The 57671-nt window shown below is 63.4% G+C and carries 50 protein-coding genes and 1 pseudogene (2 of these 51 only partly in view); 28 read left to right on the top strand and 23 right to left on the bottom strand.

Features of this window, described 5'->3' with window-relative positions:
- Both C7G61_RS05520 and C7G61_RS05515 read right to left on the bottom strand, forming a co-directional pair.
- A protein-coding gene (locus C7G61_RS05520) for a class II aldolase/adducin family protein (protein ID WP_108513081.1) crosses the window boundary here: on the bottom strand, positions 1-390 show its beginning. Its footprint begins 390 nt before the window's first position; only the first 390 of its 780 coding nucleotides appear in the window; it begins with the start codon at positions 388-390; the stop codon falls past the left edge of the window.
- A gap of 114 nt (positions 391-504) precedes the next feature.
- Complete coding sequence (locus tag C7G61_RS05515) at positions 505-2154, bottom strand: ArnT family glycosyltransferase (RefSeq protein ID WP_108513080.1); 1650 nt, start codon at positions 2152-2154, stop codon at positions 505-507.
- 351 nt (positions 2155-2505) lie between these two features.
- Between C7G61_RS05515 and C7G61_RS05510 the strand changes: the two genes are divergently transcribed.
- On the top strand, positions 2506-3402 hold the full coding sequence (locus C7G61_RS05510) for a DUF308 domain-containing protein (protein WP_338026050.1): 897 nt from the start codon (positions 2506-2508) through the stop codon (positions 3400-3402).
- Between the two features lie 178 nt (positions 3403-3580).
- On the top strand, positions 3581-3994 hold the full coding sequence (locus tag C7G61_RS05505) for a Ros/MucR family transcriptional regulator (RefSeq protein ID WP_108513078.1): 414 nt from the start codon (positions 3581-3583) through the stop codon (positions 3992-3994).
- A gap of 18 nt (positions 3995-4012) precedes the next feature.
- On the opposite strand, the gene C7G61_RS05500 is transcribed toward C7G61_RS05505, so the two are convergent.
- On the bottom strand, positions 4013-4441 hold the full coding sequence (locus C7G61_RS05500; RefSeq protein WP_108513077.1) for a SufE family protein: 429 nt from the start codon (positions 4439-4441) through the stop codon (positions 4013-4015).
- Between the two features lie 83 nt (positions 4442-4524).
- Positions 4525-4944, bottom strand: a complete 420-nt coding sequence (locus tag C7G61_RS05495) for a DUF5330 domain-containing protein (protein WP_108513076.1) — start codon at positions 4942-4944, stop codon at positions 4525-4527.
- 422 nt (positions 4945-5366) lie between these two features.
- On the opposite strand from C7G61_RS05495, the gene C7G61_RS05490 reads away from it, so the two are divergent.
- Genes C7G61_RS05490 through C7G61_RS05480 form a run of 3 tightly spaced genes read left to right on the top strand, consistent with a single transcriptional unit; the run spans position 5367 to position 8260 of the window.
- The gene (locus tag C7G61_RS05490; protein ID WP_108513075.1) at positions 5367-7175 is read left to right on the top strand and encodes a sensor histidine kinase; all 1809 of its coding nucleotides are present in this window, start codon (positions 5367-5369) and stop codon (positions 7173-7175) included.
- Positions 7168-7881 (top strand): peptidoglycan-binding domain-containing protein, encoded by a 714-nt coding sequence (locus C7G61_RS05485; protein WP_244608134.1) that lies wholly within the window; start codon positions 7168-7170, stop codon positions 7879-7881. Before C7G61_RS05490 ends, C7G61_RS05485 begins: the two co-directional genes overlap by 8 nt.
- Positions 7882-7915: 34 nt before the next feature.
- Positions 7916-8260: a DUF1491 family protein gene (locus C7G61_RS05480; protein ID WP_108513073.1), complete on the top strand. Its 345-nt coding sequence runs from the start codon at positions 7916-7918 to the stop codon at positions 8258-8260.
- 71 nt (positions 8261-8331) lie between these two features.
- On the opposite strand, the gene C7G61_RS05475 is transcribed toward C7G61_RS05480, so the two are convergent.
- On the bottom strand, positions 8332-9270 hold the full coding sequence (locus C7G61_RS05475) for a DUF2336 domain-containing protein (RefSeq protein ID WP_420836738.1): 939 nt from the start codon (positions 9268-9270) through the stop codon (positions 8332-8334).
- Positions 9271-9554: 284 nt separating this feature from the next.
- Between C7G61_RS05475 and C7G61_RS45850 the strand changes: the two genes are divergently transcribed.
- On the top strand, positions 9555-9755 hold the full coding sequence (locus C7G61_RS45850) for a hypothetical protein (protein WP_108513071.1): 201 nt from the start codon (positions 9555-9557) through the stop codon (positions 9753-9755).
- Positions 9756-9771: 16 nt separating this feature from the next.
- Positions 9772-10545, top strand: a complete 774-nt coding sequence (locus tag C7G61_RS05465; RefSeq protein ID WP_108513070.1) for a hypothetical protein — start codon at positions 9772-9774, stop codon at positions 10543-10545.
- A gap of 226 nt (positions 10546-10771) precedes the next feature.
- On the opposite strand, the gene C7G61_RS05460 is transcribed toward C7G61_RS05465, so the two are convergent.
- From C7G61_RS05460 to C7G61_RS05450, 3 genes are all read right to left on the bottom strand, one after another.
- Complete coding sequence (locus C7G61_RS05460; RefSeq protein ID WP_244608175.1) at positions 10772-13933, bottom strand: ABC transporter substrate-binding protein; 3162 nt, start codon at positions 13931-13933, stop codon at positions 10772-10774.
- Between the two features lie 127 nt (positions 13934-14060).
- The gene (locus C7G61_RS45845) at positions 14061-15773 is read right to left on the bottom strand and encodes an arylsulfatase (RefSeq protein ID WP_108513068.1); all 1713 of its coding nucleotides are present in this window, start codon (positions 15771-15773) and stop codon (positions 14061-14063) included.
- Between the two features lie 173 nt (positions 15774-15946).
- Positions 15947-16807: a LysR family transcriptional regulator gene (locus C7G61_RS05450; protein WP_108513067.1), complete on the bottom strand. Its 861-nt coding sequence runs from the start codon at positions 16805-16807 to the stop codon at positions 15947-15949.
- A 93-nt stretch (positions 16808-16900) separates the two neighbouring features.
- Between C7G61_RS05450 and C7G61_RS05445 the strand changes: the two genes are divergently transcribed.
- Entirely contained in the window at positions 16901-17752 is an 852-nt protein-coding gene (locus tag C7G61_RS05445; protein WP_108513066.1) for an MBL fold metallo-hydrolase, read from the top strand.
- 89 nt (positions 17753-17841) lie between these two features.
- Here the strand turns inward: C7G61_RS05445 and C7G61_RS05440 are convergent, their stop codons facing one another.
- The 3 genes from C7G61_RS05440 to C7G61_RS05430 all read right to left on the bottom strand — a co-directional run bounded on the left by C7G61_RS05440 (position 17842) and on the right by C7G61_RS05430 (position 21475).
- Positions 17842-18462, bottom strand: a complete 621-nt coding sequence (locus C7G61_RS05440; protein ID WP_108513065.1) for a DUF1254 domain-containing protein — start codon at positions 18460-18462, stop codon at positions 17842-17844.
- Positions 18459-19037 (bottom strand): DUF1214 domain-containing protein, encoded by a 579-nt coding sequence (locus C7G61_RS05435; RefSeq protein ID WP_108513064.1) that lies wholly within the window; start codon positions 19035-19037, stop codon positions 18459-18461. The genes C7G61_RS05440 and C7G61_RS05435 overlap by 4 nt, the downstream gene beginning before the upstream one ends.
- Positions 19038-19189: 152 nt before the next feature.
- Positions 19190-21475 carry a transglycosylase domain-containing protein gene (locus C7G61_RS05430; RefSeq protein WP_108513063.1) on the bottom strand — a complete coding sequence of 762 codons (2286 nt, stop codon included), beginning with the start codon at positions 21473-21475 and terminating at the stop codon, positions 19190-19192.
- Positions 21476-21759: 284 nt separating this feature from the next.
- Here C7G61_RS05430 and C7G61_RS05425 point away from each other — a divergent pair, with 284 nt between their 5' ends.
- The 3 genes from C7G61_RS05425 (at position 21760) to C7G61_RS05415 (ending at position 25345) form a co-directional block, all read left to right on the top strand.
- Complete coding sequence (locus tag C7G61_RS05425; RefSeq protein WP_108513062.1) at positions 21760-22275, top strand: YcgN family cysteine cluster protein; 516 nt, start codon at positions 21760-21762, stop codon at positions 22273-22275.
- Positions 22276-22459: 184 nt separating this feature from the next.
- Entirely contained in the window at positions 22460-23587 is a 1128-nt protein-coding gene (locus C7G61_RS05420) for a M12 family metallopeptidase (protein WP_202975753.1), read from the top strand.
- Positions 23588-23770: 183 nt separating this feature from the next.
- Complete coding sequence (locus C7G61_RS05415; protein WP_108513452.1) at positions 23771-25345, top strand: MDR family MFS transporter; 1575 nt, start codon at positions 23771-23773, stop codon at positions 25343-25345.
- Positions 25346-25355: 10 nt separating this feature from the next.
- Here C7G61_RS05415 and C7G61_RS05410 read toward each other — a convergent pair whose 3' ends face one another.
- From C7G61_RS05410 to C7G61_RS05390, 5 genes and pseudogenes are all read right to left on the bottom strand, one after another.
- On the bottom strand, positions 25356-26603 hold the full coding sequence (locus tag C7G61_RS05410; RefSeq protein ID WP_108513060.1) for an adenylate/guanylate cyclase domain-containing protein: 1248 nt from the start codon (positions 26601-26603) through the stop codon (positions 25356-25358).
- Complete coding sequence (locus C7G61_RS05405) at positions 26600-26989, bottom strand: response regulator (protein ID WP_108513059.1); 390 nt, start codon at positions 26987-26989, stop codon at positions 26600-26602. The genes C7G61_RS05410 and C7G61_RS05405 overlap by 4 nt, the downstream gene beginning before the upstream one ends.
- A 2-nt stretch (positions 26990-26991) precedes the next feature.
- Complete coding sequence (locus tag C7G61_RS05400) at positions 26992-30699, bottom strand: GAF domain-containing protein (RefSeq protein ID WP_244608133.1); 3708 nt, start codon at positions 30697-30699, stop codon at positions 26992-26994.
- Between the two features lie 143 nt (positions 30700-30842).
- Positions 30843-31555: pseudogene (locus tag C7G61_RS05395) on the bottom strand (type 1 glutamine amidotransferase).
- 33 nt (positions 31556-31588) lie between these two features.
- Complete coding sequence (locus C7G61_RS05390) at positions 31589-33334, bottom strand: thiamine pyrophosphate-requiring protein (RefSeq protein WP_274542261.1); 1746 nt, start codon at positions 33332-33334, stop codon at positions 31589-31591.
- Between the two features lie 255 nt (positions 33335-33589).
- Here C7G61_RS05390 and C7G61_RS05385 point away from each other — a divergent pair, with 255 nt between their 5' ends.
- Entirely contained in the window at positions 33590-33754 is a 165-nt protein-coding gene (locus tag C7G61_RS05385; protein WP_108513057.1) for a Flp family type IVb pilin, read from the top strand.
- 21 nt (positions 33755-33775) lie between these two features.
- Positions 33776-33979 carry a hypothetical protein gene (locus C7G61_RS05380; RefSeq protein WP_108513056.1) on the top strand — a complete coding sequence of 68 codons (204 nt, stop codon included), beginning with the start codon at positions 33776-33778 and terminating at the stop codon, positions 33977-33979.
- A gap of 8 nt (positions 33980-33987) precedes the next feature.
- On the opposite strand, the gene C7G61_RS05375 is transcribed toward C7G61_RS05380, so the two are convergent.
- The gene (locus tag C7G61_RS05375; protein WP_108513055.1) at positions 33988-34224 is read right to left on the bottom strand and encodes a hypothetical protein; all 237 of its coding nucleotides are present in this window, start codon (positions 34222-34224) and stop codon (positions 33988-33990) included.
- 36 nt (positions 34225-34260) lie between these two features.
- Complete coding sequence (gene ku / locus C7G61_RS05370) at positions 34261-35253, bottom strand: non-homologous end joining protein Ku (protein WP_108513054.1); 993 nt, start codon at positions 35251-35253, stop codon at positions 34261-34263.
- A gap of 259 nt (positions 35254-35512) precedes the next feature.
- Between ku and C7G61_RS44495 the strand changes: the two genes are divergently transcribed.
- From C7G61_RS44495 to C7G61_RS05305, 14 genes are all read left to right on the top strand, one after another.
- Positions 35513-35665, top strand: a complete 153-nt coding sequence (locus C7G61_RS44495; protein ID WP_190241678.1) for a hypothetical protein — start codon at positions 35513-35515, stop codon at positions 35663-35665.
- 286 nt (positions 35666-35951) lie between these two features.
- Positions 35952-36623: a response regulator transcription factor gene (locus C7G61_RS05365; RefSeq protein WP_108513053.1), complete on the top strand. Its 672-nt coding sequence runs from the start codon at positions 35952-35954 to the stop codon at positions 36621-36623.
- A gap of 98 nt (positions 36624-36721) precedes the next feature.
- Positions 36722-38095: a sensor histidine kinase gene (locus C7G61_RS05360; RefSeq protein ID WP_108513052.1), complete on the top strand. Its 1374-nt coding sequence runs from the start codon at positions 36722-36724 to the stop codon at positions 38093-38095.
- Positions 38096-38256: 161 nt separating this feature from the next.
- Positions 38257-39663, top strand: coding sequence for a hypothetical protein (locus C7G61_RS05355; protein WP_108513051.1), 1407 nt, complete (start codon positions 38257-38259; stop codon positions 39661-39663).
- A gap of 162 nt (positions 39664-39825) precedes the next feature.
- On the top strand, positions 39826-40929 hold the full coding sequence (gene ccmI, locus C7G61_RS05350; protein ID WP_108513050.1) for a c-type cytochrome biogenesis protein CcmI: 1104 nt from the start codon (positions 39826-39828) through the stop codon (positions 40927-40929).
- 41 nt (positions 40930-40970) lie between these two features.
- Positions 40971-41462, top strand: coding sequence for a cytochrome c maturation protein CcmE (gene ccmE / locus C7G61_RS05345; protein WP_108513049.1), 492 nt, complete (start codon positions 40971-40973; stop codon positions 41460-41462).
- A complete protein-coding gene (locus C7G61_RS05340; RefSeq protein WP_108513048.1) occupies positions 41459-43453 on the top strand; it encodes a heme lyase CcmF/NrfE family subunit in 1995 nt (664 codons plus the stop codon). Before ccmE ends, C7G61_RS05340 begins: the two co-directional genes overlap by 4 nt.
- 4 nt (positions 43454-43457) lie before the next feature.
- Positions 43458-43958, top strand: coding sequence for a cytochrome c-type biogenesis protein (locus C7G61_RS05335; RefSeq protein ID WP_108513047.1), 501 nt, complete (start codon positions 43458-43460; stop codon positions 43956-43958).
- Between the two features lie 81 nt (positions 43959-44039).
- A complete protein-coding gene (locus C7G61_RS05330; protein ID WP_108513046.1) occupies positions 44040-44561 on the top strand; it encodes a DUF1993 domain-containing protein in 522 nt (173 codons plus the stop codon).
- Between the two features lie 314 nt (positions 44562-44875).
- Complete coding sequence (locus C7G61_RS05325; RefSeq protein ID WP_108513045.1) at positions 44876-46468, top strand: Do family serine endopeptidase; 1593 nt, start codon at positions 44876-44878, stop codon at positions 46466-46468.
- Between the two features lie 274 nt (positions 46469-46742).
- The gene (locus C7G61_RS05320; RefSeq protein ID WP_057848354.1) at positions 46743-47423 is read left to right on the top strand and encodes a response regulator transcription factor; all 681 of its coding nucleotides are present in this window, start codon (positions 46743-46745) and stop codon (positions 47421-47423) included.
- Complete coding sequence (locus C7G61_RS05315) at positions 47407-48873, top strand: sensor histidine kinase (protein WP_108513044.1); 1467 nt, start codon at positions 47407-47409, stop codon at positions 48871-48873. Before C7G61_RS05320 ends, C7G61_RS05315 begins: the two co-directional genes overlap by 17 nt.
- A complete protein-coding gene (locus C7G61_RS05310; RefSeq protein ID WP_108513043.1) occupies positions 48870-51815 on the top strand; it encodes a bifunctional [glutamine synthetase] adenylyltransferase/[glutamine synthetase]-adenylyl-L-tyrosine phosphorylase in 2946 nt (981 codons plus the stop codon). Before C7G61_RS05315 ends, C7G61_RS05310 begins: the two co-directional genes overlap by 4 nt.
- A 79-nt stretch (positions 51816-51894) precedes the next feature.
- The gene (locus tag C7G61_RS05305) at positions 51895-52092 is read left to right on the top strand and encodes a hypothetical protein (RefSeq protein WP_108513042.1); all 198 of its coding nucleotides are present in this window, start codon (positions 51895-51897) and stop codon (positions 52090-52092) included.
- A 16-nt stretch (positions 52093-52108) separates the two neighbouring features.
- Here the strand turns inward: C7G61_RS05305 and C7G61_RS05300 are convergent, their stop codons facing one another.
- From C7G61_RS05300 to C7G61_RS05285, 3 genes are all read right to left on the bottom strand, one after another.
- Complete coding sequence (locus C7G61_RS05300; RefSeq protein WP_108513041.1) at positions 52109-52330, bottom strand: hypothetical protein; 222 nt, start codon at positions 52328-52330, stop codon at positions 52109-52111.
- Positions 52331-52871: 541 nt separating this feature from the next.
- Positions 52872-53624 (bottom strand): anti-sigma factor, encoded by a 753-nt coding sequence (locus tag C7G61_RS05290; RefSeq protein ID WP_108513039.1) that lies wholly within the window; start codon positions 53622-53624, stop codon positions 52872-52874.
- Positions 53621-54199 (bottom strand): sigma-70 family RNA polymerase sigma factor, encoded by a 579-nt coding sequence (locus tag C7G61_RS05285; RefSeq protein ID WP_108513038.1) that lies wholly within the window; start codon positions 54197-54199, stop codon positions 53621-53623. The genes C7G61_RS05290 and C7G61_RS05285 overlap by 4 nt, the downstream gene beginning before the upstream one ends.
- A gap of 153 nt (positions 54200-54352) precedes the next feature.
- Here C7G61_RS05285 and C7G61_RS05280 point away from each other — a divergent pair, with 153 nt between their 5' ends.
- Positions 54353-55129, top strand: a complete 777-nt coding sequence (locus tag C7G61_RS05280) for a DUF4394 domain-containing protein (protein ID WP_108513037.1) — start codon at positions 54353-54355, stop codon at positions 55127-55129.
- 40 nt (positions 55130-55169) lie between these two features.
- Here C7G61_RS05280 and C7G61_RS05275 read toward each other — a convergent pair whose 3' ends face one another.
- A complete protein-coding gene (locus C7G61_RS05275; RefSeq protein WP_108513036.1) occupies positions 55170-56807 on the bottom strand; it encodes a B12-binding domain-containing radical SAM protein in 1638 nt (545 codons plus the stop codon).
- Positions 56808-57253: 446 nt separating this feature from the next.
- Positions 57254-57671, bottom strand: the 3' portion of a protein-coding gene (mddA, locus tag C7G61_RS05265; protein ID WP_420836737.1) for a methanethiol S-methyltransferase. Its footprint extends 377 nt past the window's final position; the window shows 418 of its 795 coding nt (coding positions 378-795); the start codon falls outside the window, past its right edge; it ends in the stop codon at positions 57254-57256.

The following is a 57671-nucleotide window of genomic DNA, read 5'->3' as shown; positions in this document are numbered from 1 at the left end:
CAAGCCCTCCATGCAACTCGCGACCGCCGTTCCGTCGGGCGTGTGCAAATGAAGTACGCAGCCGGCATCCTCGCGCACCTCGTGGATCGCCGAATGGATGGTGAAGCCCGCCGGGTTGATGCTGTATTCGCTTTCGCTGAGCTGGTTGCCGTGCAGATCGACCTTCACCAGGCTCGACGCCGTGATTTCCTCGAACATCAATCCGTAGGGGTTGATCAGGAAGTGATGGTCGGGACCCGGCACGCGCGCCGAGATGTGGGTGTCGACCAGATCGTCCCAGCCATACAGCGCAACGAGGCGATAGCAGGCGGCGAGATTGACGCGCTGGTTCCACTCGGCGTCCGTCATGCCGGACGGAACCTGCTTCAGGCGAGCTTCGGCTGGCGACATGGCGCGCTTTCTCCGGAAAATTGTTGATTTTCGAAAAGCGAGCCTAGCCCCGTGCCGGACGGGCAGCAAGGCGGACGTCCTGCGTGGCAGTCATGCTCTCGCGGCGATGCGCCGTTACGGCGCCGGGATTGCCAGTAACGTCGAGATACCGCGGCCGCGGATATCGTAGACGCGCGCGAACACGACATCGTCACGCTTGATTTCAACCATGACGGGCGCGGTCAGGCCCTTGCAGTAGAACTCGCCCAGCGTCATCGCGAAGTCGGCGGACTGGCTGTCCCAGCCGATCGTGAAGTCGGGGCCGAGCGCCACCTGCGCAGGGCGCTGCGGGCCGCACACCGCGACCTTCCATTTGCGCGCCTGCGGCGGCGATTCCTGCCGCTCGACCAGCTCTTCGCGCAGGCCGTCGGACGCCTGCTTCAGTGCCAGCCCCCAGTAATCCAGCATGAACAGGCTGTCGGCGCCACGAACGGTACCGACGAGGTGATTGAAGTGCGTATACTCGTACGGATGCAGGCGGATCATCTCGCTGAGCGGCAACAGCAGGCCGAACGAGAACACCGCCAGCGCGGCGGGTTGCCAGCGGCGGTGATTATTCTTGAGCCAGTTCATGCCCCAGGCGAACGATACGCCGGCGAGCACCGCCATCGGCGGGATGACGAAGACGAAATGCCGGATGCCGTTGTAGAGCGCAGGGCGCTTCACCATCGCGATCACCAGCGGCAGGGTGGCCGCCAGCGTCAGCATCAGGAACATGGTCTTGCGGCGGGCCGAGACGTCGCCGCGCGACAGCGACATGAAGGTGCCGACGACACCGGCGACCAGAAGCGCGAGCAATATTTCGGGAAGCTGCAGCGCGAACAGCGTCGGCAGGTAGGACCACGGCATATCAGGCACCGAGACCAGCGCGCCGTCGAACATTTCCTTCCAGGGCTTTTCGAAGAAGTGCGAGAAATAGGTCAGCGCCTTGAAGGGATGGTCCGCCTCCATGATCGACCACGGCCACACCAGGCCCATGATCAGGTATCCGACCACGAGGCCGGGCAGCAGCACGTACACGACATGGGCGAAGCGGTGGATCGCTTCGCGCCCGCCTTGCGTGCGAACGTCATCGATCAGCAGCGGCACGAAGCCCACGATCGCATAGACCAAAGCCAGCCCGCCGAGAATCCGGCAGCCAATGGAGAGACCGGCGCCGAGGCCGACGATCAGGATGGTTCGCGGCGAGGGCGCGGGATATTCCTCGGCGAGGCGCACCAGGCCCAGGATCAGGATTACCATCGACACGGCAAACGGCGCGTCTTTCGGGTTCATGAACATGTGCCCGTAGAAGGTCGGGCACAGCGCCAGCAGCAGCAGCGTCGCGAACCCGGCAAGCGGGCCGCCGACGCGCCGCGCCAGCCGCCAGGTCACGGCCAGGCCGATGACGCCGACGACGGCGCCGAGCAGGCGGCGCGTTTCAAACAGTTCGAGCGGGATGACCTTGTGCAGGAGGGCCGCCGCCATGTCGAAGCCGCCGCCATACATATAGAGATTGGCGAACGACAGCGCGCCGGTGTCCTTGAAGCCGGAACCGTACATCCGCAGCAGCAGATCGGCATATTCGGCGTGCGTGTAGTCGTCCCAGCCGAGCCCGTAGTCACGGAAGGTCAGGCCCGCGACAATGGTGACCACCGCCAGCACGAAAATGGCAAGGTCGTCGCAGGTCCGCTCCACCGAGCGCCGTGCGGGCGTATCGAGGGCAGAAGTCGTGATCGATGACATGGCGATTGGTAACCCAGTCCCCTACGGCCCAGCGTGGATATTCTTGAGCCTCATTCCCCGGGTACCCATATAGCGCAGTTCCATTTCCAAAGTAATTGGGAATTGTGGCCTAAATCCCTGATGCAATGCAACAAAAGGGCAGTAATTGGTAGGTGGTAAAACTACGGTTGGTGGGCTGAATGGTAGCTGAATGGCAATGATCGCACGCGATCGGAATCCTGCAGCCGGACGGCACTGTTACAGGAACCATGGGCTCAATTGGCGGTTGGCGGTGCACACAATATGACGGTATCGTGGCGTTGGTGGGCGGCTTGCGAGCGTTTCGGGCGCGGCTGAGGGATTAGTTCAATGATGTTCGTTATGTTGGTCGCCGGGATCGGCCTTGTTTTGGCGGGTCTGTTGGCCACCGGCTATGGAATCTCGATCAAGGAATTCAGTACCGGCAACACGCTCATCATCACCGGTGTGATGGCTGTTTGTACCGGCGCGATGATGCTCGCGCTCTGGATGGCGGTCAGGGAACTGAAGACGATCGCGCGGCGGCTCGGCACTGGCGTGCCTGAAGCGCGCGGGGAGGCCCGAGGTGAGGCCATGGTGCGGCCGGGCCTTCCCGCCGCCACGCGGGATTCCGCCCCCGCCAATGGCGGCTTTCCGGCCGCCGAGCAGCCCGGCGGTCCCGGACCCTTCTCTGCACCGGCACCACCTGCTTTCTCTCCGCCGGCACCGCCGCCATGGCAGAACGAGGCTGTCCTGCGCGATCATCCGATTCCGGAACCGATGCACCCCGAACCGCCATCGTCGGCTTCGAAACCGAAGCGCAATTTGCTGTTTTCATCGACGTCGCGAAAAGAGCGCGAGCGTGCCCAGGCGCGGTCTGGCGAGCCGCTGCCGCCGGACCTGTTATCGTCGGACCTTCGCCCCAGGCCGCCCACCGTGCCGCCGGTCGAAACGGCCGAACCACAGCCGGCATCGTTCGACGATGCCTGGCCGAAAGCGGAACGCGCAAGGCCCGGTGAAATTTCGCCGCAGCGGCGCAGCGGCCGCATGCCCCCGACGCTCGCAGAAGCCAATGGCGGACCGGCGCGGCCTGAGGATCAGCCGGAGGTGACGGTGCTGAAATCGGGCGTTGTCGATGGCATGGCCTATTCGCTCTATTCCGACGGTTCGATCGAGGCCCAGATGCCGGAAGGGATGATGCGCTTCGCCTCGATCGATGAACTGCGCGCGCATCTCGACCAGCGGTCCTAGAACCGGCAATACTTGCCGCGAAGCCCGCCCTTGAAAATAAAGCGCCGCCGTTCTTGTCAGTTTCTGGGCATTTCGTTCATATTCGCCAAGTCGTATGAGATGCCGCTGATGTATAGGCGCGGCTGGATACTGTCCGAACCGTATGGACAGATGCATTCGTGATCCCAAAGGTTGAGCCATGACCGATTCCGCCAGCAAGACGCCCGTCGAACTGACCGCCAATATCGTATCGGCCTATCTCAGCAACAATCCGACCCAGGCCTCGGAAATCCCGAACCTGATCAGCCAGGTCCATGCCGCACTGATGCGGGTGTCGAGCGGCCGCCCCGAGACGCCGCTGGAGCCGGCCAAGCCGGCCGTCTCGGTGAAGAAGTCGATGACCCCGGAATATCTGGTCTGCCTCGAGGATGGGAAGCGCTTCAAGTCGCTGAAGCGCCATCTGCGCACGCAGTACAACATGACGCCGGAACAATATCGCGACAAATGGGGCCTGCCGCCGGATTACCCGATGGTGGCGCCGAACTACGCGGTGGCGCGTTCGCAGCTCGCCAAGAAAATGGGCCTCGGCCAGCAGGCGCGGAAGCGGAAGTAGTTCAATAAGCTGCGAACGTCAGGAAGCCGCGGCCAGCGTCTCGCGCGCGTCGGAGCGGATACGCTCGACCATGGAGCGCAGGCCGTTGGAACGCTGCGGCGTCAGATGCTCGCGGAATCCGAATTCGTCGAAGACGGCAACGGCATCCATTGCCAGGATCTGCTGCGGCGTGCGGCCGGAATAAAGCGTCAGCAGGATCGCGATCAGGCCGCGCACGATATGGGCGTCGCTATCGCCCAGATATTTCAGTCGTGGTTCGCCGCTGCCGCTGCGGTCGATCTGCCTGGACAGCCAAACCTGGCTGACGCAGCCGTTCACCTTGTTCTCGGCGGAATGCTCGGCCTCCGGCATCGGGTCGAGCGTGCGGCCGAGTTCGATGACGTACCGGTAGCGGTCGTCCCATTCCTCGAGCAGCTCGAAATTGTCCCTGATTTCGTCGATCGTCATCTTGGCCCGCGTCGGTTTCCTTAACGTTCTATATAGGATGCGGATCGAGCGAAAGCGACGGAAATGGAACGGGTTCCGTAGCCTTATTTTGAGGCCAACGGCGTCCGCGGCAGCCGCCATTCGATCGCCATGTCGTCATCCGTCAGCGCGTCGGCGGGCGACGCGTTCACGACCACGGCCTCGGCGTCGTCGCCGATCGAACTGGTATGGTCGGGCTTCTTGTCCGGGACGCCGGGATGGTCGGGCTTGGTGATGATCTTATAGAGCTTGCGGGCGCCATCCTGGGCGCGCTGGCCGATCGCGGTCGCGGCCTGACCGCCGACCTCACAGGCCGCCGGCTGGCGCTTGCAGAACTGGCCCATGTCGGAGACGGCCGCGGTCGCAGCCGATACGGCTTCGGAAGCGCCGATCTGCGGCACCTTGTCCGATTCAGGCGTCTTTTCCCTGGGCAGCAGCACGAGCACGAGCCCGAGCCAGAATGCCATGCGAAGCAGAAAAAACATCTCGCGACCCCGGTCGTCTCTTATGGTTGTGTTGCGGTTAAACCGCAGCTTTGTTCCTGACTAACAGCCGTCGATAAATCGGAAGTGTTTGCATTGAGGTAAAGTCACCGAAAATTCGTTGAAAGTTTGAATGATTCGATTCGGCGTAAATTTTCGATTTATGACCACTATCGCGCGAAGACTTCGCGCCGCTCGCGCATCCACCATTTCGAAACCATAGATCGATCCCGCTGGAAACCTGTCGTTCACCATCCGGGCCGAATGAGCGTCGTGCGAGGCGTGAAACGCCCGCGAATGCACGGTGCTGGTCGGTCGCTCCCGGCGCCTTAGCGTTCGCTTAAGTTCGCTCTGACACGGTGACGCAAAGATTGAGGGGGCGTTCCGGCGCGTCTGTCTGACGATCAAGCCGAAGCGCGAGAGCCGTGACTGTTTTGAGTATCATCCGCGATTGTCTCGATGCCCTGCTGCATCCCTCGGCACGATATGATGCGCTGACGCGTGCGCGTCACCGTGCATTCATGGCGCCGCGGCTGCTCGGCAGTCTGGTGGCGCTTGCGGCTTTTCCGATCTATCTGGCGATGCGCGGGGCGCCCACGGCGCTCGAGGTCGCGGCCTTCGCCTGGCTGATCGCACCGATTCTGTTGTCCTGGTTCCTGTCGCGCACCGGCCGCTACGAAGGCGCGCATATCCTTTCCGCGCTCGCGCTGGCGGGCCTCGTCATGATGGTTGCCATAACCACCGGCGGTATCGAATCATTCGCCGCGGTCTGGCTCATCGTCGTTCCGCTGGAAGCCGCGCTGTCGGCCTCGCGCCGCGTGGTCGCGTTCGCTTCCGCACTGGCGCTGGCATGCGTCGCCTTGCTGATCGCGCTCGGACATTTTCACTTGCTGCCGGTGCCGGAGTCGAACGCGGCCCTGCGCGGCGTCCTGATGGGGGCGGGCGTTGCTTCCGCGACGCTCTATGCGGCAGGACTGGCCGTCAGCGCGGAATCGCTGGCGCGCACTTCCGTGGCGCTGCTCTATGTCGAGGAAGACCGCTATCGCTTGCTCGCGCGAAACATGAGCGACGTGATTTCGCGTCACAACCGCAACGGCGCCGTGGAATTCATTTCGCCGGCGGCGGAAGCCATGCTCGGCACGTCGGGTGCACGGCTTACCGGCCATGGCCTGTTCGACCGCGTCCATGTTGTCGATCGTCCGGCCTATCTCACGGCGCTGTCGGATGCCGCGCGCGGCAGCGAGCAACGCGTCGAATTCCGTCTCCGCCGCGACCCGGTTCGCGGCCAGAACATTTCCGCCGATTTCATCTGGGTCGAGATGCGTTGCCGGCCGCTCGAGCAGGTTTCGCCCGAGGCCGATGTCGTCGCCGTGATGCGCGACGTCACCGACCGCAAGGTCCAGGAGCAGGCCCTCGAACTGGCGCGCACCGCCGCAGAGCATGCGGATGCCTCCAAGACCCGATTCCTGGCCACCATGAGCCACGAATTGCGCACGCCGCTGAACGCCATCATCGGCTTCTCCGAGATGATCGTGCATGAAGAGGCGATGATGCTCGATGCCGCGCGCCGCAAGGAATACGCGCAGTTGATCAACGATTCCGGCCAGCATCTGTTGTCGGTCGTCAACGGCATCCTCGATATCTCCAAGATGGAAACCGGCAATTTCGAAATTTCGCCGGAGCCGTTCGCGCCGCGCGCGGCGCTCCTGCACTGCTGCAATTTGCTGGCGCTGAAGGCGCGGGACAACGGCGTCGATCTGATCACCCGCGCGGCGGAGGACTTGCCCGTGATGAACGGCGATCCCCGCGCGTTCAAGCAGATCGCGCTGAACCTCGTCGCCAATGCCATCAAGTTCACCGAGCGCGGCGGCAGCGTGACGGTTTCAGCCTCAGTCGAGGGATCGCGGCTGATGCTGAGCGTCACCGATACCGGGGTCGGGATCGACGCCGAGGATCTCGCACGGATCGGCGATCCGTTCTTCCAGGCCGGCAAGACCTATCAGCGCAGGCACGAAGGCACCGGCCTCGGCCTGTCGATCGTGAAGGGCCTGGTCGGATTGCATAATGGCGAGATGAACGTGCAGAGCACGGTCGGCGAGGGTACCACGGTGACTGTTGCCTTGCCGCTTGACTTTGCGCCTTCGCTGACCACTTCAGACAACATCGCGACGCTGAAGCCGGCGTTGCGACCCGAATCTCAGGATGAAGTCCATCAGGTGAAGAAACGTGCCTAGGCGTATTGACGACGATGATGACGAGATGCCGCGCCGCCGCCGCCGTCGCGGCGCGAAGGCGGCGGCGATTGAAGTGGAGGAACAGCGCGGCCTTGTGATGCGCATCCTCCTGCACAGTCCGAAAGACATGGTCGCGGGCCTGCTCGCCGCTGCCGCGATCTGCGCCATCCTCGCCAATGCGCTGTTCCTGCAGGCCGGCCGCCATCCCTCGCCGATGTTCAGCTCGGTGGTGACGCTGCCGGCGCCGCAAGCCGCCGCCGTGAGCCCGCTGCCGCGCCCGCGCCCGGTCGAACTGACCTCAAGGCCGGCCGAGATAGAGCCGCCGGAAATCAGGCCGGTCGAGGCGAGGAGCGTTGATCCCAAGCACGTCGAGATCAGGAGCGGGGATTCCAGGAGCGATTCCAAAAATCCTGACCCGGTGGTCAAGTCGACCGGTGCGCCTGCTGCTGCGCCCGCGAATGTGGCGCGTCCGCCCGCGCCGATTCCAGCCACCGCGCAAAGCGCCGGCGCACGCCGCGTGGCGGCGGTGCAGCGCGCGCTCACCCAATATGGCTACGGCCAGTTGAAGCCGACCGGGGCGGTCGGCGCGGACACGCAGGCCGCGATCACAAAGTTCGAGCGCGACCGCAAGCTCCCGGTCACCGGACAGATGTCCGATCGGCTGGTGAAGGAACTCACCGCCATGATCGGCCACCCGATCGACTAGCTTCCGCCTGATCGCTGGCCTATACGTCGCCACCATGCGATTGAAATCAAGCATCTGGGTGGCCGCTTATTTGCGCCGCTGCCAGACTGAAGGAATCTTTGGCGCTGTGCGCAAGCGCGGGGCGGAGGAGGCGGGGGCGGTGTTCGTCAAGGTGGCGCTGCTCGACGGCAACGCCATGCTGTATGCACCGGCGCCGCAGACCGTCTATGACGAGAGCCGCCCGGCCGAGCGGCTGTTCGCGCCGGCCTCGCCGCAGCCGGTGCCGGAGCAATCGGTGGAGGAACGTCTCACCAAGGAACTTCGCTTCGATCCCGACGCCTGGATCGTCGAGACCGAGGACCGGGCAGGGCGGCACTTTCTGGATCTGGCGAAGGCTTAGCCAGAGCGTTTTCGAGCGAAGTGGATACCGGTTCGCGTCAAGAAAACGCGTCAGACAAGAATCGCCGCGCGCTAACGCTTCGAGCCGTCGGTGCCGGTGCGAACAGCCGGCGCCGTTCCGGGCTGCACGGCAGGCCGTGTTTGCAATGTCGCCGCACGGGCGCGATGGCGCTCGTCGTCGTAGAGCGCGGCGCGATATTTGGCGCGGGTGACCGCCATGGTCGAGCCGCGCCACGCCGCCAGCATCACCAGCGCGGATCGTTCGCTCAAGCGGTCGTAAAGCCGCGACAAGCGATAAACATGATGCACGGATGAGCCGAACTCGGGATTGAGGAACAGCAGCACGCGCTGGAACGCGGCGCTCGGCATGTCCAGCGCGCGCGCGGCGCAGGCCAGCGGCTCGCCGCCGGGATCGTGGACCACCTGTTCGGCAATCCGCTGCGGCAGGATCAAGGCTTCGCCGATTTCGAGCGCGAAGTTTTCGGTGTCTTCGGCGAATGCGGCCATCTCCAGGATATGGAGCGCGCGCGCGGCGCGGGCTGCGGGAATTCGCGCCGAGGCTTTCAGCGGCGTGTCGGCAAGATTGTGCAGGATCAGCGCGCGTTCGCTGGCGCCCGCCGCGAAGAACATGTCGCTGATTTCGGCGGCATCGTTGGGCCGCATCGACAGGGTGGACGCCATCCGCAGCTGCGCTTCCGTCGGCGCCTTCACCACAGGCTCGCTGGCCGGAGCCGCGGCAATCGGGGCTGCGAGCGGCAAGTCCTGGCCGGGGGACGAACGCCGCAGCCCGAGCTTGTCCATGATCTCGGCCGGGGTCGCCGGATAGATCGCGAGCCGCGCCCGCACCGCGGCGCGGGTCGCGTCATCGACCTGGTCGATCAGGCGGGAGGTCAGTTCGACGAACTGCCGTTCCTCGTCGGCGGAATGGACGCTGGTCTGGACATAGAGGTCGGTCAGCACGCGCAGCAAGGTCGGCCTGATATCGACGCCCTCGCGGCGCGAGAGCGTCATCAGCCCGTCGAATCCTGGAAACAATGGAGCTGCGGTCATGTCAGGTGTGTACGCGACTTCGGTAATCCCTCGCGGCAGCCTACGCACGGCACTTTAAGAGTTGGTTAAGGAAAACAGCCCGTGAAGAAATCCACTAAAATGCCAACTTTCGGCGGGCGCCATGAGCCCGGCACCCGTAACTGTACCGCCTGCATAAATTAAGATGCCGTTAACCACGTTCTGTTCTGAATAATGGCATGTCGCTGGCCAGATCGTGTCCGTGCGGCAACCAGAGAGAACGGAACATGGGCACCATCATTGAATTTCCGGCGGATGCGGCTTCGCGACGGCCGGGCTCAACCATGGATGGCGCTCCACGCGATGGCCTGGGAACTGTGCTGATCCTTCCCGTTGTCCGCATCGAACGTGCAGCCGGCGAAACCGGCGACGGGCGCGGGCCGGAAGAGGGGACGGCGCCCGGTCGCCGTCGCCGTCGGCGCCCCTGAACGACGGAAGTTTGCAATGCCGGAGCTGTGCCTTCCGATCCGGACCACCGGGCTTCGGTCACTCCCGGCGCTCATGCTGCTCGTGGCAAGCGCTGTGCTCGGCGGCTGCAGCGGCGGCGATTTCGGCCGCACCCGCGCCGATATGCGCAACGACGACATGCATCGCTGGCTGGGCGCGGAGGCTACGGCCAGTATCGGCCTCAAGCCCTCGCACTTCCAGCTCACCGAAAACGAACGCCAGCTTCGCGATCTCGCCTATCCCCTGATCGAGCCGCCGCACTCGCGGCCCGCCTGGAAGAGCGTGTTCGGCGATTACCAGCCATTGCCCTCGCCATGGCGGCAGAAGGTGGTGTTCGACCGCACCACCTACGGACGCGCTTTGATCGATGAGCCGCACCGCTCGCACACCTCGCGCTATCAGCAGTTGATCGAGGATGTCCGCAACGACATCACGCGGTTCGAGCCGTTCTTTGCCTCCGCTGCGCGCGTCATCGAACTCGACCGCAAGCGCAGCGCAAGTCTCAAAATGGTGTCGGAATTGTCACCGCGCGAACAGGCCGATGCGATCGCCCGCATGGAAGAGAACACGCTGATCGTGCAATGGGTCCAGCAATGCCTGGAGCGGCGCATTTCTTCATATCGCTGGGCGCTGGAGCGGCTGGTGATTCAGGCACCCGACAATATTGCCGCCGATGCAGACCGCTTGATCGGTGAACTCGCCGCGCAGACGGCCAATCCGCCGGTGGCCGCCCAGCCCGTGATCGGGCGCGCCGTGACGGTGAAGGGCTAAGCTACGGCGTTACTCATAAACTGAAAAGAGCCATGTACTTGGCGACGTCGGGATTACGCTCAGAAGTGGACATCTGGGCTGGCCTTCGGCGAGTCTGTTTTGTGCCCAACAGCGGACCTTCATACCCTGCACTGCGGCGCAGCTTAACGATCTGCCCCGCTGAGTGCAGATGCTAAGTCGGTTCACCTAATTGCTTTTCGTTCTCCGCGACAATGACAGTCCGAATTCACACGGCCCCGTTTGTTCTCCGCTCTCCTCTCGCTGGCGGCACATTGGCAAGAGCGGATCGTTGTTTTCCCGTGCATTCCGCGACCATGAACCTGGCAAGAGAATCCTCGGGAAACTCCTTCAAGATGTCACGATAGGCACGCTCTGCGGCCGGAAAATCTCCGGCCTCGAACTCTTGCGAGGCGTGCCAGGTCATCGCGCTGAGCTGCTCATCCCGATCGCGAACCCTTAGCTCCGGATCGTCGCTCGTGCGAACGGCGAGCAATTCATAGATCATGAACTCGCTCTTGCGGCCCTTGACCTGAACCCGCTTGATCGGCCGAGCGAGTAAGTCGGTCTTTGCGTGATCGTAAATGCTGTCGCTGATGCAGATCGTGGTGCCAAACAGCTTGTTGATGCCTTCAAGGCGGGCGGCAACGTTCACGCCGTCCCCCAAGGCCGTGTAGCTTAGCCGGCTCGAAGAACCGACATTGCCGACAAGGACATTGGCGCAATTGAGCCCGATCCTTAGGTGGATTCGTGGTCGTCCTTCCGCCTGCCAGACATCGTTGACGCGTTCCATGCGGCGTGCCGCCCGCAATGCAGCAGTGCACGCGCGCAGAACGTGATCAGGGCGTTCAACCGGGGCATTCCAGAACGCCATGACGCCATCGCCGATGAACTTGTCGACGGTGCCGCCTTCCTCCGAGATCGCCGACGAGACTTCCTCCAGATAGGTCGAGATCTGGACCAGAAGGTCATCAGGCGCGAGCGTCTCGGAGTGGGTGGAAAAATTCTCCAGATCGGAAAAGAACACGGTGAGGAATCGCGGCTCGACGCCGAGGGTCAGCGGGATGCCCGACTTGATCAGTTGGCGGACCACATCGAGCGGAACGAAAGAGGAAAAAGATTTCAGCGATGTTCTCAGCAGCGAAGCCGCCGATTCCAGCTTCGCGATCTCCTGGATATTCGATGGTGGACTCGCGGGCGTATCAAAGTTGAGGCTTTCAATGGCCTGCAATTGCTGGGACACATTTTCGACCGGACGCGATAGCCGGCTGGCGGCGAAGTAGATGAAGAACAACTCGATCATGGTGAGCGCAATGATCACCACCATCATCAATCGATTGGTCCGCTTCAACGTCCCCACGAAATCGTCGATCGGCGTCAACGTGATCATCTGCCAGGGTTGACCGAAGCCGCCGGGGAAATTGGCGAACGCCGCGATCAAATCCTCCCCGTTGATGGGCGATTGGAACGCAAATCTGTCGGCGCCGGTGCGGGCGTGCTGGCGATGAACTTCGCGCACCACGGGGTCGTCGATGTCAGCCATTGTTGCGATCTTGAGCACGCCGTTCTCGATACGAACGCCCTTTTGCTTATCCGGAAAGGCAATGATCTTGCCGTTGTTGCGGTCGGCGATGAATGTGATGCTCCCTGCGCTGGCGCGATTCCTGTCCAGAAAGCGTGATAGAACGTCCACGGTGATGTGGGCCGATGCGCAACCGGAAAATTCAACGCCGCGAAAGATCGGAACGCGCAAGGCGATAACAGGAAAGCCTGTATCTGGATTAATTGAAGGCTCAGTTACCACGAGCGTGCGCGTCGTCTTGGCCAACTGATACCCAGGCAAGGCGCGGCGCATGTCAGTCTCGGTGGCAACATCATACTTGCCAACCTGATTGGGCCAGACGTCAAAGAATGTTCGATGACGCACGCGAAGCAAGGAATAAGTGATTGCATCGATGTAGCTGGAATGCCAGTTGGCTGTCGGGGGAATTAGGGGATCGGCGCGCCGGCGGTCCTCGTCGACACGGGTGACGACACGATGATAACCATCCTCGAAACTCACGTAGACAGCGTCGATATGCGCAGCCGACGTCAGGGCGCGATACAACAGATCTCGACTTTGCTCGGTACGGAAATAGCCGGGATCGGCGGCGGCCAGTTCGACGAGAAAGCGCAGCGGGCTTTCGGTGGTCTCGATCAGATCCTGGGTGCGTTCAACGCCGGCCCGACTGGTCTGCGCGACCGCGTCGTTCAGGATCGATACGATGCCGGCTGAATTCCTGTTGTAATTGTAGATCAGGATGAAAATGAGGACGGGAATGCTGAGGCCGATGAAGAGCAGCGACATGATCAGGCTCAGTCTTGGCCGCCCCATCCTGACAAACAGCGGAAGCGCGCCTAGCCGTGCGATTGTGACCCGCAATCTTTGGTGGTTTCGATACCCGAGAAGCGCCGCAATCGCCGATCCCACCAGGACGAGCACCAGAGGAATCAGCCAGCTCCAAACGTTGCGGTCGTTTCCATCCCAGATCAGCGCCGCGGGTAGCGTATCGTCGGTCAGCAGCCCAAGTTGCCGATAGACCGCGGCGATGCGTCGCCAGCGCGCGGGATCTTGTTCTCCGATCCGGCCGGGGTCCTGTCCGACCAATGTCGCCGTCTGCTCGACCTCAAACAGCAGGGCCTCTCGGCTCTTTTTCGCCGAGTACTTCCACAGGATCAGATCGACCGTGGCCTCCTTGTGCGCGAGGGAATAGGCCCAGCCTTTCACGCTCGCCGCCGTGAATGCTGCGACCCGGTCCGGATGGGCTTTCACTTCCGCTTCGGAGGCGCACAAACTATCGCCGTAGAAGTCAATGCCGGATGCTGCAGGCGCGAAGGTGCGGTACGGCGCGCCCAGTTGCTCAAGGACGAACGGCTCATTGGTGCTGTACGCGACCATCGCGTCAGCCCGGCCGGTCAGAAGGTCGCGTGGATCACCTTCGTGCGGAACGCGCAGCATGAGTTGATAGTCGATCCCCTCGCGCTTCAGCATCGCGGCGATCTCGTCGCTTCCCGGCGTATCCATGAGCGTACGGCCGCGCAGATCCGCCACGCTGCTGATGTCTGCCCGCCGCGGGACCAGGATGACGGCCGCGGAACGCTGGAATATAGCGGCGAGAACTACCAGGCGGCGGCCCGCTGCCCAGTCACGCACAACGCTGGCGCTGCAGACCCCGAAATCCGCCTTGCCGCCGGCAACCGCCTCAGAGACATCGATATCCGGGCCGCCCTCACGAATGGTAACGTCGAGACCCGCGTCGCGGTAGAAGCCCTGCTCAAGCGCCTGATAGTAGCCCGCAAACTGAAATTGATGCTTCCATTTCAGCTGTATCGATACGGCATCGAGCGCCATGGCAGGATGCGATGCCGCCAGCACCAGCGCAGCGACCACGATCAGCCGTTTAAGCAGGGCCAAGTTCGGCCTGATTGATGGTCGCTCTACCTTCGCTCTAACGCGGAGCGCCCGCTCACCGCACATTCTACTTGCTAGCACGCGATTGTATGGATGCTTCGATTTGGGCCTTAACCGCCTCGAGGTTGAAGCTCGCGCCCTTCTGCATCGGCGGAAACTCGATTGCTGTCTGGGCGAGCTTACCGACCTCCTTTTGCACGAACTGGAAGCGCCAGAACTCGTAAGCAAACCAGTTATAGTAAGCCAACGACCCCTTATCGCCGCTGGGCATGCCCGTGCGTTCGAAGGGATCAAGGCGGATATTGGTGAGGATCGGCCAATCAACCTTGACCGTGGCACCCAACCAACCGTTCGGTTGATCAGTGAACCGATACTTGAAGTCGTCGATGCGCACCGCACTCAGCGTCCCCTCGGTGAAATAGAAAATCTCGTGGCGGGCCGAGGGGCCTTTTCCAGTGATAAGGTCCATTTGATTGTACCCATCAAGGTGGACTTTGTAGGTCTTATCGCCGAGCTGCTTTCCTTTCTTCAATTCGTCGGCAATGTTTGCGTTGCCTGCGGCGGCAACAAGTGTCGGGAACCAATCAAGCCCGGACACAATGCCATTCTCGACTTTTCCCGCGGGCACCCGGCCCGGCCAGCGGATCATACAGGGCACTCGGAAGCCGCCTTCCATCGCGGTTCCCTTGCCGCCCGCGAACGGCGTCTGGCCACCATCAGGCCAAGTGAAGTTTTCTGCGCCGTTGTCGGTTGTGAACGCCACGATCGTGTTGTTATCGAAGCCCTCATCCTTAAGCTTCTTCATCACTGACCCGACGATATCGTCGAGTTGCGCGAACCCACCTTCGGAAATTGACCAGCCGTTATCCGAGTTGCGCATGTTCTGGTATTTTTCCGAGAGGTGGGTGACGACGTGCATGCGCGTGGGGTTAAGCCAGACGAAAAATGGCTTGTTTTCCCGCTTGGCCTTATCGATGAAGGCAAACGTGTTTTGCAGGATTTCGTCGTCTACCGTCTCCATCCGTTTCGGATAAAGCGGCCCGGCGTCCTCGATCTTCTGCTTGCCGATCTTACCCCAGCGCGGCTGCACGGTCGGATCGTCAACGTTGGTTGCCCAGGAATGAACCATGTTGCGGGGACCGACGGTGGCCAACAGCTTTTGCGGGTAGTTGCGGTGGGCCGGATCTTCCATAGCATCAAGGTGATAGAGGTAGCCGTAGAACTCGTCGAAGCCGTGCATTGTCGGCAGGAATTCGTTGAGGTCGCCTAAGTGGTTCTTGCCGAACTGTCCCGTGGCATATCCCATGGATTTAAGCACCGTCGCAATGGTCGGCGCTTGCGCCGGCATCCCGATCGGAGAGCCGGCTTGGCCCACCGTCGTAAGTCCGGTTCGGATCGGTAGTTCGCCGGTGATGAAGTTGGCGCGGCCCGCCGTGCAGCTCGCCTCGGCATAGTAGTCAGTGAAACGCATACCTTCTGCGGCAAGCTTATCGAGGTTCGGCGTCTGGCTGGCCATGATGCCCTGATGGTAGGCTCCGATGTTGAACCAACCGATGTCGTCGCCCATGATGAAGACGATATTTGGCCGCTGCCCTGCCGGCGGGGACACCGGGGCCGGTGTTGGTTGCTGCGCTTGCGCGGGGCCTGTCAGTCCGACGGCCGAGAGTGCCGAAGCTGCGACGAGTGAACTACCGCTCAACAATAGATCGCGGCGTTTCAATCCTCCGCCGATTGGTCCCGTGCTCTTCTCAGGCTTTTCCGGAATCTTATCGTTACCCATGACGTGATCCTCCCCCTGGTACTGAAGCCGACAAGGCTCGCTGATTAGGCGAACAGAAACGGCGCGGCACACTTCCGGGTTGATCTAGATCAAAGAATGTCCGGGTCGGGTCAAAAGGCGAAATTTCGGAGTGACCTCAAAAGCAGACATCTCTCGTCTTGTGAGTACACGCCCTAGCGCGCGGTCTTGCTCGCCGATTTGGCGCGGGCTGCTTTGGGCCGTTGCCGCTGCAGTTTTGCGATAAAATTCTGCAAGGCCTCAGACGGCGGCCGTGCCGCGCTGTAGGCGAGCCCCACCTCGCGTTTCACATCGACGTCGATCTCGCGCACGGCGACATCGGAATTGGCGCGCGCCACGCCTTCGGGAACGATGGCAATCCCGACACCGGCGGCAACCAGCGCCATCGCCCAGTCTTCGGATTCGGCAATCGCCGCGGGCTGGCGTGACGGCGGTGCGGCGCGGCCGAAGAATTCGCTCTGCTCGCAATGACAGCGATCGATCATGGCGACGCCGGCGAGGTCCGCGGTGCGCAGCCGCTCCTTCAGCGTCAGCGGATGCGAGGGCGGCAGGGCCGCGACGTAGCGCTCGACCCAGAGCGGAACGAAATGCTCGTCGGCGCGCAGCAGATTTTTGGAGACGATCCGCGCGTCCGAAGGCTCATCGGCGCCGACGAGGCGGAGCGCGATGTCGGAAGTCCCGGTCAGCGGCTTCAGAAGCGCGATGGTTCGCGGCCGGTCGAGCGTGCGCATCAGGCCGAGCGTCAGCGCGTTCCGCGTCGCAGGTTTTCGAAACAGGTTTTTCGCGGCGTCGGCCTCGTCGATGATGCGGCGGGCCACGGCGTGGAATTGTTCGGCCGCTTCCGTCGGCGCCACGCCCTTCTTGTGCCGGATGAACAGCGCCGTGCCGAGTTCGGCTTCCAGGTTGGTGATCGCCGCAGAGATCGAGGGCTGCGAGATGAAGCAGCGTTTGGCCGCCGCCGTCAGGTTGCGCTCCCTGAACACGGCCGCGAAATAGCGGAGTTCGCGAATATCCATAGGCTGCTTCTATTGATAATATCAGATATTGATATTTTACCTATGGTGTGCCGAATGGCAAGCAGGGCGCCTGACCTCGAAGGAGACCTTGTCATGCGCGTCCACCATCTCAACACCGGCACCATGTGCCCGATCGGCCGGCGCCTGGTGAACGGCACCGGCAGCATTTTTCAGCGCGCGCGCATGGTGTGTCATTGCCTGCTGATCGAGACCAATGACGGGCTGGCGCTGGTCGATACCGGCATCGGCCTGGACGACATCGCCAACCCGCCGCGGCTTGGGCCCAAATGGGTCCGGCAGACGACGCCGCGGCTCGATCCGGCCGAGACCGCCGTGCGGCAGGTCGAGACGCTCGGCTATTCCAAAAGCGACGTGCGGCACCTGTTGCTGACGCATCTCGACCGCGATCATGCCGGCGGCATTCCGGATTTTCCGAATGCAAAAGTGCACGTCCATCGCCGCGAATACGACATGGCGGTAACGCGCCGGACGCCGGCACCGAAGGGCCGCTACATCACCGCGCAATGGCAGCATGGTCCGCAATGGGCGTTCTACGGAGAAGGCGGCGAGGACTGGTTCGGCTTCAAGGGCGTGCGCGCGCTAGGCGATCGCGAGCCCGATGTCCTGATGATCCCGCTGCCGGGCCATACATCAGGCCATTGCGGCATCGCCGTGCGGAGCGGGGACAAATGGCTGCTGCACGCCGGCGATGCCTATTTCTTCCACGGCCAGATGCAGGCGTCGCCGCGGATGCCGCTGGTGCTCGGCCTGTTTCAGCGCCGCGGCGACATGGATCGCGCCATGCGTATCGAAAACCAGGAACGGCTACGGACGCTCAGGGCAAACTACGGTGATCAGGTGACCATCTTCAATAGCCACGATCCCGTGGACTACGAGAATTGCCGCTGCGGCCAGCACCTGGAAGTGCCGGCTCACGCTACGTGAGTGCTGCGAGCCGGGCCTATTCTACTTTGCATGGGGTTGTTTTCGCGATTTTGTGTCTGGGCTCTGCGGTGTATCGCTCGATGCCGTGATCAGCGCTTGGACCGTGGCGCCGGCGCAGGGGGTGGGGGAGGCGCCGCCGGTTCGGGCTGCTTGGCCGGCACAGGTTCGGTCTGCACCGTGCAACGCGATGCCGCCAGCGAAGCCTGCGCCTGCGGCATCAAGCCGGGCTCCGGCGCCAAGGCCTTCAGCACGATCAGGCCGGTCGCGGTGGGGGAGTCGATGATCAGCCGGTCGGCGGCGGTGATTTCCTCATCCTCCGGCAACTCGGAATGCTGCTCTTCCGTCATCAGGTCGAGTTCGATCACCTTGCGGCCGGCCGAGCGGTCGTTGATGGCGTAGTAGGCGACCTCGTTGCGCGTGTAGAACGACACCGAGGTATAGGCCTGGCTGACCGGCACCGTCAGCTTGATCGGTCCGCCGGTAAGGTCATAGCGGCAGATCGCGACCGCAAAGGCCGGGTCCATGAACGGCATCGGCGCGTTGTTGGGCTCGGCGAGCGGCAGCGCCGTGACGGCGTTCTCTTTGGTCATCGGCGTCAACCGCGAATAGGCGTCCTGGGTGGCAATGCGCGGCAGCGCCAGCACGCTGACGAGATGCACCACGCCGCCCAGCAGCACGCCCGCGATGATGGTGAATACCAACCGGATCATGGGCAGCCTACCGTCGTGATGGAAGGCATCGGCGCGTCGCGCTGCGTCCGCGTCGCCACGCCAACCGGCGTATCGTAGAGCCGCAGCATCAGCGCGTAGCGCTCGATGCCGCCGGTCGGCAGCCAGTTTCCGGCCCGCGACCGCGCCGCCACGCGGATCTCGAACGCGCCGTCGGAGCCGCGGACGATCTCCTGGCTCGTGAAGCCGTAGCGCTGCAGCGAATTGGCGACCAGATGCCCCTTGCGGTCGAACAGCGTCAGCGTCCAGAACCGGGCCGCCGGCGTCACCCCGCTGACAACCACGTCGCAGCGCCCGTCGAGCGGCTTGTTCTTGTCGTCCGACGTGGCCGAGAAGGCGATGCCGTCACCGGTGCCGATCGGCAGTTCGCCGCTGCGGGCAATCGAGGCGCGCGAATAGGGATCGACCTCGGCGGTGCCGCTCTTGGGCCGCGCGGTCCAGGCGCCGATCGTGAGCGTGCCGAGATCGGTGCCGCGCGTCGCCGTCATATAGGTCGAGCCGAGACCGACGGCCGTGGCAAGCGCCAACGCCAGCAAGATGATGAAGATCAGCCGCACGGGCCAGTGCTCCGAAGTCTCACGGCATCAGATTCCGGTTGAACCGGCTTCATCCGAAACCTGAAGCGTTTCTTTTGGTGTGAGCATGTCGGCGCAGACGCCTCGCATCTCTTCCGAGGAAAGCCGGTTAACATTCTGCCGGATCATGCCTTTTAATTCTTCCGCTGCGCCGGTGCAGGCTGGTCGCCAGCGGCTGCGATATAATTCTCGGGGAAGGCCAGCGCGCCTGATGTGACCGGCTTGGCGGGCTGCTTCTGATCGTTGGACGAGGTCTTGCCCGCGGTCTTGCCGGCCTCGTCGAGCAGCTTTTCGACGCGCACCAGAATATCCGCGCCGCGCTTGGTCAATACCGGCGGCGGTCCCGGCTTGGTCTCCAGCACCCGTGCCGCGCTGTTGGCCGCGACGTTGGCAGGCTGGGCGGGCTGCGGCAGTTTCGTGCCCATGCCGATGCCGGGGATTTCCTTCACCTCGACGCCCTGATGGGCGACGAGCATGATGTCGTGCCAGGTTTGCGCGGGCAGCGAACCGCCGGTCATGCGGTTGGTCGGCGAGTAGTCGTCATTGCCGTACCAGACCGCGCAGGTGAAGTTGCCGGTGTAGCCGACGAACCAGGCGTCGCGGTAGGCGTTGGTGGTGCCGGTCTTGCCCGCGGTCGGAATGCCGTCGAGCGCGGCGCGGCGGGCGGTGCCCTCGCTGACGACGTGGCTCATCATCCACGCCATGTCGGCGGCGACGGAGGCGGGAATGGCTTGCACCGGCTTCTTGCCGTCGCGGTCGAAGCGCCAGACCAGATCGCCGGCGCCGGTGCGCACTTCCAGCACCGCGTGAGGCTTTACGGATTTGCCCTTGTTCGGGAACGTCGCATAGGCGACCGCGTGCTCAAGCACAGTGACTTCGTCGGAGCCGATCGGCATCGACGGCGTATCCGGCAGGGGGGCTGTGAGGCCGAACTTCCGCGCCACCTCGGTGATCTTGACGCGGCCGGCCTTGGCGGGGTTCGGCGACTTGCCGCCGAGCGCAATCGACAGCTTTACCGGCACGACGTTGATCGAGCGGGTGATCGCCTGGGTCAGCGTCACCGAGCCGGAATAGGAGTGGCCATAGTTCTGCGGGCACCAGTTGCCGATGCAGACCGGACCGTCGACCACGATCGATGACGGCTTGTAACCGTTCAGGAGCGCTGTGGTGTAGACATAGGGTTTGAACGAGGAGCCCGGCTGCCGGTAGGCGTCGGTCGAACGGTTGAACTGGCTGGCGCCGTAGTCGCGGCCGCCCACCATGGCGCGGACGCCGCCATCGAGATCGGCGACCACGGTGGCGGCTTGCGTCGCATGATAGTCGCGGCCGAACTGGCGGAGCTGGTTTTCGACCGCGTCCTCGGCGGCGCGCTGCACGTTCATGTCGATCGCGGTGCGGACCACGAAGACGCGCTCGACATAGGATTTCGGGAAGGTGTCGACCAGCTTGCGCATCTCTTCGAAGGCGTAGTCGAGGTAATAGTTCGGTGAATTTTCGTCGCGGCGGTCGACGGCCATCGCCGGATTGCGCCGCGCACCGAACACCTGCCCTTCGGTCATGAAGCCGGCATCGACGAGGTTGTCGAGCACGATGTTGGCGCGGGCGCGGGCGGCGGGCAGGTTGATGTGCGGGGCGTATTTGGTCGGCGCCTTGAACAGGCCGGCCAGCATGGCGGATTCCGCGAGATTGACGTCGCGCGCCGACTTGTTGAAGTAGAAATGCGCCGCGCCGTCGACGCCGAACGTGCCGCCGCCCATATAGGCGCGGTCCAGATAGAGCTTGAGGATCTCGTTCTTGGTCAGCCGCGTCTCCAGCCAGACCGCCAGAAACGCCTCCTTCACCTTGCGCTCGATGGTGCGCTCGTTACTCAGGAACAGGTTCTTCGCCAATTGCTGCGTGATCGAGGAGCCGCCCTGGCGCACGCCGCCGGCCTGCGCGTTGGTGACGAGGGCGCGCGCAGTGCCGGGGAAGTCGATGCCGAAATGGTCGTAGAAGCGGCGGTCTTCGGTGGCGAGCGTCGCCTTGATCAAATTGTCCGGGAAGTCTTCCAGCGGGATCGAGTCATTGTGCTTGATGCCGCGGCTGCCGATCGGATTGCCGTAGCGGTCGAGGAACGATACTGCGAGATCGGATTTCTTCAGCCAGTCGTCATCGGCGGTTTCGCGAAACGCGGGGATCGCGAGCGCCAGCATCAGGATCAGGCCGCCGAGGCCGATCGTGGCGGCTTCCGAAAACGGTTCGATGAAGACCCAGCGCTTCCAGCGGCCGACATAGAAGCGGTCCATGAAGGTGGAGTAGCGCTCGTACAACTCGCGCAGGCCCTTGCCCGACGAGAACAGCGTCGAATCGATGCGCGCATCCAGATCCAGAAGGAAGTTCCGGATCTTCTGATTCCACTGCGGAGGTAGGATCTGGCGCACCGGGACCCTTGATCGTTCGAAACGCTCGGGCGCCCGGTCGGGCGCTATCGAGACGTCATGCTTTGTTGTTGCGGCAAACCCAAGGCGCTTTTAGGACGCTTGGGGACTCGCAATTGTTCTATCCGAGCGGGGGCTATAAACCAATGCTCTCGCTCACCATTTTGGTGGTCAGCCCTAACGCGTTCCCACCCTTTTTTGTGCCCGTAGTCAGCCGGCTTGCGCCCCTGTCACCGGACCTCCTAGAAGGGTTGCAACCGAACTCGAGCCGTAGACCAACCGACTTCATGACCGCACCGCCCAAGCGAGCTTCCAGCCAGGAGGGATTCTTCTGGAAAACCAAGACGTTGGAGGAAATGTCCAGCGCCGAATGGGAAAGCCTGTGCGATGGCTGCGCGCGCTGCTGCCTGGAAAAGCTCGAGGACGAGGATACCGGGAAAATCTACTTCACCCATGTTTCGTGCAAGCTGCTGGATTCCGGCCTATGCGCCTGCAAGGACTACCATAACCGTTCCGACAAGGTTCCGGATTGTGTCCGCCTGACGCCCGAGAACGTCCGCACCCTGAACTGGCTGCCGCCGAGCTGCGGCTACAAACTGGTCGCGGAGGGACGCGATCTCTATTGGTGGCACCCGCTGATTTCGGGGGACCCCAACACCGTGCATGAAGCCGGGGTTTCGGTGCGCGGCAGGGTGCTGGGCACCGAGGACGAGATTCCGGACGAAGACCTCGAAGACCATATTGTGCAATGGCCGGCGCTGTTGCCGAACCGGGCGCGGCTGAAGAAGCGGCCCAAAGCTTGAGTGTGGCCGCCGTGAACGGCAGGCGCTGACGTGGTGCGCCGGACCCTCCGCGGATGACGGACAATTTCGGACGTGCTCGCGCAGGCCGGCTGACCCCGCCTTGATTTGACTTGGCCCGGACGCTACCTTGGCTTGTATTTTTGACAGACTGATTTTCAAGGATGAATTTTGAGGGGGAGCCGACATGCCGCGTGCTCACGCCAGGAAGACCCGGAACCCGGCCGACAAGAAGACAGCCAAAAAGAAATCTGCCGTTCCTGTCACGAAATCTGCCATGCGCTTGTGTGCGCTGGCGCCGCGTACGGTTCGCCCCCTCAGCGCCACCGTAATGGCCGATCCGATCCGCGCGCGTTCGATCATGGTCTCGCAATCGAAGTGGATGAACGGAACGGTACTGCATTATTGCTTCTTCACGTCGGGGCATTTCGCCGTTCCGAAACGGCAGGCGGCCGCGATCCGCAACGCCTTCGCCCGATGGAAGCGCGTTGGAATCGGGCTGCAGTTCAAGGAGGTGAAGGAACTCAGGGAAGCCGAGGTGCGGATCGGCTATTCGGTAAAGGACGGCGGCTCCTATTCGAGTGTCGGCCGTGAAGTGCTGAACGATCCGCTGACCCAGCCGACGACGGTCTATGGCTGGAGCCTCACCACGAAGGAAGGCCGCTCGACCGCGCTGCACGAGATCGGCCATGTGCTCGGCATGGAGCATGAGCACCAGAATCCATTTGCCGGAATCAAATGGCACGAGGAGGCGGTCTACAAGAATCTCGAAGCGCCGCCCAACGAGTGGACTCGCAAGGAGACGTTTGACAACATTCTGCAGAAACTCTCGCTGGAGCAGGTACAGGGATCGAAATGGGATCCGAAGTCGATCATGGAATATGAATTCGACCCGGGCCTCATCGCCGAGCCCAAGCGGTATGAGACCGAAGGTCTGTTTCCGCCGGGAACGCTGTCGGCGGCCGACAAGAAATGGGTCCGCAAATGGTATCCACCGCTGAAAAAGTCACCGGACAGGCTGCACGCGTCAAAGCCCGTGGTCGTCTCGCTCGACGCCGGCAAGCAGATCGACTTCGTCATCGAACCGGCGTCGTCCAGGAAGTACACGATCGAGACCAAGGGGGCGTCGGACACGACGCTTGTCCTGTACGAAGTCATCGACGGTATGCCGCGCTATGTCTCGGGCGACGACGATAGCGGCGAAGAGCGAAACGCTGCGATCAGCCACAAGCTCTTCAGAGGCCGTCAGTATGTCGTGCGACTTCGTCTGGTGCACCCCGGTCCCACCGGCGAAGTATCGCTGGTGTACTCCTAGAGGGTCCAGTTTCCTACGGGGACCGTATCGTCCCGTACGATCACGGGATTGCGATGGTGCCTTCGCGGGATGCTCCCATGCGCGCAAACGTCTGCCGCAAGGGAAATTTACCCTCTAAGATGCGTGCGATACGGTGATTCCATCTCGGCGGTTTTGGCCGCGCAGAACAATATTACGTCGGACATGAACAAGCACCAACGGCAGGACCGCGAGCCTGCCGACCAGACGACATTGCCTGACGATATCGGCAGCGAACTATCGCGCATCACGACAGAGGTCATCGATGTCAGCGATGCACCGCCGCTTGCGCCACCTGCGCCCTTGAGCCCCGACGAGGTTCGCACCATCCTGATGAGTCTGTTGCTGACGATGTTCCTGGCCGCGCTCGACCAGACCATCGTGGCGACGGCGCTGCCGACCATCGGCCGCCAGTTCGACGACGTCAGCAACCTGTCCTGGGTCATCACGGCCTATCTCCTGGCCTCGACGGCGGTAGCACCTGTGTTCGGCACGCTGAGCGACATTTACGGCCGCCGCGTCATGATTACCGTTTCGCTTGTCTTGTTCACGGTCGGCTCGATCCTCTGCGCGGTGGCGCCGAACATGCCGGTATTGATCGTCGCGCGCGGCCTGCAGGGGCTCGGCGGCGGCGGCATCATGCCGGTCGTGCAGACCGTGATCTCCGATGTGGTCTCACCGCGCGAGCGCGGCAGGTATCAGGCTTATTTCAGCGGTGTCTGGATGGCTGCAGGCTTGATGGGTCCCGTGCTCGGCGGCGTATTTGCCGAGCATCTGCACTGGTCGATGATTTTCTGGATCAACGTGCCGCTCGCGGTCGGCGCGCTGTTTCTGCTGCTGCCGAAGATGGGCAAGATCCCCGTGTTTCATCGCCGCCGCAAGGTGGACTGGCTCGGCGGCGTGCTGTTGATGGCGTCTGCAGTCGTCGTCATGCTGGTGCTGAGCTGGGGCGGCAACCGGTATGCCTGGCTGTCGCCGGCGATCATGGCGATGATCGGCGCGGCTGTCGCGCTGGCGTTCGCCTTCGTCTGGCACGCGCGCAATGCCGAGGAGCCGTTTCTGCCGCTGCCGCTGCTGAGTGGAACAGTGGTGCCTTACGCGATGGCGGCCGGCGGCTGCGCGCTGGGCGCCATCACCGCGCTGACCGTGCACCTGCCGCTCTATTACGAGGTCGTCTATCATTTGACCGCGAGCGAAGCGGGGCTTGCGCTGATCCCGCTCGCCGCGGTTTCGACCTGCGGTGCGGCGATCGCCGGACGGACCATGGCGCGCGCCAAACACTACAAGCGCGTGGCGATCGCGGGTACTTCGGCGGCGGCGATCTTCGGTGCGGTGCTGACCGTGACGACGCTGCCGTTGTGGGGCTTGCTGGTCGTGCTGTCGCTGTTCGCGCTCGGGCTCGGCACGACATTCCCGGTCAGCGTGGTCTCGCTGCAGAACGCGGTGGCGCGCGCGCAGATCGGCACTGTGACGGGTGCGATGAATTTCTTCCGCTCGCTGATGTCGTCGTTCATGGTCGCCGCCTTCAGCGCGATCCTCCTGATGGCGCTGGGCGCGGGCATCTCGCTCGGCGAACACCGGGGGCCGGCGAACGCGATTCCGGTCGCCGACATGATCATCGCGTTCCGCTACGTGTTCGGCGCCGCCACCGCGCTGCTGGCCTGTGCCGCGCTCTGCATCATCCTCATGGAGGAACGGCCGCTGGCCGGCCCCGCGACGCCGGCGGAAATGGCGGAGTAGGGCTGCTTGGCTATTCAAGCTGCATACGGACACCCTTCGCGCCGTTGAGCAGCCGCTTTAGGTGAAAGTTGGCCAGAGGATCCTCGGCGTGTGAGCCGACAAGTGCAGCAAAGGCCGGCATTGCATTGCGATCACCGGCCTCAAGCTTGGCGAAAGCTTCGCCATACTGCGATGTCGCCGGCGCCCCGAAACTCGCTGCCGATAAGGGCTCGTAAGCGCGCAATGGTTCGCTGCGCCCACGCAGCATGAGATCGCCGACCGGTCGGCCCCTGAAATTCTCTACCGCGTTTGCAATTGTCGCGCTGACGCAGATCCGGGTGCCGAGAAACTTGTTCGCCGCTTCAAGCCTCGCCGCCGTGTTGATGGTGTCGCCGTAAGCAGTATAGTCAAAGAAGCGGCCGCCCCCGAAATTGCCGACCAGTGCAGGGCCGGCGTGAACGCCGATGCGGGTGGCGCCGAAATTCACGGCTCTCGCCTTCCACCGTTCGCGAAACGCCTCCCCCCATGCGTCGAGCTCCCGCGCGCAGGCGACTGCGCGCGTCGCATAGTCGGGCTGGTCGCTGGGCGCATTGAACAGTACCTCGATCGCATCGCCGATCACCTTTGCCACGGTCCCCTCATGCGCGAAGACGACGTCGGTCATTCCGGCCACATATTGGTTGAGCAGTTCCCCAAGGAGTTCGGGCGCGGCAGTCTCCACGAGCGAGGTGAAGCCGGTTATGTCGGTGAAGATGACCGCAACGTGGCGCCAAGTTACCTCCGTGCTGTCGCCCACGCTGGACGCAAGCCGCTTGGCGAGCTCGGGCGAGAAATAGCGGGAGAGCGAAGCATGGGCGCGCTCGGCTTCCGCCTGACGGCGACGTGTCTCGCGTAGCATTTCGATGTGCCGCAGCGTCTTGTCGATCGTCGCTTCGAGATCGGCGAAATCGATCGGCTTGGTCAGGAAGTCGAATGCGCCGCGATTCATCGCGGTGCGGATGTTGCTCATGTCGCCGTAGGCCGACACGATAATGGTAGATTTCTTGTCCTCGGATTCTTGCAGCTTGGCGAGCAGCGACAAGCCGTCCATTCGTGGCATGTTGATGTCGGCGACCACCAAGTCGACGTGCGGATGCTCTTCTAGCGACTGCAACGCCTCGAGCCCGTCACGCGCAAACATGAAGCTGACCAAACCCTCGCGAACCTGCCGTCGGAATTTCTGAAGGACCAACGCCTCCAGATCCGGCTCATCGTCGACCACGAGGATTGTTGCGGTCATGCGGCTTGCTCGAGCCTGGCATCGATCTCCTGACGCAGCGTCACGAAGTCGATCGGTTTGGTCAGAAGGCCAGTTGCGCCGTTCTCGAGTGCCTTGCGCCTGGTGTCGGCATCGCCATAGGCCGTGATCATGATGACCGGCACCTCGGGCCGCATTTCCTTGATCTTCGGCAGCATTTCCAGCCCCGTCATGCCGGGCATGTTGATATCGGACAGGACCAGGATCAGCGAATGCTCGATGGTCGAGCCGACGCGCGCCAGCGCATCCGGCGCGGAACTGGCGAAGTCCATGACGAAACGCTGCGCGCGCAGATCGCGGCGGAATTGCTGGCGGAACAACGCTTCCACGTCGGGCTCATCATCCACAACCAGAACCAGAACACTCACGGCTATCCTCTAGATTCTGCAAAATTGCTTGTTCGCGGCAACACGATGCGGAATTCGGTGAAATGGCCTTGTTCAGTATCCACGTCAATTGTGCCGCCATGTTGTTTCACGATGATATCGTGGCTCATCGATAGTCCCAAACCGGTCCCTTCGCCGGCCGGCTTGGTGGTGAAGAAAGGGTTGAACATCTTCTCCTTCACCTCGGGCGGAATGCCGGTGCCGTTGTCGCGGATGCGGATTTCGACGGCATCGCCGAGGCTTCTGGTGCTGGCCCGCAGGGTCGGCTCGAAGCCAGGCTCGCCGCCTTCCTTCCGGCGCTTGGTCACGGCGTAGAATCCGTTGGAGACCAGGTTGAGGAACACGCGGGTAATCTCCTGCGGCAACACGTCGATCTGGCCCGCGGCGGGATCTAAGTCGCGCTCCAGCGTTACATTGAATCCCGGCTTCTCGGCGCGGGCGCCGTGATAGGCGAGGTTGAGGCTCTCATCCACCAGTGCGTTGATGTCGGACAGCCGGTGCTCGCCGCCCCCCTCGCGCGAATGCAGGAGCATGTTCTTGACAATGGAATCAGCGCGCTTGCCGTGTTGCACGACTCTGGCAAGGTTGTCCCTCAAAAGCCCCGTCAGTTCGTCGACTTCCGCGCGGACTTTTTCGGCGATCTCGGCCGGCTTGAGGACATCGTTCAGCTCCTCGGTCAATTCGGCTGAGAGGGCGGCGAAATTGTTCACGAAGTTGAGCGGGTTCTTGATCTCATGCGCGATGCCGGCGGTGAGCTGGCCGAGCGAAGCGAGCTTTTCGGTCTGCACCAGGCGGTCCTGCGCGGTACGGAGGTCGTCAAGGGATTTTGATAGTTCGCTGGTACGTTGGCGCAGCTCGTTAAGGAGCCGGGCATTTTCGATCGCGATCACCGCCTGGGAGGCGAAATTCTGCACCAGCGCGATCTGCTTGTCGGTGAAGGGGCGGACCTCCTGACGGTAGATGCCGATGCTGCCGACGAGGTGACCCTCCTTGAGCATGGGCACTTGCAGTAGCGTGCGGGCGCCGCCGATCTCCGCGAGAGCGATCATGCCCGGATAGCGCTCAAGATAGGACTCATCCTGCAGGACATCATGGACGTGAACCGGCTGCTTCGAGTTCACGAGGCGGCCCAGCGGAATCTTGGCGTTGATGCGGATGGGATTCTGCGCAAGGAATTCGCTGTAGTCGGGAGGCAAATTCCACATGCCGACCGCACGAAATTGATCGCCCTCCAACAGGCGCAGCATCGCAAACTTCGCCTCGCAGAGGCGCACCGCGTTTTCCAGCATGGCCTGGAACACCGGCTCAAGCTCACCGGGCGAAGCACTGATCACCCTAAGTACGTCAGCGGTGGCAGTTTGCTGCTGCAGGGATTCCGTCAGTTCGTGCGTTCTTGCCTGCACCTCCTCGAACAGGTGGACATTGCCGATGGCGATCACCGCTTGGTCGGCAAAGGTCTGAAGCAGGCTGATCTGTTTGTCGGTAAACGGGTGCACCTCCGTACGTCTAAGCAAGATCGCGCCGATGCTTTCGTTCTCGCGCAGCAGCGGCGCGCTCAATATGCTGCGAATGCCTTCGCTTCGCGACAGCTCTCGGGCTTCCGGAAACTCGCTGCCGTCCTCCGAAAACACGTCGCCCACATGTATCGGCATCTTGTCCACAACCGAGCGTCCGGCGACATAATCACGGTTAATCGCGCGCTTCTCGCCAAATATGACGGGTATTGGGCCATGATGTGCTTTGTAGCTGAGATGATCGTCTTCTTTCAGGTACACGATAGCATCATTGGCGTCGCAAAGCTCGCAGGCACTCTCGACAATGGCGTCGAGCACCGGTCCGACGTCGGTTGGTGAGGACGCGATGACGCGGAGGATATTGGCGCTGCCGGTCTGGTAGGTAAGGGCTTCCGAGAGATCGCGGGTGCGCTGCCGGACCTCGTTGAACAAGCGCACATTCTCGATCGCGATCACGGCCTGGTCGGCGAAGGTGGCGACGAGATCGATTTGCTGCTGCGTGAACGGCTCGACCCGCTTGCGCGCCAGTACGATCACCCCGATCGGTTCGCTCTCGCGCAACAATGGCACGCCAAGGGTCGTCCGCTGGCCGGCCAGCGTGGTCGTTTCATGCAGTGTGTATTCGGGATCAGCCACGACATCCGCAATTTGGACCGGGCGACTCTCGAGCACAGCGCGGCCGGTAACCGTGCCGCGGTCAACGGGCAGCGGATGATTCGTGAGGAAGTCGATATAGGCCTCGGTGTAGCCGACGGCGGCTCCCGCCCGATACTCGTCGCCGACGCGGCGCATGATGAAGGCCATATCGGCGTCACAAAGCTGCGCCGCCGAATTCACCAGCGTATCGAGCACCGGCTGCAGGTCGAAGGTAGAGCGGCTGATGGTCTTGAGCACGTCGCCGACCGCCGTCTGCTGCCGCAAGGACTCGCTGAGATCATTGGTCCGCGCCTGCACCTCGTTGAACAGTCCGACGTTCTTGATCGCGATGACGGCCTGGTCGGCGAACATCTGCAGCAGGCGGACGTGCTGTTCGCCGAACGGGCCGGGCGCGACGCGGGTCACCGTGATGATGCCGACCGGTTCGCCGTCATTCATCAGCGGCGCGAACAGCATGCTGCGATAGCCGCGGGCGCGCGCGATGTCGCGCGCCGCCGGTTCGAGATCGGTATCGGGCAGCTCCGCCGGCGCGCCCTCGCGCGTCAGCTGGTAGGGCGGAAACTCGGCGAGCGGGACCGGGAACGAGGATTGCAGCACGGCATCGCCCTGCGCGTCGGTCGGCGTGAAGGCAGCCAGATGAATCCTTCCGTCGCTGTAGCGGAACACAGCGGCCGAGAAGCCGCCGATCAGGCGGTTGGCACTGTGCGCGATCGCATCGAACACCGGCTGCACGTCGGAGGGCGAGGAGGCGATCACCTTCAAGATATCGGCGGTGGCAGTCTGCCGTTCCAGCGCCTCCTTCGTCTCGTTGAACAGCCGCGCGTTTTCGATCGCGATCACGGCCTGGTCGGCGAAGGTCTGCAACAGCTGCGCGTGATGGGGTGCGAAGGCGCCGGGTTCGGCGCGGGTCACGCTGATCATGCCGACGGACGTACCGCGGTTCATCAGCGGCGTGAACAACACGCTGCGGAAGCCGCGCAGCCGGGCCAATTCGCGGTTCGCTTCCGGCACCTCTTCGGCTTCGGTGTCGGCGAACTGGACGGTCTCGCCGTTGCGGACCAGTGCAAAGGTCGGGAATTCCGCAAGCTTCCGCGGGAAGGAGGACTTTAGCGCTTCATCGGCCTCGGGACTGGTCGGCGTGTAGGCTACGAGGTGAAGCTCATCGTCAATGAAGTGCAGCACCGTGGTCGAAAATCCGCCAAGCAGGCGCTTGGCGCTCGACGCGATAGCCTCGAATACCGGCTGCACATCGGAGGGCGTGGAGGCGATCACCTTCAGGATTTCGGCCGTGGCGGTCTGCCGCTCCAGTGCCTCGGGTGTCTCGCTGAACAACCGCTCATTTTGGTCGCGCGCCAGCGCCAGTTCGCGGCGCAGCCCCGCATTCTCCAACTCAAGTTCGATCTGGCGCGCCTTCGCCTCATCGCGTTCGGCGCGCGCGGATTCGAGGCGCGACTCCACTTCGGCGATGGCTGACCCCAACTCATCGATCGCGACCGACATGTCCTCGGGAAACGTCGCCATTCCGACACCGTGCCTGACGCGCGGGCAGGGCCAAACAGGCCGCCTTGCCCCGGTTCCAGTCAGATTATTTCATCCCGGAAGCGTTAGAGCCAGCGCTCATGGAGGTCTTAAGGCAGCCTTTCTGCCCGGTCGCCCATCTCACGTCACCTTGATCGCGTGAGGAAACGCGTGATCGCGCCCCCGAGCCTGGCGTTTTCCAGCGGCTCGGCAAGCGAGCCCTTTGCAGCTGCGACGAGGCTGTCAGGCGCATCGCCCTTGCTGCGCACCATCTCGCAGCAGGCCAGCGCGAAGCCGATGGTGAATTCCGGATGTGCCTGCACCGAAAACGTGGTGTCGCCGGCGTAGAGCAGCCCGGCATGCGGCGTGAAATCCGAGGACAGGATCGTTTGGGCGCCCGCTGGCGGCGTGATGACCTGATCCTGGTGCGAGCAGGCGAGCGCGATGTGCGTGCCTTCGATCAGGCCATTGCCGGCCGCTACGTCGTAGACGTGCCTTCCCAGCCCCCAACCTTTCTCCGACTTGCGCACCGTGCCGCCCAACGCCTGCGCGATCAGTTGATGACCGAAGCAGACGCCGACCATGGACACCTTGCTCTCATTTGCTGTGCGCACGAATTCTTCGAGCGGCGCGATCCACTCGAGCCCGTCATAGACGCCGGCCGGCGATCCCGTGATGAGGATCGCCTCCAGCCCGCCGATATCAGGCAGCGGCTCGCCGGCGGCAATGCTGACGGTATTGAACGTGACGGAGGGGTCGGCAGCGCCAACATATGCTCGAACATCTGCGGATACGTTCCGTGGAGCTCGCGGTTTTTCGGGCTGACCAGTCCGGTCTCCAGGATCGTAATACGCGGCATGAGCGGGTATCCGGTAATCTGTTGCGTCGCTCCTCAGGTCCCCGGCCGCGACACCTCGGTCTCCTTGCTGGTGATGAATTCCAGCAGCACCGGGACACCTTCTTTGGTCTTCGCAATGCCGCGCTGGATGGCGGGGATGATGTCTTCCGGCCTCAACACCCGTTCGCCATAGCCGCCGAACGCGCGCGCCATCGCCGCGTAGTCGCCGGAAATGTCGGTGGAGCGGTATTTCTCGGTCGAGATCGGCATCACCTTCAATTCGATCGCCATGGAAAAATTGTTCAAAAGGATCGACATGATCGGGATGCGCTCGCGCACCGCGGTTTCGAAATCCATGCCGGTGAAGCCGATCGCGGCATCGCCCCAGACATTGATGCAGAGCTTGTCGGGTTTTGCCAGCTTGGCGCCCATGGCAAGGCCGAGGCCGTAGCCGAGCTGCGTGGTCTTGCCCCAGCCGATATAAGAGAGCGGTTCGACCGATTTCCAGAACGGCGAGAGCTGGTCGCGCGGGCTGCCGGCATCATGGGTGATGATGGTGTTGTTGATGTCGACGGTATGCTGCAGATCCCACAGCACGCGGTAGGGGTTCAGCGGCGCATCGTTATGCGTCAGCTTCGGCATCCATTTCGCCAGCCACTCCTTGTGCGAGGCCGCGATCTCGGCGGCTACTGCCGTCGCGTCGCGATCCGTCGTAACGGTCTTGACGATCTCTTCCAATAGCGCGTCGAGCACGAGCCCGGCGTCGCCGACCAGGCCGATTTTGGCCTCGACATCCTTGTTGAGATGGTTGGGGTCGAGCGTCGAATGGATGATGGTCTTGCCCTTGGGCATGGCGATGCCGAATGACGTCTCGGTGAACGAGCAGCCGATGCCGAAGATCACGTCGGCTTCGCCCAGGAATTTCGGCACCGCGCGCGGCACGGCGAGGCCGCCCGACCCCAGCGACAGCGGATGCGTCTCCGGAAAGGATGATTTGCCGCCAAGGCTGGTTGTGACCGGGATGGCGAGGCGCTCGGCCAGCCGCCTGAGCTGCGGCCAGGCTTTGGCGTAATGCACGCCCTGGCCGGCATAGATCACCGGGCGCTTCGCCGCGACAAGGAGAGCCGCCGCTTCCTTCACATGCAGGGGATCCGCGCCGTAGCGGGTGCGCAGCACCGGCGTGTAGTTCAGCGGTTCCGGCACTTCCTCGTTCCACATGTCGGCCGGGATTTCGACGATGACCGGCCCGCCGCGGCCGTTCTTCAGTTTGGTGAACGCGCGCCGGAAAATGTTGCAGACCTCAGTGGCGATGTTGATCGGCTCGGACGATTTCGAGAACGCCTTCATCGCCTGGCTGGAGTTGAAGTTCGGGTCGATATTGGCGAGGCGGCGCGCATAGCCCATCGGCAGCACCAGCACGGGCACCGATTCGCCGTAACATTGCGCCACGCCGCCCATCGCGTTCTCGGCGCCGGGCCCGTGCTGCATGCAGAACGCGCCGATCGATTGCCCTGAGGTGACGCGCGAGATCGCGTCCGCCATGTGAACGCCGATGCGTTCCTGGCGCACCATCACCGGGCGGATGTCGGCATTGGCGGCATATTCAATGAGATGATTGACCGGGTAGCCGCAGAGGATTTCGATCCCCTCCCGCTTCATGATTTCCGCAATGGCGGCGCCGAGCTTCATGACGGTCTCCCCCTGGATTGCAGGCCGGTTCGGTCCGGCCGAGTTGTGACAGTTGGAGCAGGATTTTACCGCGCGGTAAAGCGCGCGGCGCGTGCGTGCGGAAGTGCTGATATGCGTTTTGCCGCCTGACGGGCTCGTTCGGTTCCGCGCCCAGCGTAACTTCTGAGAACGACTTTCGGATCGGCCGTTGTGCCCGGTCCCTTATTCAACGCCGCGGCGGCCCACCCGTATGATTCCGGGGCACAGATTCTTCGCCCGCCTTAATCAATCGTTCAGTCTGTTCGTCAAGGCCTCTTCAACCGTTCCGACCTAGAGTTTAACCAGTATGGCGCGGGAGAATTCGGGGAGCGTCGGTAGGAGTTTGTCATGCGTCGATTAATAGCACGATTTGTCGATGATGAATGCGGTGCTACCGCCATCGAATACTGCATCATTGCGGCTGGCATCAGCATCGTGATCGTTACCGCCGTCAATGGCATCGGCAGTGTGCTCAACACGAAATTCACCGACGTCAGCACCTCGCTCAAATAGCGGTAAGGCCGCGCTGGCATCATGCAAGAGCTGCTGTTTGGGCCAACGTTGGTGACCTGGGGGCCACCAATCCTGGCCTATGTGCAGCAGAATCCGTGGCGCGTATTCTACGCGATATTGGTCGCAGCCCTGCTGATCGATTGGATGGTCAACGACCGCTCGTCTGGCAGTTGCAATGGCGGGCTGGACCTTGGCAGCGGGGACGGGGACGGCGGCGGAGATTGAAACCGGCGCTATTTGTCTTCCCCGTCCGCATTGAGCGCCCGCATCATCGCGATGCGTGCGAACATCAGCCAGCCGCCGCCGGTCTCCGCCGCATTGATCAGATTCTCGACTGCGATCTGCCAGTGCGCCTCGTGCTGCACTTTTTCCGGCAATGCCATGACGTGGTCGGCGGCCTGCTGCAGCGTCGCGAGCCTGCCTCCGCCGCGAAGCGCTATCGGGTCATCGAACGGGGTTGACCAGGGCATCGCGCGCTAGAAGATGCTATCGCGCTCCTTGCCCAATCATCCGGCCTTCTTGGTACGGGCGGCTGATCGCGCCGGCTTCTCCGCCTTCTTCGGCGCTTCCTTAACGGTTTCCTTGGCCGTCTCCTTGGCGCCGCGTTTGCCGCCGCCGCTGATCGGCAACAGCATCTCGCGCTGGCCGGCGGCGGCCTTCTTCGGCTTCTTGCCCTTGGCCTGACCCTTTTCTTGGGCCTTGGCGGCAGGGGTGGCCTGCTTTTCGCTGGCGAGGCTGCGCTTGAGCGCATCCATCAGGTTGATGACGTTGCCGGTGGTTTTCGGGGCAGCCTTCGCCGTGGTGCTCAGGCCGTTGCGCTTCTGATTGATCAGGTCGATCAGCGCCTGCTCGTAGCGGTCCTCGAATTGTTCAGGCTCGAACGATCCGGACTTCTGCTCGACGATATGCTTAGCGAGATCAAGCATATCCTTGGTGATCTTCACGTCCTGGATATCCTCGAAATATTCCGTCTCGCTGCGGACTTCGTAGGGGTAGCGCAGCAGCGTTCCCATCAGCCCCTTGTCGAGCGGCTCCAGCGCGATGATGTGTTCGCGGTTGGTCAGCACCACGCGTCCGATCGCGACCTTGTCCATGTTGCGGATGGTTTCGCGGATCACCGCGAATGCGTCGTGGCCGACCTTGCCGTCCGGCACGAGGTAGTAGGGGCGGATCACGTAACGGCTGTCGATATCGGCCCTCGGCACGAACTCGTCGATCTCGATGGTGCGGGTCGACTCCAGCGCGAGTTCGTCAAGCTCGTCCTTCGTCACCTCGATGTAGGTGTCGGTGTCGACCTTGTAGCCCTTCATGATGTCGTCGTTGGCGACTTCCTCGCCGGTGTCGGCGTCAACCTTGGCGTATTTGATCCGATGGCCGGTCTTGCGGTTGATCTGGTTGAACGAGACCTTCTCGGTGTCCGACGTCGCCGGATAGAGGGCGACCGGACAGGTCACGAGCGAAAGGCGCAGAAAACCCTTCCAATTGGCGCGGGGGGCCATAGGGATACTCCGAAGACGCGACAGACGACCGGTGAGGATACCATCGGATCGCCGCCTCTCAAACACGGCGGGGCAGGGAATCGCGCAACGGCGTTAATGCTGCACGGCCCCGTTCTGCGGCAGGCCTGCGACCTTTTGGATGCTGCTGCCGCGCGGCACGGCCCGAAGGGCCGGAACATCGCTTCCGATCATGCGTTGCTTCAGCCGGCGGTGTCGAAGCATTCGCTGGCATTACAGGCACTTACTCGAAGAGGTCCCCATGGCAACGCAACGACATGGCCAGATCGTCGAAACCCCAACCGAGGCGCGCCAGGCCGAACCCGGCCCGTCGGTGCTCGCGCTCCTGACGGTTTCGACCGGGCTCGCGGTTCTGATCCTGGGCATCGTCTGGTTCGTATTCTTCCGCACCTGAGCGACTGACCGGGCGACGCGATCGGACTTGCCCGTCGCTCGCGGACGGGAAGCTGTCCCGCCTTTTCGGAAGTTGTCGCGCAAGCGGCCTGCCGGGCCCCCCTTATAACCCCCTTGGGTCAGTCAATTGGCCATGCTAGGCGTTCGGCTCGCAGCCATGCCCGGCCGCCCGAAAAGCGCGATGACGAAAAAGTAACTTTGCCCCATGCCCCTCGTTCATGGCCCGTTCACGCCGTTTAGCCTCATCTTGAGACCTGATATCGTAGGGCTCACTTTTGGAGGCCAGCTTGCGCCTGCTCGTTGTTGAGGACGATCCGGATCTCAACCGTCAGCTTACGACGGCTTTGACGGATGCCGGTTATGTGGTCGATCGCGCGTTCGACGGTGAGGAGGGGCATTTCCTCGGTGACAGCGAACCTTATGACGCCGTTGTGCTCGACATCGGGTTACCCAAGATGGACGGCATCTCGGTCCTGGAGGCGTGGCGCCGCGGCGGCCGCGCGATGCCGGTCCTGATCCTCACCGCGCGCGACCGCTGGAGCGACAAGGTGCAGGGATTTGACGCCGGCGCCGACGACTACGTCGCCAAGCCGTTCCACCTCGAAGAGGTGCTGGCGCGGATCCGCGCGCTGCTGCGCCGTTCCGCCGGTCACGCCCAATCCGAGCTGACCTGCGGTCCGGTCTCGCTGGATACCCGTACCAACAAGGTTACCGTCAACGGTAATTCGGTTAAGCTCACCTCGCATGAATATCGTTTGCTCGACTATCTCATGCATCACACCGGGCGCGTGGTGTCGCGCACCGAACTGGTCGAGCATCTCTACGATCAGGACTTCGACCGCGACTCCAACACCATCGAGGTGTTCGTCGGCCGCATCCGCAAGAAACTCGAGGTCGACATTATCCAGACCGTGCGCGGGCTCGGCTATCTGCTGACGCCGCCGTCGCCCGGGACTTGATTTGCTCGTTGTTTAATTCGAGCATGCCCCCATCCGAAGGCTGGTCTCCATCCTTCGGGTCGAGGCCTTAAAGACATGCTTTTCTGGATCGTGCCCTGATGCGTGGAAGCTCGCTCGCCACGCGCTTGTTCCTGTCGGCGACCGCGTGGGTGGTCGTGATCCTGGTCATAACGGGCGTGATCCTGTCGTCGGTCTATCGCAACGCGACCGAGCGCGCCTTCGACCGCCGCCTCAACCTCTATCTCCGCACCCTGATCGCCGAGGTCGCGACCCCGGACGAGCCGCCCGACCACCAGTTCCAGTCGCTCGGCGAGCCGCTGTTCGAATTGCCGCTGTCCGGCTGGTACTGGCAGATCGTCCGTACCGACGAGAAGGCCGAGACGCGGGCGTCGCGTTCGCTGTGGGACAAGAAGCTGCCGAAGCTCGAGGAGATCGGCGCTGAGCTGACCCCCGCCGGCATCCGTCTCGGTTACGTCGACGGGCCCGAGGGTCAGAGCCTGCGGGTCGTCGAGCGGCCGGTCGACCTCGGCGCCGACGGCAAGTTCCTGGTCAGCGTGGCCGGCGACGCATCGGAGATTTTCGACGAAATCCGCGCCTTCGACTATTATCTCGGCGGCACCTTCGCAGCGCTCGGCATCGTGCTGCTCCTGACCACGATCTTCCAGGTCCGCTTCGGGCTGGCGCCGCTCAAGCGCATTTCTGAATCGATCGCCGACATCCGCTCCGGCCGCGCCGAACGGCTGGAAGGCGAGTTTCCCGTCGAGATCGCGCCTCTGGCGCGCGAGACCAACGCGCTGATCGACGCCAACCGCGAGATCGTCGAGCGCGCACGTACCCATGTCGGCAATCTCGCCCACGCCATCAAGACGCCGCTCTCCGTCATCGTCAACGAGGCTTCCGCCCACGCGGTAGATTCCTTTGCCAGCAAGGTCTTGGAGCAGGCCGATGTGATGCGGGATCAAGTGGCGCATCATCTGGAACGGGCGCGCATCGCCGCGCGCGTCACCATCGTCGGCACCGTCACGGAGGTCGCGCCCGCCATCGAGGCGCTGCGGCGGACCATGGAAAAGATCCACCGGGATCGCAGCATCACGATCGCGGTGAAGGCCGATGCGCAAGCCAAGTTCCGCGGCGAGCGCCAGGACCTCGAGGAGATGGCCGGCAATCTGGTCGACAATGCCTGCAAATGGGCGGCCTCGCAGGTCTTGATCGAGGTGAGGGTGGAGCCGCCGTCGGAGCCCCGTGCCGGGCCCCGGCTGCGGATCATTGTCGATGACGATGGCCGCGGATTGTCCGCCGCCGAGCGCGCGCAGGTGTCCCGGCGCGGCCAGCGCCTGGACGAGTCCAAGCCGGGTTCCGGGCTCGGGCTTTCGATCGTGGTCGATCTCGCCGGCCTCTATGGCGGCAGCCTTGCCCTGGGCGACGCCCCGATCGGCGGGTTGCGGGCGGAACTGGTGCTGCCGGGGGTCTGAACGCCTCGCCCGGCTGATTACCTGGGGTGGGGGGAGGGCATCCTTCAATGCCTGAGGTTGATTTGGTTATTCCTAAACGACTTCTTAACGCGCCCACTTCTAAGATCGGCGGTGGACGCGTTTTGCCGTCCGCATGACACACGCATATCCACACCAGGCGAATGAGCCAGACATCGACCGAGCGGCTGAGGGATTATCTTGCCCAGCTCCCGCCGCAAGCGCAGGCGCTGCTGATGCGGGAGTTCGAGCGCGCCATTGAGCGCGGGGAGGACATCGCCGTCGCCAATTTCGTGCTCGAGCAGCTTCGCAAGGTCGTGCGCGGAACCGAGGAAGACGACGAGGCGCGTCCGCGGACCGACGATCCGGCGCGCCTGTTGTATGGTCCGCTCGAGCCTTTTCTGGTCGAGGGCAATTTTCCCGTCAGGGCCGGGCAGATCCGGCGTGCATCGCTGCTGCCGGTCTGGCAATGGCTGGGCCGCGACGGGGCGCCCGAGGCCGCGCGCGCATTCGAAACCGCGCTCGCCGAGATCAGGCAGAGCGGCAGCAACGCCAGTCTCGAAGGCGCGACCCGCAAGTTCCAGCTCGCCGCAGCCGACGCGATCATCAAGATCGCCGCACCGGTCCCGGGTGACGACAGGCAGCGGACGCTCGCCCGTATCGGCCCGCCCAATGTCGTCGAGGACCTGTTGTCGATCGGAGGCGTGCTGCGGGCACGCGAGACGCTGGATACGCTCGGCAGCCGGATGCCGGGCCAGATGCGGGTATTTTCGGAAGCCCAGATAGCCGCGGTGGGTTCGGCGCTCAACGTTCCCTCGTTGCAGACGCCGCAATTGCTGCCGTTCGCGCTGTCGCTGATCATGCAGCGACTGGCGCAGCCGTGGCAGATCATCCGTCTGGCGATCAAGATGGCGGCATCCGATGACGAGATTCGCGTAGCCGCCACGCCCTACGGCATCGCCGTCACGATCGCGCTGCACGACCTGTCGTTCCTCACGGCCTGCCTGCGCACCGACATCAGGCGCAGCCATTTCGACAATGTCGGCGAGCAACTGAAAGCCCTGCACGATGGCGTGCGCGGGCTGCGCACCGAGCTCGATCTGCGCAACGATTCCGCGTGGGGCCGCCAGCTCACGGCGATCCGCGCCGAAATTTCCAATTCGCTGCAGTCGGAGATCGAGAGCGTGCCTGGCCGGGTCCGCCGCATCCTGCGTCAGCGCGCCGACAAGGATATCGCTGCCGCGCCGAAAATCGACGCCTCGGAGGTCGAAGAGATCGCCGCCCTGATCGACTTCGTGGCGGTGTGCCGCACCTATGCCAGCGAACTCGCCATCAACGAGGTCACGCTGCGGACCTATTCCGACCTGCAGCATTACGTCGAGCGATCCACCGAGAGCTTGGTGCAGGCGCTGCGCGGCGGCGACACCAGGGCGCGGGCCTACCGCCAGATGCAGGCCCAGGCGGCGATCCGCTTCTGCGAAATCCTGTTCGGCCATGACTATGCGTCGCTGATGAGCCGGGCGGCCGAAAATGCCGTGACCGGCGAGCGCAAGACGACCCGGGCGAGCTGAGCTGGCCGTTCCATCGAATTCCCCGCCGGCCTGGCCGTCTGGGCGCCTTCCGTCCGTGTGTTTTTCTGCCGCAATTGGCAATTGCCGGGCTTGCCGCCGGTGGTGTAAAGCGGCGTATCGGCGCTCGCCTGGACGCGCCGTTCCGCCCCCGGGAACCGCTTGATGACGTTGTGGTTTGTGTTCGCGCTGATGACGGTCGCGGCGATCTTCGCCGTGCTCTGGCCGTTGAGCCGCGGCTCTTCCGCGTCGGCCGGCGGCAGTGAGGTTGTGGTCTACAGGGATCAGCTCGCCGAGATCGATCGCGATGTAGCTGCGGGTCTGATCGGTGTGTCCGAGGCCGAGGCCGCGCGTGTCGAAATCGGCCGCCGCCTGCTCGCCGCTGCGGACGGCCAGCGCGACCTGCCGGCGCGGTCGAATCTTGGTCTGCGCCGCGCTTCCGCGATCGTGGCGCTGGTAGGGTTGCCGATCGCGGCCGTGACCTTCTACCTCGCGCTCGGCTCGCCGCGTCTCGGTGATTTTCCGCTGGCCTCGCGCACGCGCACGGCGGATGTCAACGAGCCGCTCGGCAACATGGTGGCGCAGGTCGAGGCGCACCTCGAAAAAAATCCGTCCGATGGCCGCGGCTGGACCGTGCTGGCGCCGGTGCTGGCGCGTCTCGGCCGTTACGATGATGCGGTCCGCGCCTACCGTAATGTCATCACCTATGCCGGTGACAGCGCGGAGCGTCGCTCTGATCTCGGCGAGGCGCTAGCGATCGTGGCGGGCGGTGTCGTCACGGCGGAGGCCAAGGCCGAATTCCAACGCGCGGTGGCGCAGAACGCCGATGAGCCCAGGGCGAATTATTTCCTCGGGCTCGCTGCCGAACAGGACGGCCGCCAGGCCGATGCCGCCGCGATCTGGCGCGGCATGCTCGCCAAGGCGCCGGCCGACGCGCCATGGCGGTCGCTGATCGAGGCGGCGCTGGCCAGGGTCGGCGATCCTGCCGCGCCAGCGCTGTCCAACGATGCGATGGCTGCCGCCAAGGATATGAACGAAGACGACCGCGGCGCCATGATCCGCGGCATGGTCGACCGCCTCGCGACGCGGCTGAAGCAGAACGGCGACGATGTCGAGGGATGGTTGCGGCTGATGCGGGCCTATATGGTGATGGGGGAACGCGACAAGGCGGCGAGTGCGCTGACCGAGGCGCGGCAGGCGGTCGCCAACGATACCGAGCGCTTGCGCCAGCTCAATGAGGGCGTGAAGAATCTCGGGCTTGGTGGGTGAGGCAGGATGCCGGAACCCAAGGGCGAGGACAGAGGATATTCATGACGCGCAAGCAACGGCGTTTGACCATGATCGGCGGTTCGCTCGCGGTGCTCGCAATTGCCGCGGCACTGGTGCTGAACGCGATGCGCGATTCCATCGTGTTCTTTTCCACGCCGACGATGGCGGCCGAGAAGCAGATCCCGCCCGGCAAGCGGTTCCGTCTCGGCGGCCTGGTGCAACCGGGCTCGCTGGTGCGCGGCGACAATCTCGCGGTCAATTTCAGCGTCGCCGACGGCAGCGCCACGCTGCCGGTTGCCTACAAGGGAATTTTGCCGGACCTGTTCCGTGAAGGGCAGGGCGTCGTTGCCGAGGGGACGCTGGATGCCTCCGGCGTCTTCAAGGCCGATACTGTGCTTGCCAAGCATGACGAGACCTATATGCCCAAGGATGTCGCCGACGCCCTGAAGAAGCAGGGGCACTGGAAGGACGATTACGGCGCAAAGCCCGGCGCCGCGGCCGCGGCCGCGCCGGTCCAGGGGGCTTCGAAGTGATCGCGGAAGCAGGGCATTACGCGGTGGTGCTGGCGCTCGGACTGGCGCTGATCCAGTCCACCGTGCCGTTGCTCGGCGCACGCTGGGGCGATCATGCCCTGATGAATGTCGCACGCTCCACCGCGCTCGCGCAATTGCTGTTCGTGGCGGCCTCGTTCACGGCGCTGACCATGCTGCACGTCGTCTCGGATTTCTCCGTCGTCAACGTGTTCGAGAATTCGCACTCGATGAAGCCGCTGCTCTACAAGATCACCGGCGTGTGGGGCAATCACGAAGGATCGATGCTGCTGTGGGTGCTGATCCTCGCGCTGTTCGGCGGCCTGGTCGCCGCCTTCGGCAATAATCTGCCGCTGTCGCTGCGCGCGCATGTGCTGGCGGTGCAGGGCTGGATTGCCGGTGCATTCTATCTGTTCATCCTGGTCACCTCGAATCCGTTCCTGCGCATCGCGAGTCCCCCGATCGAAGGCCGTGACCTCAACCCGGTGCTGCAGGACATCGGCCTCGCCGTGCATCCGCCGATGCTCTATCTCGGCTATGTCGGATTTTCGATCTCGTTTTCCTTTGCGGTTGCCGCCCTGATCGAAGGCCGCATCGATGCCGCCTGGGCGCGCTGGGTGCGGCCGTGGACGCTGGTGGCATGGATCTTCCTCACGCTCGGCATCGCGATGGGGTCGTACTGGGCCTATTACGAACTCGGCTGGGGCGGCTGGTGGTTCTGGGACCCGGTCGAGAATGCTTCCCTGATGCCCTGGCTCGCCGGCACTGCGCTGCTGCATTCCGCCGTCGTGATGGAAAAGCGCAACGCGCTGAAGGTCTGGACCATCCTGCTGTCGATCCTGACGTTTTCGCTGTCACTGCTCGGCACCTTCCTGGTGCGCTCGGGCGTTCTGACCTCGGTGCATGCGTTCGCGACCGATCCGACCCGCGGCGTGTTCATTCTCCTGATCCTCTGCATCTTTATCGGCGGCAGCCTGTCGCTGTACGCCTGGCGCGCGTCGGCGCTGAAGCAAGGCGGGCTGTTCGCGCCGATCTCGCGCGAGGGCGCGCTGGTACTCAATAACCTGTTTCTCACCACGGCCTGCGCCACCGTCTTCATCGGAACGCTGTATCCGCTGGCGCTGGAGGTTGTGACCGGCGACAAGATTTCGGTCGGCGCGCCGTTCTTCAATCTCACTTTCGGTCCCTTGTTCGTGCCGCTGATGGCCGCGATGCCGTTCGCGCCGCTATTGGCATGGAAGCGCGGCGATCTGCTTGGCGCGGCGCAGCGGCTGACGGTGGCCGGCATTGTGGCGCTGGTTGCGATTGCGGTGTTGTTTGCGTGGACCCAGGGCGGGGCCACGTTCGCGCCGCTTGCGATCGGGCTCGCGGTCTTCGTCATCGGTGGCGCGCTCAGTGATCTGGCCGAACGGACGGCGCTGTTCCGTGCTCCCTTGGCGACTGCGGTGGCCCGCGCGCGGGGATTGCCGCGCGCGGCTTGGGGCACGGCGTTCGCCCATGCCGGCGTTGGTATGGCCTTGATCGGGATCGTCTGCGAAACCACGTGGAACAGCGAGTATATCGGCTCGATGAAGCCGAACGCAGTCGCCAACGTCGCCGGCTATCAGTTGAAGCTCGATGGCGTAACGCAGCGGCAGGGACCGAATTTTCGCGAGATGATCGCCCAGTTCACGGTCACGCTCGACGGTGAGGAGTTGCGCGTGATGACACCGTCGAAGCGCAACTTCACCACGCGGGAATCGTCGACCACCGAGGCCGCGCTGCTGACCCGCGGCGCCAGCCAGCTTTACGTTTCGCTCGGCGAAACCAATGCCGAAGGCGCCATCGCGGTGCGCATCTATCACAAGCCGCTGGTGCTCTTGATTTGGTGGGGCCCCGTCTTGATGGCATTCGGCGGCCTGCTGTCGCTCTCGGACCGGCGGCTGCGCGTCGGCGCGCCGAAGCCCGCCAAGAAGCCTGCCAAGCCTGTCCGTGCGCTGCAGCCGGCGGAGTGAGCCGTTGAGGAAGCTTCTTGCCAGCATTGCTGTTGTCGCGCTCGTGGCCGGATGCCCGGCCGCCTACGCGGTGCAGCCCGACGAGATCATGGCCGATCCCGCAAAGGAAGCGCGCGCGCGCGACCTGTCGCGCGAGCTGCGCTGCATGGTGTGCCAGAACCAGTCGATCGACGATTCCGACGCGCCGCTGGCACGCGACCTGCGGCTTCTGGTGCGTGAGCGGATCGCGACCGGCGACAGCGACAGCCAGGTGATCGATTTCCTGGTGGCGCGCTATGGCGAGTTCGTGCTGCTGAAGCCGCGCTTCACGCCGCATACGCTGCTGCTGTGGCTGCTGCCGCCGCTCGCGTTGATCGGCGGCGGACTGGCGCTGTGGTTCCTCAGCCGGCGCCGCTCGAATAATTCCGGCAGTCCGACCGATCCCTCGCTCCTGCATTTGACGGAAGAGGAAGAGGCGAGGCTGGATCGCCTGCTCGCGGCCGATGCGCCGGACAAGCAGGCTTAAGCCCGCGCCATTGCAAGCGGGCGGGTTTGCGCTATGACTCCCTCTGTTCAATAACAAATATTGCCCAGGGAGAAACCGGACATGGCTCTTTCACTCTACGACGCCACCGTAGCGAACTATCTGCAGACCCTTGGTGCCGTCAGCGGCTGCCTCGAGCGCGGCCTCGTTCATTTCCGCGAACAGAACATCGATCCGGAAACCATGGTCGAGGCGCGCCTGGCGCCGGACATGCTGCCGCTGCGTTTCCAGATCATCTCCGTCGCCCAACATTCCCGCGGCGCCATCGAGGGCGTGCAAAGCGGAGAATTTCGTCCGCCCGCGTCAAAGACGCCGTACGATTATGCGGGATTGCAGGGCCTGATCGCGCAAACCCGCGAGGCCTTGTCGGCGTGGACGCCGGAGGCAGTCAATGCGCTGGGCGGCCGCGATGTCGTCTTCCACGTCGGCGATCGCCAATTGCCATTCGCGGCGGAGGACTTCCTGATGTCGTTCTCGCTGCCCAACTTCTATTTCCACGCCACCACCGCCTACGACATCCTGCGCACCAACGGCGTGCCGCTCGGCAAGCGGGATTTCATGGGCCGGCTCAAATTGAAGAGCTGAGCGCGGTATCACGGAGGGGGAGGCCATCGCTGCGCGTCTCGCGCGCCGATGCGCTCGACGTGGTCGGCTTCTTCGATCCGGCCAATACGGACACGCGGAGGGCAGACGTTTTGCGCTCTGAAGGCCGTGTTTCAGCCAGCGCTAAGCCATTGATTGCCTGCGCTATTCTGCCGCAGCCATGAGCCCGCGCATTACAAAAGTTTAATTCCCTAGCCAGCGCCCGGTAAGGCGGCAAACCCCATGTTCAGTCCTGTCAGGTGCCCAGCCCCCGCACCCCGTACCATCGAAATTCAGGCTCTGGAGATTTTAGAAACATGACCGAACGTCCCGTCGATCTTTCCTCGCTACCGTCCAACGGCGCGCCGCGCCGTTCGCTGTTCTCCGCGCGCAAATTCGCGCTGATGGCTTCCGTCGTCGCCGGCCTCGGCGCCGCCGTTTATGGTTTCAGCCCGCAGGGCCCCGTCGATGTCTTCACCAGTGCAGCGCACGCGCAGGTCAACAACGAGGTCCGCAAGGTCGAGCGGCCGATCGGCTTTGCCGACGTTGTCGAGCGCGTGAAGCCGTCGGTGATCTCGGTCAAGATCAACATCGCCGACAAGAGTTCCAAGGACGACAGCGCCAACAAGGATGAGGACTCGCCGTTCCAGCCGGGTTCGCCGATGGAGCGCTTCTTCCGCCGCTTCGGCGGACCGGATGGCTTGCCTCCGGGCCTGCGCGGCGGACCGCGCGGTGGCCGTGGCCCGGTGACGGGTCAGGGTTCCGGATTCTTCATCTCGCCTGACGGCTTTGCCGTGACCAACAACCACGTGGTCGACGGCGCCGACAAGGTCGAAGTCACCATGGATGACGGCAAGACCTACACCGCGAAAGTGATCGGCACCGATCCGCGCACGGATTTGGCGCTGATCAAGGTTTCCGGCCGCACCGATTTCCCGTTCGCCAAACTGTCCGACAGCAAGCCGCGGATCGGCGACTGGGTGCTCGCGGTCGGCAACCCGTTCGGCCTCGGCGGCACCGTGACCGCCGGCATCGTCTCGGCCTCCGGCCGTGACATCGGCAACGGCCCCTATGACGACTTCATCCAGATCGACGCGCCCGTGAACAAGGGCAACTCCGGCGGTCCGGCGTTCGACACCAATGGCGAAGTGATGGGCGTCAACACCGCGATCTATTCGCCGTCCGGCGGCAGCGTCGGCATCGCGTTCTCGATCCCTGCTTCGACGGTCAAGAGCGTGATCGCCCAGCTCAAGGACAAGGGCTCGGTCAGCCGCGGCTGGATCGGCGTCCAGATCCAGCCCGTGACGTCAGACATTGCCGACAGCCTCGGCATGAAGAAGGCGGAAGGCGCGCTGGTAGCGGAACCGCAGGCCAATGGCCCGGCGGCGAAGGCCGGCATCCAGTCGGGTGACGTCATCACCGCCGTCAATGGCGAGCCGGTCAAGGATGCCAAGGAACTCGCCCGCACCATCGGCGGCCTCGCGCCGGGCAATGCGGTCAAGCTCAATGTGCTGCAGAAGGGCCAGGACAAGGTCATCAACCTCACGCTCGGCCAGTTGCCGAACACGATCGAGGCCAAGGCCGACACCGACAAGGAAGACAAGGGCGGCGCGACCAAGGGAACCGGCGTGCCGAAGCTCGGCCTGACGGTTGCCCCCGCCAATAGCGTGGCCGGCGCCGGCAAGGAAGGCGTCGTGGTCACCGAGGTCGATCCGAAGAGCGCGGCGGCCGAACGCGGCTTCAAGGAAGGCGACGTCATTCTCGAGGTCGCCGGCAAGAGCGTCGCCAGTGCTGGTGAGGTGCGCGAGGCGATCGACGCCGCGCGGACCGACAACAAGAACAGCGTTCTCATGCGCGTGAAGAGCGGCGGTTCGTCGCGCTTCGTGGCGGTGCCGCTGGCGAAGGGCTAAACGAGGACTAGATATCAGATGGAGGGTTTCGCCGGCATTCGTCGCCCCCGCCGACGTCTCCTTCCGGGGAGCGGGTCCAAAGCTCGCTCCCTTTGGCAACCTTCAGGCGGAATACGCCCCCCTCCGTCGGAAGGGCCTAAGGGCGGTGAGGTCCCCCAGCTTCGCCGCCCGCTTTTTTCACTTGATCGCGAGTATGGCCGGTCGCCTTGCATGTGCAGGGCGGCCGCGCCATGGTGAGAGAAAGCCCATTCCCGTGACCGCAACTGCCCCACAAATGCGCCTGCTGATCATCGAAGATGACCGCGAGTCCGCCGACTATCTGGTCAAGGCGTTCCGTGAAGTCGGCCACGTCGCCGATCTCGCCAGCGATGGCGAGGAGGGGCTGTCGATGGCCGATGGTGGCGACTACGACGTGCTCGTGGTGGATCGCATGCTGCCCAAGCGCGACGGCCTGTCCGTGATCGGCGCGCTGCGCGAGAAGGGCAATCGCACGCCGGTGCTGATCCTCTCCGCGCTCGGCCAGGTCGACGACCGCATCAAGGGCCTGCGCGCCGGCGGCGACGACTATCTGCCAAAGCCCTATTCGTTCGCTGAGTTGCAGGCGCGCGTCGAAGTGCTGTCGCGCCGCAATGTCGGCCCGGCCGAAGAGACCACCTACCGCGTCGGCGATCTCGAACTCGACCGTCTCTCGCATCGCGTTGCCCGCGGCAAGGACGAGTTGACGCTGCAGCCGCGCGAGTTTCGCTTGCTCGAATATCTGATGAAGCATGCCGGCCAGGTGGTGACCCGCACCATGCTTCTGGAAAACGTCTGGGATTATCATTTCGATCCGCAGACCAATGTCATCGATGTGCATATTTCGCGGCTGCGCTCCAAGATCGACAAGGGCTTTGAGCGGCCCTTGCTGCACACGATCCGCGGCGCCGGATACATGATCCGTGACGGCCTTCGGTAAACTGATCCGCACCACGGCGTTCCGGCTGACGCTGGTCTATCTATTCTTGTTCGCGCTGTTCGCGGCGTCGCTGCTCGGCTATTTCGCCTGGAATACGCGACGGCTGATCAACGAGCAGATCACCGCCACGGTGAACGTCGAGACCGCCGAGATCACCGACATCTACACGCGCCGCGGCCTCCACGGGCTCGCCTACACGCTCGGCAGCCGCGCGCTGCGGCCGGGGGCCAATCTTTATCTCGTCACCACGCCTGAGGGGAAAGCGATCGGCGGTAATGTCGGCGCGCTGGCGCCGGGCGTGATGGGTTCGATCGGCTGGTCGGAGACTGGCTATCGCCGGCTCGACGAACAGGACACGGCGCATCATCGCGCGCTGGTGCGCGTCACCGAACTCACCAACGGTTTCCGCCTGCTGGTCGGCCGCGACCTCGAAGAGCGCCGCCGGCTGTTCGGCATCGTCGCCAAAGCCGCGCAATGGTCGCTGCTGGTCGTCATCGTGCTCGGCATCGGCGGCGGCATCTTCGTGGCGAGGCGGGTGCTGCAGCGGATCGACGCCATGACCGGCACCACAAGACGCATCATGGCCGGCGACCTTTCCGGACGCCTGCCGGTCGGCCGCTCTGGCGACGAGCTCGATCGCCTCGCGGAAAACCTCAACGTCATGCTGGAGCGCATCGAGGCACTGATGATGGGACTGAAGGAAGTCTCCGACAACATCGCCCACGACCTGAAGACGCCGCTGACGCGCATGCGTAACCGCGCCGAGGAGGCGCTGGCGAGCTCCGGCAGCGAGGCCGAATACCGTGCAGCACTCGAGCGGACCATTGAGGAATCCGACGGTTTGATCCGCACCTTCAACGCGCTGTTGATGATCGCCCGCGCCGAGTCCGGGCAGGCGCGCGGCAACATGGATGATTTCGACGCGGCCGACGTCGCCAAGGGCATCCACGAATTGTATGAGCCGCTGGCCGAAGACGACGGCATGACCCTGCGCGTCAAGGCCGCGACCGCGCGGCTGCACGGCAACCGTGAGCTGATCAGCCAGGCACTCGCCAACCTGGTCGAGAACGCCATCAAATACGGCAAGCCGTCGCCGGTGGTGCAGCCGCTGGACCCTGCCGCCGCCGCGCGCACCAGGGAGATCCTGATCGAGGCGCGGCGCGAGGGCGACCACGTGCTGCTCAGCGTCGCCGATCATGGGGCCGGTATTCCCGAAGGGGACCGCAAGCACGCGGTCGAGCGGTTCGTGCGGCTGGAGGCGAGCCGGACGCTGCCGGGTTCCGGGCTTGGCTTGAGTTTGGCGTCCGCGGTGGCGACCCTGCACGGTGGTGAACTCAGGCTCGGCGATTCGCATCCCGGCCTGACCGCGACGCTGGTCATCCCGGCGCTATCCGCCGCGGGTGACAGGCTTGCGGCCCAAACACCGGATGTGCCACAGAAGGTGGCATGAATTCCTCCGCCTTGGCCGCGCGGTTCGTCAGCGGGCCGTGCATCACTGCCAGCAGCAACGCCGAACAACGCCTGGGAGACTGGCTCGCCGAGCTGGAGCCGCAGCAATCGGCTGAGATCGGCGCCTGGCTGGAGCGTCCGCCGGCCCGGGCCATCCTGCTCGGCATCGCCGAGTTCTCGCCATACCTGTTCGACCTGATCCGCGCCGATGCCGCGCGATTGATCCGCCTTCTGGCATGCGACCCGGAACCGCATCTCGCCACACTGATCGAGAACACCTCGCGCGACGTGCTCACTGCCGCTGGCGAGGCCGACGTCATGCATCTGCTTCGCCGCATGAAATCGGAGGCCGCGTTGCTGATCGCTTTGTGCGACATCGGCGGGGTCTGGCCGGTGATGCGGGTGACGGCGGCGCTGACCGATCTTGCGGTAACCTCCGTGCAGGCGGGCTTGCGCTTTCTGTTGCGCCAGGAGGTCGCGCGCGGCCGCATGACGGCCGTCAATCACGACCGGCCGGAGGAGGGCTCTGGCCTGATCGTGCTCGCCATGGGCAAGATGGGCGCTGGCGAACTGAACTATTCCAGCGATATCGACCTGATCGTGTTTTTCGATCCCGCCGCGACGTCGCTGGCAGCAGACATCGAGCCGGCGCCGTTCTTCGTGCGTGTGACGCAGGCGCTGGCCCGCCTGCTGCAGCAGCGCTCCGGCGATGGCTACGTGTTCCGCGTCGATCTGCGGCTGCGGCCCGATCCGGCCTCGACGCAGGTGGCGATTTCGACCGAGGCGGCGCTGCATTACTACGAGCGCGAAGGGCGGACCTGGGAGCGCGCCGCGATGATCAAGGCGCACGTCTGCGCCGGCGACGCCAGGGCAGGCGAGGCGCTGATCGCGGAACTTGCGCCGTTCGTCTGGCGCAAGCACCTGGATTTTGCCGCGCTCGCCGACGTCCACGACATGAAGCGGCAGATGCAGACCTATCGCGGCCAGAGCGAGATCGCGGTCGAGGGCCATAACGTCAAGGTCGGCCGCGGCGGCATCCGCGAGATCGAGTTTTTCGCGCAGACGCAGCAGCTCATTGCCGGCGGCCGTCACCCGCAATTGCGGGTGCGCCCCACGCTGCACGCGTTGCAGGTGTTGGCCACCAGCAACTGGATCACCTTTCAGGCCTTTGACGAACTGACGGCGGCTTATGAATTCCTGCGCCGGGTCGAGCACAGGCTGCAGATGATCGCGGACGAGCAGACCCATGCACTGCCAGAAGACGCCGAGGCCGTCGAGCGCTTTGCGAATTTCTTCGGCTATGAGAGCAGGGCAGCCTTTGCCAAGGATCTGCTCGGCCATCTCAACATCGTGCAGGGCCATTACGGCAAGCTGTTCGAGGGCGATCCGACCGGCACGGTGAAGCTGCCGCAGCTCAACTATGCCGCAGGTCCCGAGGATGCACGCCTGCTCGATCATCTGGCGACGCTCGGCTTCAAGAAGCCGGTCGCGGTGGCTGGCACCCTGCAGCTCTGGATGCAGGGCAACTACCGCGCGCTCCGCAATGAAGCGACCAAGGCAGCCTTCATCGAATTCGTGCCCGGCCTGATCGATGGGCTGGCGCATGCCGAAGACCCCGACGACGCCGTGACCGCGTTCGATCGTTTTCTCGGCGCCTTGCAGCGCGGCGGCCGGCTGATTTCACTGTTGAGAGAGAACCGCGAGCTGGTCGCGCTGGTGGCCTTGATCCTTGGTGCGGCGCCGCGGCTCGGCGACATGCTGGCGCGCCAGCCGCAGATCATGGACGGCCTGATCGATCCCCGTTTCTTCGGCGCGATGCCGGACCAGAAGGAATTGTCGGCGCGGCTGGCGGTGACGCTGAAGGACGCGGATTCCTACGAAGATTTTCTCGATCGCCTGCGGCTGTTCGGCCAGGAGAGCCTGTTCCTGATCGGCACGCGCATCCTCTCTGGTACAGTTTCCGCTCAGCAGGCCAGCGTCGCGTTTGCCGATGTCGCCGAGGGCATTGTGCACACCGTGCACGGCCTGGTCAGGGATCAGTTCGCCAGCCAGTACGGCCGCATCAAGGGGCAGGAGACCGCGATCCTCGCGATGGGCCGGCTCGGCAGCCGCGAGATGACGGCATCCTCCGACCTCGACCTGATCCTGCTGTACGATTTCGACACGGACAATCCTGATTCCGACGGCGAACGATCGCTGCACGGTGCGCAGTATTTCGCGCGGCTGACCCAGCGGCTGATCTCGGCGTTCACCACGCGGACCAATTACGGCGTGCTGTATGACGTCGACATGCGGCTGCGTCCCTCGGGTCGCGCCGGACCGCTGGCGTCGCGGATCGATTCGTTTGCCGACTACCAGGAACGCGAAGCCTGGACCTGGGAGCACATGGCGTTGACGCGGGCGCGGGTGATTTCGGCGTCACCGGCGTTTCGCGCAAAGATCGAAGGTATCATCCGCAGCGTGCTGACGCGGCCGCGCGACGCGGCCTCCACCGCCGGCGACGTCGCCGACATGCGCCGGGCGATTGCGCTGGAAAAGGGCGAGGACGACATCTGGGGCCTCAAGCTCGCCGCCGGCGGGCTCGTCGATATCGATTTCATCGCGCAGTATCTGCAGCTCGTGCACGCCTCGGAGAAACCCGAAATCCTCAGCGTCTCCACGCTGCAGGTGCTCGACAACGCAGCCCGGCTCGGCGCGCTGCCGCAATCCGACGTCGAGATATTGCGCCAGGCAGCGCGGCTCTATCACGACCTGACGCAGATCCTCAGGCTTTGCGTCACCGGAAAATTCAATCCGGAAACCTCCGGCGATAATCTCTTGCACGTGATGGCGCGCGCCGGCGACACGCCTGATTTCTCGACGCTGGAAGCACGTGTGCGCGAGACGCAGGCGGACGTGAGGCGGGTGTTCCTGGGATTGGTGGGCGGCGGTTCTTCCGCCTGAAGCGTTCCGGTTCCTTCCGGACCCGGACGATCGGAACTCTTATGGCCGATTTGGATTGTCGCGGGAACAGGAGGCTGGGATGCATACCGAAATCAACATCTTCGACAAGCCCATTGAGCGTATCAGGAAGACGTGCGAGCTGATGGGTCTCGGCGCCGATTTCGACCGCAAGCTGCCGGAACTCGAAACATATCTTGAAGGGCTCGTAGCCGAAGGGGAAACCAGTGAGGAACGGCTGACCGCCAGCGGTCTGACCTTCGTCAAGCAGGTTCCATAGCGATGGCGTGACGGCGTCAGGAAATTTCCTCCGGAAGCTTCCCGGCTGGATCCGGCGAGCAACTCTCTTCCCCGATTTCCTTCACGTGGTAGTGGGCAGACAGAACCTGTCCACCTGCCTCGTCGGCCACTGGAACATCAGAAATCAGGCGGCAATCGAGAGCTTGCTTCCAGACATCCGCCTCGGTCGGAAAGCCCGACCCGATCTGTCTGTCGCCATCGAAAAGCGCGTAAGGCACGAACCTCTCCCAAATTAAAACCCCGCCAGCTATGACAATAACTGACGGGGCTTTTGAGCTGATATTTCCGGTGAATTTCTCCTTTCCGGAATTACCCGCTCGTATCTTTAACGCGAGGCAGCCGGTTTCGTTCCGAGAATTTCGGTGCGCTTTGAAAGTTCGTCTCAAAAGCGCGGAACTCTTGCCACTTTTTCCTGTTCAGATATCTGCGCAACTCAACCGGAATGGATGGTCCATGCGTAAACTACTTTTGGGAATGGCGCTCACAATGCCAATCGCCTTTCTTTCTCCCGCAACAGCGCTGCCTTTGGCTCATCCAGTGATGCACGGTGCCGCGGTCAACGCCGATCTGATGGAAGTGAAAGGCGGACGCGGCCACGGGCATGGTTGGGGCCGTGGACACGGCTATCGACCGTTTGGTTGGAGCCGCGGCCGCAAGGTCGGCTGGCGGGGCCGTGGCTGCCCGCCCGGCCACTGGAAAAAGGGTTGGTGCTGAGATTGAAACCGGCTGCCGTCACGTACGAGGAGCACGGCTCGACCATTACAATGCCCGTGCCGCATTGCCCTTGAACAGGATTGGGCCGGTCGGTCGTCCGATGGGTGAGCCGCCTTCAGGCTCCAGCGTGATTTCGAACAGCTGATTTTGCACGGTTTCCGGCAAGGATTCCAAATTCAGCTGCAGCGTACGCGACTGGCCTGTGAGGCCGATCGATTTCGGGCCAACAGCGCGATCCCACAGCGTCCAGACCTGCAGCGTGCGGCCGGCGGGAACCTCGATCGGGCGGAGCGGAATGAGCTCGACCCGGCCATTCGAAAATGCGTTGACGATGGCTCCGGCCTCTTTGGTCGCGTCATTCACCAGCACGGCGACGTAGACGGGCTTGCTCTGCGCCAGCGCAATCAGGTCGTTGCGAAGGTGACGCGACGTTGTCAACGCGCCGACCATGATCACCGCAAACAGCAGCGCGGCAAGGGTGCCGCCGATACCGAGGCCGCGCCAGAACCTGATGTCGTGCCAAAGCGTGGCGCCACGCAGCGCGGCGCGTGCGGAGGGCAGGGCGTCGATCGGCGCGATTTTGGTTGCATCCGCGATGCGCTGCCAAAGCGCCGCGCCCGGCGGGGTTTCCTCGGCCGTGAGATCGAGGTCCGCAAGCCGTTCCCGCCACGCGCTGACGGCCTGGGCAAACGATTGGTCGGTTGCGATGCGCCGTTCGGCGGCGGCTTGCTCCTCGCCGTCCAGCAGGCCCATCACGTAATCGGCGGCCATGGCGTTATCGGCGTCGTGCGGGTTCATCCCATGCACTCCTGCAACGCAAACAGGCTGCGCCGTACCCAGCTCTTGACCGTGCCGAGCGGAACCTTGAGCCTTCCTGCCAGTTCGCCGTGGCTCATGCCGTGAACATAGGCCAGCACCACCACGTCGCGGCGGGGGCGGTCGATCTGCTCGAGGCACCGGCGCAGCGCGCTGGTCTCCGGCATCCGCGACAGGGTGGCCTCGCAGTCGACATCCTGGACGCTTTCATCTGAAGCCTCATAGCGATGCTCGTCGCGATGAATGCTGAGGGCGCGGTTGCGCACCACCGCATAGAGCCAGCCGCGCGCGCTGCCGCGGCGCGGATCGAAGCCGGCCGCGCCGCGCCAGATCCGGATAAAGGCGTCGTGCACCGCCTCTTCCGCAAGGTCCTGCCGAAACAGGATGCGGCGCGCGATGCCGACCATGCGCGGCGCCTCGCTGTCGTAGATCACGCGCAATGCGGTGCGGTCGCCGGCCGCGCAACGCGCGAGCGCCGCGGCAAGCTGCGCCTCGCGCTCCCGATCGAGCAGGTCGGGAGCCTGCAGGCTCGCGGTGATGGTGCCATTTCCGGTCATGTCTATGCCTTTGCATAGCTGTTCTACCTTGAGATGCGGCATTTGGATGCATGTTTCGAAAATTATTTTTGGTGTGCTGCATCCGTTTTGCCGCGCCGCCGGTACCCGCTGTGTTGGTCCCGAGAGGATCATGGCAACACAGGGAGCTCACCGATGAATTATCGTTCTATTTTCGTCACCTCAGTCGCATTATTGCTGTCCTCCGCAGCCGCCAATGCCGCGCAGGTCGCAGCCCTGATCGGCGGCGACACCATTGCGATGGTCGATACCGCGCAAAAGAAGGCGACCGGGTCCGTCAAGGTCACCGGCATTTCCGGTGCGCTGGTCGGCATCGACGTGCGCCCGGCCGACGGCATGCTCTATGGACTGGTCGATGATGGCACCATCGTGACCATCGCGACGGACGGCAAGGCCACGCTGAAGTCGAAGCTCGACACCATGCTTGCCAAGGGCGTGGCCGCGACGGTGGATTTCAACCCGGTGGCGGATCGCCTGCGCGTGATGGGCGCCGACGGGGCGAACCTGCGGGCGAATGTCGACGACGGCAAGGTGACCAAGGACGGCGACCACAAATATGCCGAGGGCGACATGCACAAGGGCGAAAAGCCGAACATCGTTGCCGGCGCCTATACCAATTCGGTGAAGGGCGCCAAGGAGACGGCCCTGTTCAACATCGATGCGACCATCGGTGGATTGATCAAGCAGGCGCCGCCGAACGACGGCGTGCTCGGCGCGATCGGCAAACTCGGGATCAAGGCGAATGGCGTCGCGTTTGACATCTGGTCCGACGGCGCCGGCAAGAACGAGGCCTGGCTGATGGCGGACGGCACGCTCTACAGCGTCGATCTCGCCACCGGAAAGGCGACCGAGGCTGCAAAGATCGCCGGCGTCAGCGGCACGGTGAAGGATATTGCGATTATGGGAATGTAGAGGATTCCTGAAGCACGCTGAACGTAGCTTGGCGCGAAGCTCACTTCTCGCTCGCCCCCGCTCTTGCGGGGGCGAGACGAGCGAAGCTCGCTCTTGGAAGGGCCCTGACCGCAGGCATACCGTCCAACTCGGCAATGCGGCGGTCAATCTCACTGATCACGCGCTTCGAGAACGGCCCGAGGTGCAGGTACAGCGCCATCAGCATCACGATGTAACGCAGCGCGCCCGGATTGGTCTTGGCGACTTCGACGAAGGTCTTCCAGAACGGCTCGCGAACCTCAGGCAGGGTGCGCATGACCTTGTGTACGCTGTCGATGCCGCCAAGCCTCTTGCGCATATCGCCGTCTGGCAGGTCGCGGCGGCGGTCGGAGCGGTCGAGCATGGCGGCAAGCCGTGACAGTCGTCCCGCGTATGCCGTCGGGCAGAAAACGTGCTCGAGCACGGCCTTGTAATCCACAAGGATGTCGCGAAGCGGACGCTTGGTGTCGAAATTGCATCCGAGCGTACATTGGTCGCCCGCCTGCGCGACATTCATGAGGTCATGGCCGTTGTGCAGGCGGCCTTCCTTGGCCAGCCGCCGCGTCAGCTGCGTGCCAGGCAGCGCATAGAGTAGTCCAACCATGCAGACTGGAATGTTGGTCTCCTCGATGAAGTCGATCATCGCCTGTCCCATCGAAACTTTCTCGGTATCGAACCCGACGATGAAGCCGGCGGTGATGAACATGCCGTAGCCGTAAATCTTGTGGACGCACTCCGCGATGTTGCGCCTGGTGTTCTGCTTCTTCTTCATCTGCACGAGCGCCTCTGGATCCGGGCTCTCGATGCCGACAAAAATAGCGAAAAAGTTTGCGTCCTTCATCGCCTGCAACAGATCGTCGTCGTCCGCGATATTGATCGAGGCTTCGGTCGAGAACTCGAACGGATAATCGCGCTCTTCCAGCCAGGCTTTGAGCCGCGGCAGTAGCGTGCGAAGGTTTTTCTTGTTGCCGATGAAATTGTCGTCGACGAAATCGACATGCCCGCGATAACCGTGATCGTAGAGCGCTTGCAGCTCCGCGAGAATCTGATCGTTGGTCTTGGTGCGCGGCACGCGACCATATAGCTCGATAATATCGCAGAACTCGCAGGTGAATGGGCAGCCACGCGAATATTGCACGCCGATGAAGAGATAGTGATCGAACTTGATCAGATCGTAGCGGGGCATCGGGCTTAGCGTGACGTCGATCTTGAATTTCTCGGCGATGAACACGCCCTTGCGCTCGCCTCTTTCCCAGGCGGCGATGAAGTGCTGGATGACTTGCTCGGCCTCGCCGATCACCTGAAAGTCCGCCTCCGCGTAAAGATGCGGGCTGGAGGACACATCAGGTCCACCGACGCATACTGGCTTGCCGTGCAGATGGACGAGATCGATCAGGTAGATGAAATCAGGCTGCTGGTTGAGCATACCGCCGATCATCACGAGATCGGCCCAGTCGAGGTCCGCGTCCGTCAAAGATTCGGTGTTACGGTTGACGAGACGGACGTCCCAATGCTTCGGCAGCATGGCGGCGACCGTGATCAGGCCGAGTGGCGCGGCCGGATACTTCGCGCCAACCAGTTCGCAGGCTTCCGTATAGTTCCAGAACGAGTTCGGAATGAACTTCGGATAGACCATCAGGACACGGCAGAGAATCGTCATGTGCCTCCCCGTAGGTTTGGAGGCAGGGTGTCACGCAGTTTGTCGGGACTCAAGGGGTCGATTCTTCCGAAGAGTTCCATTGCCGGCAGTGATCGGCCGACCTATTCGATCACCTCGACGCGTGTCAGCAAGATCGGTGGAATGTCGAGTCGGCGTCCTTCAGCCGGCTGTCTGCGCGCGCCCAGGCTGCTGCCGCTCGAAGTCGATCATGGAATCGCGCGTGATCGGCACCGCATCACGTTTGGTCGACAGCAGAATTTGAAACACCATGTGAGCAGGAATTCGAGTTCGACGGCGGCGAGATAGAATTCCCACATGGGGCGGCAAGCGGTTACTGGCTGGTTAATGGCCGATTGCAGCCGGCTTGTTGCCGGATTCCGGAACCGGTTGCGCTCGTCAGGCGAGGGGCGTCCTGACGAGCGCTTTCGCGGATTCGATTGTCTTTTTCAGAACAGACGGGGCACCAGCATCGCCACCTTTTCGCGATAGCGCCGGTATTCACTGCCGAACAACGCCACCAGGTCGCGCTCTTCGAGATAGATGCCGACGAAGATGTAGGCCGTCGTCACCGCGGCGAACAGCAGATGGCCGAGCGTCATCGTCGGCGTCGACCAGAAGGCAATAATGAAGCCGAGATAGATCGGGTGCCGGATCAGGCGATACAGGCCCGGCGTCTTGAACTTCATGGGCTCAGCCACGCGTCCGGCAAAATGCGCCACCACCTGGGTCAATCCGAACAGCTCGAAATGGCTGATCAGGAAGGTGCTGTAGAGCACGATGAGCCAGCCCAGGAATCCGCCCGCGGTCGCGAGGCCCGCGAGAGCAGGATTTTCGATGTTCCAGACCACCGCCGGCATCGGCTGC

Origin of the sequence: Bradyrhizobium algeriense, from assembly GCF_003062295.1 — a bacterium.
Lineage (GTDB): Bacteria > Pseudomonadota > Alphaproteobacteria > Rhizobiales > Xanthobacteraceae > Bradyrhizobium > Bradyrhizobium algeriense.
Note: the sequence above shows the minus strand (reverse complement) of the source record. Positions and strands in the feature narration are given on the sequence as shown.

Excerpts from the sequence above, each read along its gene's own strand:
- C7G61_RS05515 (WP_108513080.1), bottom strand. The coding sequence starts at position 2,154 with ATGTCATCGATCACGACTTCTGCCCTCGATACGCCCGCACGGCGCTCG.
- C7G61_RS05510 (WP_338026050.1), top strand. The coding sequence starts at position 2,506 with ATGTTCGTTATGTTGGTCGCCGGGATCGGCCTTGTTTTGGCGGGTCTG.
- C7G61_RS05505 (WP_108513078.1), top strand. The coding sequence starts at position 3,581 with ATGACCGATTCCGCCAGCAAGACGCCCGTCGAACTGACCGCCAATATC.
- C7G61_RS05500 (WP_108513077.1), bottom strand. The coding sequence starts at position 4,441 with ATGACGATCGACGAAATCAGGGACAATTTCGAGCTGCTCGAGGAATGG.
- C7G61_RS05495 (WP_108513076.1), bottom strand. The coding sequence starts at position 4,944 with ATGTTTTTTCTGCTTCGCATGGCATTCTGGCTCGGGCTCGTGCTCGTG.
- C7G61_RS05480 (WP_108513073.1), top strand. The coding sequence starts at position 7,916 with ATGCGATTGAAATCAAGCATCTGGGTGGCCGCTTATTTGCGCCGCTGC.
- C7G61_RS05475 (WP_420836738.1), bottom strand. The coding sequence starts at position 9,270 with ATGACGCTCTCGCGCCGCGAGGGCGTCGATATCAGGCCGACCTTGCTG.
- C7G61_RS45850 (WP_108513071.1), top strand. The coding sequence starts at position 9,555 with ATGGGCACCATCATTGAATTTCCGGCGGATGCGGCTTCGCGACGGCCG.
- C7G61_RS05465 (WP_108513070.1), top strand. The coding sequence starts at position 9,772 with ATGCCGGAGCTGTGCCTTCCGATCCGGACCACCGGGCTTCGGTCACTC.
- C7G61_RS05460 (WP_244608175.1), bottom strand. The coding sequence starts at position 13,933 with ATGGCGCTCGATGCCGTATCGATACAGCTGAAATGGAAGCATCAATTT.
- C7G61_RS45845 (WP_108513068.1), bottom strand. The coding sequence starts at position 15,773 with ATGGGTAACGATAAGATTCCGGAAAAGCCTGAGAAGAGCACGGGACCA.
- C7G61_RS05450 (WP_108513067.1), bottom strand. The coding sequence starts at position 16,807 with ATGGATATTCGCGAACTCCGCTATTTCGCGGCCGTGTTCAGGGAGCGC.
- C7G61_RS05445 (WP_108513066.1), top strand. The coding sequence starts at position 16,901 with ATGCGCGTCCACCATCTCAACACCGGCACCATGTGCCCGATCGGCCGG.
- C7G61_RS05440 (WP_108513065.1), bottom strand. The coding sequence starts at position 18,462 with ATGATCCGGTTGGTATTCACCATCATCGCGGGCGTGCTGCTGGGCGGC.
- C7G61_RS05425 (WP_108513062.1), top strand. The coding sequence starts at position 21,760 with ATGACCGCACCGCCCAAGCGAGCTTCCAGCCAGGAGGGATTCTTCTGG.
- C7G61_RS05420 (WP_202975753.1), top strand. The coding sequence starts at position 22,460 with ATGCCGCGTGCTCACGCCAGGAAGACCCGGAACCCGGCCGACAAGAAG.
- C7G61_RS05415 (WP_108513452.1), top strand. The coding sequence starts at position 23,771 with ATGAACAAGCACCAACGGCAGGACCGCGAGCCTGCCGACCAGACGACA.
- C7G61_RS05410 (WP_108513060.1), bottom strand. The coding sequence starts at position 26,603 with ATGACCGCAACAATCCTCGTGGTCGACGATGAGCCGGATCTGGAGGCG.
- C7G61_RS05400 (WP_244608133.1), bottom strand. The coding sequence starts at position 30,699 with ATGGCGACGTTTCCCGAGGACATGTCGGTCGCGATCGATGAGTTGGGG.
- C7G61_RS05385 (WP_108513057.1), top strand. The coding sequence starts at position 33,590 with ATGCGTCGATTAATAGCACGATTTGTCGATGATGAATGCGGTGCTACC.
- C7G61_RS05380 (WP_108513056.1), top strand. The coding sequence starts at position 33,776 with ATGCAAGAGCTGCTGTTTGGGCCAACGTTGGTGACCTGGGGGCCACCA.
- C7G61_RS05375 (WP_108513055.1), bottom strand. The coding sequence starts at position 34,224 with ATGCCCTGGTCAACCCCGTTCGATGACCCGATAGCGCTTCGCGGCGGA.
- ku (WP_108513054.1), bottom strand. The coding sequence starts at position 35,253 with ATGGCCCCCCGCGCCAATTGGAAGGGTTTTCTGCGCCTTTCGCTCGTG.
- C7G61_RS44495 (WP_190241678.1), top strand. The coding sequence starts at position 35,513 with ATGGCAACGCAACGACATGGCCAGATCGTCGAAACCCCAACCGAGGCG.
- C7G61_RS05360 (WP_108513052.1), top strand. The coding sequence starts at position 36,722 with ATGCGTGGAAGCTCGCTCGCCACGCGCTTGTTCCTGTCGGCGACCGCG.
- C7G61_RS05355 (WP_108513051.1), top strand. The coding sequence starts at position 38,257 with ATGAGCCAGACATCGACCGAGCGGCTGAGGGATTATCTTGCCCAGCTC.
- ccmI (WP_108513050.1), top strand. The coding sequence starts at position 39,826 with ATGACGTTGTGGTTTGTGTTCGCGCTGATGACGGTCGCGGCGATCTTC.
- ccmE (WP_108513049.1), top strand. The coding sequence starts at position 40,971 with ATGACGCGCAAGCAACGGCGTTTGACCATGATCGGCGGTTCGCTCGCG.
- C7G61_RS05330 (WP_108513046.1), top strand. The coding sequence starts at position 44,040 with ATGGCTCTTTCACTCTACGACGCCACCGTAGCGAACTATCTGCAGACC.
- C7G61_RS05325 (WP_108513045.1), top strand. The coding sequence starts at position 44,876 with ATGACCGAACGTCCCGTCGATCTTTCCTCGCTACCGTCCAACGGCGCG.
- C7G61_RS05320 (WP_057848354.1), top strand. The coding sequence starts at position 46,743 with ATGCGCCTGCTGATCATCGAAGATGACCGCGAGTCCGCCGACTATCTG.
- C7G61_RS05310 (WP_108513043.1), top strand. The coding sequence starts at position 48,870 with ATGAATTCCTCCGCCTTGGCCGCGCGGTTCGTCAGCGGGCCGTGCATC.
- C7G61_RS05305 (WP_108513042.1), top strand. The coding sequence starts at position 51,895 with ATGCATACCGAAATCAACATCTTCGACAAGCCCATTGAGCGTATCAGG.
- C7G61_RS05290 (WP_108513039.1), bottom strand. The coding sequence starts at position 53,624 with ATGAACCCGCACGACGCCGATAACGCCATGGCCGCCGATTACGTGATG.
- C7G61_RS05285 (WP_108513038.1), bottom strand. The coding sequence starts at position 54,199 with ATGACCGGAAATGGCACCATCACCGCGAGCCTGCAGGCTCCCGACCTG.
- C7G61_RS05280 (WP_108513037.1), top strand. The coding sequence starts at position 54,353 with ATGAATTATCGTTCTATTTTCGTCACCTCAGTCGCATTATTGCTGTCC.
- C7G61_RS05275 (WP_108513036.1), bottom strand. The coding sequence starts at position 56,807 with ATGACGATTCTCTGCCGTGTCCTGATGGTCTATCCGAAGTTCATTCCG.